Genomic DNA, 57,671 nt, shown 5'->3' on the forward strand with positions numbered 1-57,671 from the left:
ATAGGTGTTCACTTTGGGGCAGAATACGCACCCAGCGCTCAACAATCAGCACTGCGCCTTCCACCTTGCTTTTGTCCTTCGGTTTGTAGGGCCGTGCAGGCATCACGCTACAGCGGTAATGCCGCGCCAGTGCTTGGTAATCACTGTTGATGGTCGGCTCAAACTTGTCAGCTTTAACCACGGCAGCTTTGAGATTATCCGGCACCAATAAGGTCGGTACCCCGCCTAAAAAGCTCAGGCAACGACTGTTGGCCATCAGCCAGGACTGCTGATCCTGTCCGGCACAGGCTTCGATATAGGTGTAATTGGATGCGCCTAAAGTGGCGACGAAGATGGCGGCTTTGCGGATTTCGCCAGTGCGCGGGTCCACGATAGGCACCGTGGGGCCACAGAAGTCGATAAAGAGTTTCTCGCCTGCATAATGCTGTTGGCGCATCGAACGGCGCTGTGAGCCTTTCCAGCGGCGGTAATGTTCACAGAATTGGGTGTACCCCAGCGCTGCGTGGCCATGCTCGGCCTGATACTCCTGCCACAATAACTGCTTGGTCAGCTTCGGATCTTTTAACTCCAAATCGATACGTAACCAGTCGGGCAAGACCCGTTTGGTCTGGTAATCGCGACCTGGCAGCAGAGCCTGATCAAGGGTATTTAAGGACACCTCCGGGGCGAGAGGCCATGCAAGGTTGAGGTTATTAAAACGGGCAATTAAATCAGTCACCGTCGAGCGGCCAATGCCCAAAGCAAGGGCAATTTGGCGGTGGGACAGCTGATCGTCAAAACACAGCCGGAACACATCCAGATAAGTTCTCATATCGGTTCTCATCACTTTCTTTTTGCGTGTCATACAAACTCCGGCCAACAGGGAAACCCCAGTTATGCCGCAGCACCTGAAACGAAGAAAGAAAAAGATGGCCGGATGACACCGAAACAGGTGGCCGGACTATGCCGAAACGACTGACCGGCTCACACCGAAATAGGTGGCCGGACGATACCGAAATGACTGGCCGGTTCACACCGAAATGAGTGGCCGGACGACCCCGAAATTCGCATGACATCGTGGTCAGCGTTAATACCTAACAAAATTAGTTTAATTTCATTTACATTTAAGGTATCCAGACAGCAGCCATTTGTATTCGCTACCTGTTCAAGCTTTTCAGGTAACATTGCATGTCGGATTTCTTTTTCGTATGACCAACACGAATGTTTTGAATACAACATTTGGATATGAGAGGCAGTTTTCAGTTGAGTAAAATCAAGGCATTGGATGGCGTTCGAATATCTAACTGAATGTGAGCTTTTCACTCTGTCTGACTCACCATTTAAGACAATACAAATTCCTTTATGGCTATTTGCGTAATGCGCCCACATTAGTAGCGAAGTATTTTCAGTAGTTATGCGTAAAGGATTAACTTCACTAAAACATGTGAATCTCACCTTACTTAATATGTCATCAACATTAAGTGAAAATTTTTGCATATGATTCACATCAATCGCACATTTTTCAATTATGATTGGTAGCGTTGGGCCTAAATTCAAAGACATATTAAAGTTGATTTCAGGTTCGTCACCAGTAATGTGCGAAACAAACTCTAATGGGTCATTGAAGTTTTTAGCCGTATTGTAAGTTATTTTTAGATTTTTGAAGAAATTTCGTTCATCGCATTTCGTATCGATGGACATATATTTATACACATAAGTCAAAATTATATCCTCTAACAGGCGCCAACAAAGGTACGCTCACTATAGGGACGAATTGTTTGCACATTTTTAATTACTTTAGATATTTAAGAACTATGCTTAGCTTAAAAATTGCTGGAAACGTTAATAAATTCAAGAGAAGCGTCAATTAAATAATATGTTATACAACAGGGTATTTAGCATGTTTTCTACAGTTGAACTACGACCTTTGAGCCCGTGTCATTCATTACAAATGAGATAGAATTGGTAGATTGATCGTAAGAAAGCTTAGTTTCATCTTCATACCTCCAGCGTCCCCACTCTTGGGTATCACTCATCCACGCAGCCCAAGCAATAGAAGAATTAGACATATCGCAAACATAGCTCCATCTTGTATTATCGGCGTTTCGGGTATACCTAACATAGGTTAATCCATCTTGATTTTTGTAATTCTCGATAATACTTGTTGGTTTACCAAATATCTCTCCAATGTAAGCTTTACACACTTTTGCCATTTCATTTTGGGAAAGTGTTTTAGAATTATCTGATGAGTTATCTCCCCCAAACAAGATGGAAAAGATTGCTATCACACCAAAAACTGCACCAATTATGGTTAACCCTGATATCTTGTCTTTAACTTCAAAAGGGGCAGGAGTCAGCCGAGAGTGCTTTATATATTTCAGGAAGGCGTCGGTATCACATTTAAGAGTTAAGAAGTTTTGACTTGAGAATTTTATGTAAAATACCGTGTAGTATTTGTCGGTGTCTACCGAGGTAATACTTGAGGCAGAGTTCAAATTTATCGACTTTATTTTTAAGATAGAGTCACTGCAAAATAGAATTTCAGGCCCTTCCAAAGATACAAAATTTACTTCTTTTGGTATCTCAATAATATTCGTATCTATTACTTCAGCTTTTATAGCCATAGCGAAAAAGTCCTTCTGTTAACACAAATCCTAAATGTTTTATAGCATGGACCACTGGCAAACGTAAATAGGAGGCGCGGAGGGTCAAGTCTTGCCCTGTGCCCCGTCAAATCATAACCAAACAAAAATGTTCATAAAATCAAAAAACAATAGAAAAACATCACCAATTCATTCACAACTAATGATGTGCCCCCCCTAAAACATCGGGGCACTGGGCAAGACTTGACCCCAAGCTTTTCGTGCGCGAGGCCAGTTGCTCGATCAAAACCGGCTCTTCAGCAACGATCAGGCAAACTCACCGAGAGAACGCAAGCCATGCTTTTTGTGTACCTGCCATTATTTGATTGTTAGCTGTACAATTTTTATAATTCCGTTTTTTTTAGCTATTGGTAAGTAACTAATTTCGAGGCAGCTGCCATTTTTCATAACTTTACCAGAAAACTCTTTTTCATAGAAAAATGGTGTTCTTTCGTAATTGTTGTAGGAAAACTCAATCCCTTCTATTTCAAATGTTGCTGTGTTTCCCTTAATCTTGTCTAGCCTGTAGTTTTGAATGCAGCCTGATACAACTGAAAATTTACCCGTATCGATCAGTCCTTTAATATAGATGTGTTGTTGATATGTTGAGTACGTTCCAAACAGTGCAATAGAAATCAACAAACCAAAAATTATTAAAAGCCAATTACGAGAAATCTTAATAAAACTCGTTGCAATATCAGAAACGGCAGGAAACTTGGCCAAGATAGCAAACGAAAATAAAACGGGGAGCGCCCACAAAAAGTAGTCAGCGTCGGGTTCTATATTAATTTCAAAATAAGGACTCAAATTTTACCTCGTCCAGCTAACTACCAAATTTAGCGCGGAAAGCCGCACAGCGGATTGACGTCGCAGCAAGCATTTTTTTGCTGGCGATAAAATTTGTTTGTTAGCATTTAATTTATTCAGTATCCAACTTTGGAAGTAACATTGTTTGTTGTAGCTCCATAAACTTAGCTTTTGTATATGGCCCAAAAACAAATTCTGAGGCCTCAGCAAATTGATGATCCTTGGTCTTATCAATGTAATAAAAACCACAAGAGTCGTCAGGGCACGCATACATAGAGATGTACTTTTCGTTAGCCTCCATTTTCCTTGGGCTTTCTATCCGCCGGATATATGCCCCTTCACCCAAGCTATAACCCAAGCTCTTTTCCCCATCAATCCAGTAAACCTCGTATGGCCCATCACTCCATGATGGCCAAAGACTGAAAATAATTATGCAAGATACCAAAATGACGAAATACTTCACGAAGCACCTTATCCAGCTAACGCCCCGCGCATACGCGCGAACTTGTGAGCGTCGCTGGGGCCGCAGGCCACGAATGAAGAGGATTGTTAGCTGTGTCCAAGCATGAATGCACGAAGCTGTCGCTCCTCTCGCATGACAAAGAGGACCAAAACCCGCTGCTCATCCTCACGATAAAAAATTCGACAAGGTGGAACCACTAGCTCCCTGTATACCGAATCTGGGAGCTCAGGAGGAATCCGCCCGGATTTGGGGAAACTCTCCAAACGTTCTGTCTTATCGAAAACAGCCTTCACGAGATCGCTTGCAGCAGCAGGATTGTCCAAAGCAATATACTCCGCAATGGCATCCAGTTCTTGGAGGGCTGGCTCTGTCCAGATTACTTCAGCCATTTACTCATTTTCTCTTTGGCCTCACTTTGGCTATACGTTCTTCCCTCAAGTACAGCACGCTCTCCCCGAGAGAGCCCCTCAAGCAGCTCAAGCCGACGCTGCATGAATTCATAGTGCTGCACATCAACAAGGTATGCAGATGGCTGGCCATGCTCCGTAATCAATACGGGCTCTTTCGACAAGTGCAGATCTGCCAGAATCTTTGTAGCTTGGCGCTTTAGATTCGTAACTAGCTCAACTTTCATAATTTCACCCTTTCCTAAATCCAAAGTGACACTATAGTGTCACTTTGCAAGTAAGGCAATCCCTGCTAACGCCCGCCACACCGGATCAGGCGCAGAGTATGCGGAGGGTCAAGTCTTGCCCTGTGCCCCGTCAAATCATAACCTAACAAAAATGTTCATAAAATCAAAAAACAATGGAAAAACATCACCAACTCATTCACAACTAATGATATGCCCACCCCCTAAAACATCGGGGCACGGGGCAAGACTTGACCCCAAGCTTTGGAATACTTTTGCGAAGCAAAACCACAAAAGCGCAACTTACAAACTGTCCAGTGGAGGCGAAGCCGGAACGATGCTGCAACGCCTTGTTAGGCTTTTTTTTAATAGCCTTCTGCTACGATTTTAAGCTGATTTCCGCCAATTGTGGAGTCAAAACCAAGATCAATATAAATAAATGAGCCTCGCTCATCGTCCCCATAATCAAAAGAGACTGACATAGCTCCAATTTCCATATTCTTTGAAAATTTAGTGCCTGGAGATAGGCAAGCTAAAACTCTTTTGAGATTTAGATGTGGGAACTCAGTAGAAGATGAGCGCATAAGAATGTCACATACTTTCTCAGCAGGCTCGTACTCGTGGAAATTGCACCTTTTTTCATACAACACTATTTCCTCTTCCTTGCCTATTGACTCCTTCTCCTTCTTAAAGCCGCCACCCCAAGATGTTTGAAGTTCAAGGCTTTGTGAAGTATCAGCTGCTACCGATTGAACAAAGGCTTTAAGCGAGCCACAAAGTTTGTCATCTTCGGAGATGGCGTCCGATGACATTAATATGATTGCCAAAGATATAAGCGCTGATATTTTTTTCATATTAATTTTATCTTAGTCCATGCGTAGCCTAACGCTCGGCTCATCGGCGAGCGTAGCGAGTCCGGTGGAGGCCGCAGGCCGGAACGAAATGCAGCCGCTTGTTAGATGATTTAATGTTCAATAAGATCTTCCCAACATGCAATAGTGACTGTTTTGGGTAATATCACTTCTTCTAGGAAACGTTCGTAAAAGCGTTCTCCTTCTTGTTCTCTTGGAAGCACTATAATTGCGATGTCTTCAATGGCGAATGAATAATTTTTTGTGCTCCGCCATTCGCGCTCACAGTATATCGAATCGAATTCGGTTATATCGAATGTTTTTATGTACGCTAAAAAATTCTGAAAGCTTTCATCTATTTTTTCTTGAGCACTCTCAATCCAATCAAGCTCAGAAATGACGCTAGATGTATCTACGGAATCATCTAGGTCATTATCGTCGATAATCTTGTCAATCTCGTCTTGAACTGACTCAGTTTCGCTTATTGCACCGTAAGGATGGACGTCATCAACTGCTGAGTACCCCTGATAGATGCTATTGAGTAAAGCTGTATCTTCAAGGGTATACATAACGGGATTAAAGCCAGATTTGACAATTGAATCTCTGTGAAATCCAATCGCAATTTTTCCATATCTATTCGAATGGTAATCAATATGCTGAAGAGGAATGTCGGCCACACAACATACCGGCTTTGATTTAACAGTAACAGGATGATTTTTCAAAATATGGATTTCTTTTGTTTCAAAATCAAACTGCCTTTTTTCAGGCACGATTACCTTAACTATTTCACGGTACCGGCCTACTCTTAGCTCCTGAGACCCCAAAATAGCTTTAAGCGCTTCGTATCCGTTTATCGCGGGCTTAAGCTCTTTAAGCTGCTTGTTGGCAGCATCGTCCCATATAGGGCCGCCAGTAAAATGCCAAAGTATTTTCGATACTGTTCCTGGTCTAGATGCCATGCCTGTCTGTCCCTTATCATCTAACGTCGCAAACAGCGGTGAGGAGCACGCAGTGCGACGATCCGCTGCTTTGCCTTGTTAAGCATTTTTTAACTGCGCCTCTAACTGTTTAATAATTGAATTAGATTTAAATAATACAAATTCGGCTGCATCTTTATCGACTTCTGCGCCGTGAGCTGCAGCATTACCCAACTTGATAATTTCCAGAATGCCCTGCGCGACTTCACGACTTAGAACACCGTCGTTTGCTAACACCTGAACACGGATTGATAGAGAGCTGTTTTTGGTGCCTATATCAGTTTGGTATGAGCGTATTAGTTTTTCGATGTCTATTCGGAGCGCAACAAGTGCTAACTGAGGGTCTATATTTTGTGGATCTGAGTCTGCTTCTGGTGCGTCATTAGAAGCAACTTTATCAATAGCTTCTTGCACATCTTTAAGCTCAATTTTTATGCCGCCGGGAAGCTCTAGTGACTTGAGATATGGAAATAGCCAGGGAAGCACTGCAAGAATTAGCAGCACAATTGCTATTGCATCAACTGTGAAACCTTCCACAAAGAGGTGGCCAAATGCCAGCCCTAAAAATAGGAGAGTTACAAATCCTGCAATAATCTTCATGTATCTCCTAGATGCTTAACATTTGTATATTGTGCTGGCACGCTTTCTCTGGTTTTACCAGATGAGACACCAGCTTTAACATATTGATAAAAAGCGATTAATTACAATCAACCACTACTAGCTGCGACCAAAAGCGTGCTGGAACATTATTACTTTTATCTGGCCTGTTATTTTTAGTTTGGTCCGTGCTAAGTATCTAAATTAGAGTGTTTTTCCTTCTTCAGCAACAAATAAATGTGCCTGTTAGTTTGTGCAAAGCGTGCCTGTTTTCTGGTAAAAGCAAATAACACTGTGTATTCGTCCAGATCTGCAAGCAATGTCGGCTTCTGGCTCAAAGTGACGATAAAGGCATACAAAAGCAACGTCAGCAAAGCTGACGCCACTTCTTAGATGGCAACAGTCCCTTATTATCGCTCTAACAAAATTTTTGCTGCCCAATCGCGGCTGGCGATTTGTTCATTGTGCGGAAAGTTCGGCATGGATAAGGTGCCTTCACTATCCGCACTTATAGAAAGCGGTTTTTGCCACTGACCATTGATTGGATCAAACCAGTTCAGGGTATAGGTTTTACCTGGCACGAAGCCTTTTAACTTTGGCAGCACAGCTTTATTTTCAAAATAAAGCAGCGCGAAATCTTTTTCCGCTGTACGCATCATATAAGACCAACCATCGAGGCCATCCTCTGGGCTGCCCGGCGCTTTGCGCACAGACATCTGGTCAGACGCTAACAATAAATCCTGATAGCGGCGGCCTTCCGACAGCACAAAAGCCTGCAGATGCTGCATATAGGTGGCGGATTGGTAGTTCAATGCATCCCAGATATGTGGCCTGGCACCTGCGGGTTCACCGGTAGAGGTGAGATCATAAGCCGCAGTGCCATGCACATGGCCAGACAAGCCGCCTGAAAGCACAGAGCCATACATTTGTGCGCGGGAAAAATAATTATCCCGGGCAGAATTTGCTGGCGGTTCTTCGCCTGCGGGTTTGTTAATCTCGTGCAGCCAGCCGGTGTAATAGGGCTCGAAATTAATAGTTGGATAGGCTGGCGTCAGTTTGAATTGGGTTTCCAATGCGGAACTTACTCGATGATCGCGCGGTTTATTACCCACGCTGTGCATGTTAAGCCAGGGCACTTGCTCAGCATGACCAAAGGCTTCATAGGTAGAGCGATCAATCAGCACAGTCACAGGTTGGTTAAAGGGCGGTGGGCCATATTTTTTTAAGTGATAGGTCAGGGCTTCATTAAATTGCGCAGCACTCAGGCTGAAATCTTGTGGGATCCAATCTAAATGAATACCGCTAAATACGATATTGGTGGCACCATAACGCGCAATTAAATACTGAGTGTAACGGGCAAAGGTTTCATTGAAATCAAAATAGGCATGCCATGAGGGGCCCACGTCGCGCCGCACAGTTTCCAGCAGCGGCACAAAGCCCTGTTGCGACAAATAATCCATTTTGCGATCCAGGCTTTTGAAATAGGCCGGGTTAATGCGGGTAAAATCTGACACACCTTTATGCTCTGCTGACATTGCGAATGGCAAGTGACCGTATTCATCGCGCATACTTTTTGCGGTGAACGACCCCCAATAACTGACGCCGCCCGATGCATCTGTGCCTTGTCCGCCCGCTACGTCGTAACCAAATTTTTCCCAGGCATTTCGCAAGTAAATGCCATTTTCATCTGCATGGGTACTGGGGTTTAAATCGGCATCCCAATTGGGAAAAGCGGCGATCATACTGACGGAGTTAAAACCCTGCTTCTTGCGAAAAGCCACGGCATCTTCAAAACCAATACCTGGGCCTGGTTGGTAATCATCTGAGGTGGGCGCATTACGAAATGGCAAGCGCCAGGTTGTGCCAGCCAGCCAGGTGTCACCCAGCATAAAGAAGGGCGTGCCATCGGCATATTCAAGGGCGCGGCCGTTTTGCGAGACACGGACAAAACCTTGCCGGTTCGGGTTCTGCTTTTTTTCAGCAGCAGACCATTCAATGGCCGTGAAGGAACCAGTGTGGCCATTCAAACCCGCATCATCAGGATGGTTGGACGCACTTTGCCATGTCCATTGGCCCGGCTTGGTGGCCACCACGCGCACGACAAAACGCTTGTCGCCATCCCAGAACCCATAGACCCGTTTATCAAAGCCTGGTCCTTTAAGCTGCACCCACATATCTACATCGGTGTAATAATTTTGGTACGGCTTTTCTGCAAGCAGCACAATCTCTTGCATCTGCCAGGTATGGATTTGATGTTGTGCCGCTGTGTTAGCTGGTGGCGTTGTACAGCCTACAAGCGCTATTACAGCGCAGAGGGCCAGCAGTTTCAGTATGGATAGTAGTTTAAAAAATCTGTTCATGGGTGCCTCAGCTGTTTATTGCGCGCTGCTACTGAAATGCAATCTGGCGGCCTGGCTGCCATCGCCGTGCTCTGAGTCGTAGAACGACACTTCAAGCGCACCCAGAGGTTGCAGCAAGATTCCACGCGTGGTGCCATCGAGCAGGCGTTGCAAGACGGGGCGGGGAATAGTCACTTGCGTTTTACCTTGAGCTTGAGCAACCTCTGTATCAAAAATCATTTGGCCGTTGATGGTCGATTGCAGATCTTGTCCCTGGGTAAAGTTTGCGAAGGTGACAGTCTGTTGTTGCCAGTTTTCATCGCCGCCGAAAATTTCAAACAGCCGTACCTTATCGAACTCAATACCAAAATCTTCACCCAAAGCGCCTACGTAGTCGCCACCTTTCTGCACCGATTGAGTGGTCAGTTCCAATACGCCGGCGCCATTGGCTTTTTGCCCGCGAAAGCTTTGCAAGTCCCAGCGCAGCAGTGGGTATTGTCCTGCACTTACCGTTAAAACGCGTACATTGTCGGATGTCCAGTTATTGAAATTCACTAAAGGGAATGCTGAGTTAATAGTTGCATCGTGCTTTACCTTCAGATGCTGTGTGAAGCTTTCAAGTGCAGGGATAGGAGGATGATAAACAAGGGGTTCGCCTAGATCGGCTTTGGCATTCTTCACTGGAACCACTTCAGCGCGAAAATAATCCACGTCTAAATAGTATTGGCCCGGGCCCCAATCTGTCACTCCAAGTTGGATATTCACTTGATCACCAAGAGCAGCGTCTAAGTTGCGCGTCGTCATACTGATCACTTGCCACTCAGACGTCTGCCCCAGATCATATTCACGTAAGTGCTCGTGATAATCCGTGGTGCGCTGGGTGTTGATCATAAAGTTAACCCGGCGCGGCGAATGGCTGGCCCGCACCCGTGCTTCAACACGTAATTCGTAGTCCGGGCTTTTTAGCTTTTCCATATCCAAAGATGGAGCAACATCACGTTTTATAATGGTCCAATAGATATTATGTTGATCGGCTGTGGCATCGACCTGCATGCGGGCAAAGCCATCCATCGGGATAAACTTCAACTGCGCATTGCCATCTCCCGTCAGGCTTTGCCAACCCGCTACTGATTTAGTTGTAAAGTCGTCAATAAAATCGGCGTGAGAAAGAGGCGGGAAAATGAACATCCCGCCTAACAGTATGGTTTTTATAGTTTGCATTATGAATGTCTCTTGATTGGTTTACATCGGCCCTAAATGACGCGGATTATGCTCTGGAAGGCATGGATTTATTGAGGTGCCTGGCTCCTGTCTGAAAACGGGCGCCCGCAAGGGGCGCCCCTACAGATCATTCGACGAGGCCTTACTTTTTAGGCTGCATCATGCCGTGCATCTTTAGCCAGCTACTAAAAGCATTGAACCAGCCTGTGCTTGTAGTGTCTTTGGGGTACATGCCAAAGCCGTGACCGCCTTGCTCGTAAAAGTGAAACTCAACCGGTTTCTTGGCGAGATGCCAGCTTTTAATCAGGCCAAAGTCACCATTGGCGAAAAAAGGATCGTCTGCTGCTAGCGCAACGAAAAGCGGTGGTGCATCGGCTGGCACTGTGACTTCAGCCAAAGGGCCATAGATATTGGCAATAAAGGCGGGTTTGGTCTCTTTAGCGACAAGCGTTGTTGCCATAGTCAGCATGGCACCAGCTGAAAAACCTATCATGCCAATACGGTCCGGATCGATTTTCCATTCAGTGGCGCGTTTGCGAATAAGTGCAAAGGCTGCGCTTGAGTCTTCAAGCTGTGGTGCAAGGCGAGTCGCCATTTCGGCCGGATCAGGGCGGGGCGGGCGGCGGGCAGTACCGGAAAACATCTGTGCCATTTCTTGCTCAAAGGCCGCCATATCGGCTGGTGTTTGGTTTAAGCGATACTTCAGCACAAAAGCTGCAACACCTTGCTTCGCAAGAGCGCGTGCTACATCCCAGCCTTCGTTGTCCATCGACAAGGTACGAAAGCCGCCACCAGGCGCAACAATCACAGCAGCGCCACTGGCTATGTTTGCATCGGGCAGAAAAGGCGTTAGGGTAGCGACAGTGACATTACGCGCAAATCTGCTGCCATACTGCGAATGCCATGATTCTTGTGCTTTAGCGTCTGGCAGTGGGCCTGTACCAAGCTCTATTGCATTGCTCTGATCGGGCGATGGGATAGGTGTCATCACGTCATTTGCTTGCGCAACAGCCTGTGCTGTGAACAAAGAAGCGGCCAGCAGAAAGCTCAGCCGGAACTTACTAAAACCTGACGAGCTGAGCTGTATTATTGGATCTTTCATCTCATTCCTTTCCTTTTTTATCTTCTGACTAAACAGATTTTTTTGGCTACTTCTTAGACGTTCTCACTATTATTTTTTGGACGTTCGCACTATTTTTTGACGTTCTCACTATGGGTTTAATAGTGCCGTCTTTATTGAAATAGACTCTGTCCAGACTGACTGAACGGCGGTAATTACCTCCTCCCGGCAGGTCGGCGCTGTGATAGGCGAGATAGGTGTTGCCTTTAAAATCAAACATCGCTGGGTGGATAGTGGTGGTGTTAGGCAGAGGTTCCATAATGATGCCCTGGTATTTCCATGGGCCTGTGGCGGATGAGCTGGTGGCATAGGCCAAGCTCTCCGGAAAACCCGCCGCATAAACCAAATAATAGATGCCGTTGTGCTTGGATAGGTAAGGGCCTTCCTCGAAGTTAGGTAAGGTATCTACCGCATGAATTTTCACCTTGCTGGTGTCGCGGTTTTGCATCTTTCCTTCTGCATCCAGGCTGTAGCTTTCACCTTTCAGATGCACTAAATCTGCTTCAAGCTCAACCCACCATAACTGCTGGTTACCCCAATACAGGTAGGCTTTGCCATCGTCATCAATAAAAACGGCCGGGTCTATATTGCGCCAGGTGTGATCTTTATCCTTAGCCGTATCTTCCAGCAAAATCATTGGCATACCGCGTGCGTCTTTAAACGGGCCTTCAGGGCTATCCGATACAGCCACGCCAATTGAAAAGCCAAATTTCCCGTCTGTTTGGCCACCTTCTACAGCGGCATAAAAATAGTATTTAGACTTGCCTGACTGATCTTTACGGTGGATCACGTGGTGGGCGTAGGCGTTGCCGGTTTTTTGGTCTCCTCTGGCCCACGGAAAGTCAGAGTAGCGAAAGACTGCACCTTTGTTTTGCCAGGTCACTAAGTCTTTAGTGGTCCAAAGCCGGTAGTCGTACATCCGATAGTCTTTGCCATCTGGCAAGGCTTCATCGTGCGTGCTGTACAGATACAAAGTGTCATCAAGTACCAAAGCGGCCGGATCTGCAGTGTAGATCAAGTCGCCCACTTCATTGGTTGGGTCTTTGGTATCGTATTTAATAATAGGGTTGTCGAAGCTGGAGGGGGCTGTCTCTGCCTGTACCGTGCCGCAGGCCAAAGCCCCTGAAAAAGATAAAGCCAGACACAGATTTGCCAAGGGTTTTCTATTCATACTGAAGGTTTTAACGGTAAACATTGAAGCGTATCCTTAAGCCACAATAATGGGATAAGGCACAGTGTGTAGAAATTTTCGGCATAACGGAACGTCAAAGCTGTTACGAATCCGTTTAATAGCTTTACCTTATTTGATCAATAGCTGGGCTTGAAAAATAGTCGCGTTGGGCGTTTCTGGGGGGGCAGCAGTTGGCCTGCAGCACAAAAACGGGCGCCCACGAGGGGCGCCCCTACAGTATCAATAGGGTCAACACCAGTTAAGCTGCAGCTTTAGCCGCCTGAATATACTGATCCACTAACTGCTCCAACACGTCCAATGGTACTGCGCCGTTTTTCAGTACTACGTCATGGAATTGGCGGATGTCGAATTTCTCGCCCAGCGCTGTTTTGGCTTTTTCACGCAGTTCCAGCATTTTCAGCATGCCCACAGTGTAAGCCGTGGCCTGGCCAGGCATCACTATATAACGCTCTATGGCGTTTACGGCTTCACCTTTTGAGTTGGGCGTAGTTTCAACCAAATACTGAATGGCCTGTTCGCGGGTCCATTTTTTATTGTGTAAACCTGTGTCGACCACCAGACGGCAGGCGCGCCATAGTTCCATGGCTAAACGGCCGAAGTCGGAGTAGGGGTCCTGATACATGCCAATCTCTTTTGGCAGGAACTCAGTGTACAAACCCCAACCCTCGATATAGGCAGTGTAACCACCAAACTTGCGGAATTTAGGTACATTGTCCAACTCCTGGGCTATGGCAATTTGCATATGGTGGCCTGGAATACCTTCATGATAAGCCAAAGCTTCCATTTGATACTTTGGCATACCACTCATGCGGTACAGGTTGGCGTAATAAATACCAGGGCGGCTGCCATCCATAGATGGTTGCTCGTAAAAGGCTTTACCCGCAGATTGCTCACGGAAAGGCTCCACCGCTTTAACAACCATATCGGCTTTAGGTTTAACGATAAAAAGCTCATCCAAACGCGATTTCATGGTATCGATAAGACGGGTGGCTTCGGCTAAATACTCTGCTTTACCTTCGGCTGTGTCCGGGTAATAAAACTGTGGATCGTCGCGCATAAAGGCAAAAAACTGCTGTAAGTCGCCTTTAAAGCCGACTTTTTTCATAATACCTTGCATTTCTTCGTGAATACGGGCGACTTCAGACAAACCCAACTGGTGGATTTTTTCTGCGCTGTAATCTGTGGTCGTAATGCGGGCTAAGCGGTTGGCATAGAACTCATCGCCGTCTTTAAAGCGCCATACACCATCTTCAGTACCGGCTTTTTCCTCTAAGGTGGTCAGCAATTTAATCAGGTTTTCGTAGGCTGGTTTTACGCTGCCCACCAAAGCCAGTTCAGCTTCTTTGATCAGCAAGTCTTTTTCAGCCTGCTCCAGCTTCAGTTCTTGAACTTTACCGCGAAAATCTGCCAATAAGGTGCTGTCGTTGCCACCGTCAAAAGGTGCGCCGCTGATGATATTGCGGCTAGCTCCAATCACATGAGCAAACACGAACTTAGGTGGCAACACGCCAATATCTGCGCGGGCTTGCAGTTGTTGTTCCAATTGCTTGAAATAGCTGGTCACGCCTTTTAAGCGGCCAATGTAAGCTTTGGCATCGGCTTCATCGCTGATGCTGTGTTGGTTAATCAGTAAAGAAGGCACATTAGAGTGGGTACCAAACATTTGATTGACAGGGTAGTTGTACAACTCCCACTTGGCGTCATCTAAACGGGCCTGCAAGCGCGCTGTTAACAGCTTTACACTCAGTTGGCGGCCAGTGTCGAGGCTTTGCATATTTAAGGCTTGCACCTGCGCCAATTGCTCTTTGGCTTGTTCCAGCTCTTTTTGCGTTTGAGCTTCAGATAAATCATCCCATTGATCGTAATTGGTTTTTAAACCTAAAGCTGTTTGCGTTTCCGGACTGTTCGCTACTGACTGTTGGAAAATTTTCTCAAACAGGGCGTCGGCTTTTTGGTTTTCTGTCAGAACCACTGTCGCTTCAATAATTTTGCTTTGATCGATCGGAGTAGAGGCTGGTTTGCAGCCTGCAACTGTCGCCAGGCTTACTGCCAGCGCCAGTGCTGAATAACGTAGATACATATATGGACCTTTGTTTTATACCCTTCGTACTTGAAGCCGCTGCTTTGTTGACTTCGCGATCTCGCCCCAGTCACATAGGTAAACTATGCTCCTTGGGTCTCAATCACTTGTCGCCTCCCTGCAACTCCAATTACTTTGGGTCTATTAATTATTAATTGTTAGTCGATAAATAAAGCCAGCAAATCATTCAGGTAACGTGCGCCTTTTGGACTGATTTGCCAGTGTAATTCTGTGCTGTTAATTAACCCCAGTTGCTCTGCTTTGGCAAGTGCATCTTCCACAGATGTGACGGGCAAGCCGGTATAAGCGCTGAAATCCTGTTTAGGGCAGGCTTCGAGTAAACGAAAGCGGTTCATAAAAAACTCAAAAGCTCTGTCTTCAGGCGCTACTTCGCTGCTTTCATCCAGATAGCCTTTGCTGATATCCATATAACCTTTGGGGTGTTTAATTTTGACTGGCCGGATAATCTTGCCTGTACCAGGCACTGTGATTTTGCCATGAGCACCACAGCCAATACCCAAGTAGTCGCCATAACGCCAATAGTTCAGGTTATGTCTGCATTGCAGGCCTGGCTGACTATAAGCTGAAATTTCGTACTGAGTGTAGCCATGCTGTTGTAACAGCATATGGCCTTGCTCCTGAATATCCCACAAGGCTTCATCTTCCGGCAGCACAGGAGGGCGCGACGCAAAGGCGGTATTAGGCTCAATGGTCAGCTGATACCAGGATAAATGCGGTGGCTTTAAATCTATAGCTTGTTGTAAATCGGCCAAAGCTCCCGTGACATTCTGATTGGGCAGGCCGTGCATTAAATCCAGATTAAAACTTTGCAGTGGCAAGGTAGCGGCAAGTTGTGCTGCTTTAATAGCTTCATCGCAATCATGAATACGGCCTAAGGCTTTCAGTTGTTCTGTCTGAAAACTTTGCACACCGATAGAGAAACGGGTTACGCCAGCGGCCACATAAGCAGCAAAACGGGCAGCTTCCACTGTACCTGGGTTGGCTTCCATGGTGATTTCGCAGTCGCTTGTTAACTGCAGCTCTTTTCGTACGCCATCTAAAATCGCCTGAATACCTTCGCCACTAAAAGTACTGGGTGTACCGCCGCCAATAAAAATGGAGCTGATTTCGCGGCCTTGCACATAGCTTAAATCCTGGCGTAAATCGGCCAATAAATGACTGATATATTCCTGCTCAGGTATGCCTTGTTTCACCGCATGAGAGTTAAAGTCGCAATAAGGGCATTTTTGAATGCACCAGGGAATATGGATATAAAGCGCCAGCGGCGGCAGTTGCAGCGCTATGGTCGGTGCAAGGTTCATCAGCCTTGTTCGCCTTTTAACAACGACACCAGCAAGCGCAATGCTTTACCTCTGTGACTAAGCTGCTTTTTTTGCTCTGGGGTTAGTTCAGCGGACGTGCCCTCTGAATCATCAGGTAAAAATATAGGGTCGTAACCAAAACCCCCTGAACCTGCAGCCTCAAAGGCAATATGGCCATGCCAGATGCCATGGGCTATCACAGGCACAGGATCATCAGCATGACGAACAAAAGCCAAGACACAGTGAAACTGCGCAGCTCGCTCACCTTGAGGCACCTGTTGTAAATCGACCAGTAGCTGTTGCAGGTTTTTTAAATCGTTGCCATGCTCGCCAGCATAGCGGGCCGAATAAATACCAGGTGCGCCACCTAAAGCATCGACAGCCAAACCTGAATCATCGGCAACAGCAGGCAAACCTGTTAAACGGCTGGCATGACGGGCTTTAATTAAGGCGTTTTCAATAAAACTTAAACCATCTTCAATAGCGTCAGGCACCTGAAAATCTGACTGCGGCAATACCTGCCAGTCAAAAGGTGCAAGCAAGGCAGATAACTCGGCTAATTTGCCTTTATTGCCAGTAGCTAAAACAAGTTTATTCATTAGGAAACCTTTGAAACAGTGAGCCTGACAGGATCAGGCCAGCTAAGTGTCGCCAAAGTAATTGGAGTTGCAGCGCGGCGACAAGTGCGGAGTTCCCAGGAGCATAGTTCACTATGTGACTGGGACTACGACACGCGGTCAACAAAGCTGCGGCTCCAAGAACGAAGGAGACTATTATTCGGTGTAAAACATCTGTGAGAATTCAAGCTTCTGGTTTTCTGTGCCTTGCCAGATATCCAGGTTAAACTTCAGATGTTTTTGGTCGTGCACCGGCACCTGCGCCAGGTAATAAATCGCATCGCCTTCTTTTACTTCACGAAATGTCAGTTCAGTCTGCTTTTGCGTTAAATCTGTCGCTGTACCCGAGATGCGTACCTGTTGCGCCTTTTGATCGCTGCTATTCAGTACGGAGATATTCAGTACGGCCTGATATTTACTGCGCTGTAGCTGATAACTTTGCGCTATTTTGGCATCAATAATAGTGCTGTCAAAAGCGATGTAATGCACATCCCATGGACCTAGTACTTTCTTTTGTTCAGCCTGAAGTGGATTCATAAAAAAGGCCAGAACCAGGCTTGCTGCCAGCAAATAGTTTTTCATCAGGACTCCAGATAAGGTTGTAAGGCGTCGGGGACAGAGCAGGGCGCGACAATGCGCCATTTTTTCTGTCGGCTCAGTTCGCCTTTTTCCAGCAGCACCTGACGTTTAGCCACGTCAAAGCTTTGTGCCAGAAACTGTTGTAAATGAGCATTGGCTTTGCCATCGACAGGCGGCGCTTTAATCGCTACTTTGATGGCATCACCATGCAAACCTAAAAACTGATCACGGCTGGCACCGGGCTGCACATGCAATTGCAGTAGCACATCGCCATTGGCCAGCCGGGTTAACAATTAAAAACCACGTAACATATTGGTCAATAAAATCTGGATAAACTGAATGCCCAAAAGCACCACCAGTAAAGATAAATCCAGACCACCCATCACAGGTACTACTTTACGCACAGGCCTTAACAGAGGTTCAGTCAGTTGATGCATCACCAGTTCCATTGGGTTACGGCCCTGACTAAACCAGCTCAGCAATGCGCGTATTACGAGTATCCAAAATACCAGTTGTAACGCTTCTGTGATCAGCAACACCAATGCGCTTAAAGGTAAATAAACATAAATCACCTGACCTAATTGCAGCAGTTGCACTATAGCAACGTGCAGCACACATATTGCAAACGCAAAAATCCAGCTCGAGGTATCGACAGGACCTATACTTGGCAAAAACCGCCGTAACGGGATAATAGCCGGGTTGGTGGCTTTCACTACAAACTGGCTGAACGGATTATAGAAATCTGCTTTGGCACTTTGTAGCCAGATACGCAGCAGCACGACCATCAGATAAAGTTTGATTAGGCTGCTTAACAGAAAAAAGAATGCTTCGGTCATTATGAGTCCTTAAAGAGTATTTGCCATTTCTTCAGCACGGCGTATTGCTGCATACATGGCGTCTTTGACCATGCTTTCAAGATTATGCTGTCTAAAAGTTTCAATAGCCTGGTGTGTAGTGCCGCCTTTGGACGTCACTTGTGCGCGCAGCGCTTCGAAAGATAAGTCAGACTGACTGGCCATAGTGGCTGCACCTAAAGCCGTTTGGGCTACCATAGCTTTGGCTTGCGCTTCATCAAATCCAAGTTCCTGTGCCACTTGTTGTATAGCTTGCATAAAATAAAAAAAGTACGCTGGTGCACTGCCAGTGACTGCAATAATAGCGTTTATATCTTGCTCTTTTTCCAGCCAAAGGGTTTTGCCTGTGCCTGAAAAAAGTTTTTCGGTAAAGGACTGTTCATACACAGAGCAGCGGCTTGGAAATAAACCTGTGACGCCCAATCCAACCAGAGCCGGGGTATTTGGCATAGCGCGGATAATACGTACCTGACCCAATAACTGTTCAAAACGCTCGACAGAAATACCAGCCGCGACTGAGATGAACAGCTTTTCCTTCGATTCCGGGGCTTGTTCTATGATCTGTTGACAGACTTCTGCCATCATCTGAGGTTTCACCGCCAGTACTATTACATCAGCTTTGGTGACCGCTTCGATATTGTCTGTGGTAGTGGCTATGTTGTATTGGTTTTTTAAAGCTTGTAATTTCTCAGTATTACGATTAGCAGCAATAATATTTTCAGCTGGATAGCCCTGCTGAATCATGCCTCCGATAATGCACTGCGCCATATTGCCGGCACCGATAAATGCGACTGTATTATCAATCATGAGAAGGGATCCCTCTGGCTCCAAAAATAGCTGTGCCTAATCTTATCATAGTAGAACCAAAGCACAGAGCCTGTTGCCAGTCATCTGACATGCCCATTGATAATTCTGTGGCTTCTGGATGCTTTTGTATCAGTTGTAGTGAAAGTTTCTGCATCTGTTCGAATGCTTCAGCGCCTTTGCCAGGCTGCGGAATAGCCATTAAGCCTTTTAGTTTAAGCTGCGGCAATGCAGCGACTTGAGTTGCTAAACTCATTAAATCCGCAGGGTTTATGCCTGATTTAGATTCTTCGCCACTGATATTGACCTGCAGCAACACTTGAAGTGGTGCTTTATCCGAAGGGCGCTGTGCTGATAAACGTTCTGCAATTTTTAAACGCTCAATGCTGTGCACCCAGTCGGCATAAAACGCGATGTCTTTGGTTTTATTCGACTGGATAGGACCGATAAAATGCCACTCAATAGCTTCAAGCCCTTGTAATTCTGTGGCTTTACTGACTAATTCCTGAACATAGTTTTCGCCAAAAGCGCGTTGTCCCGCCTGATAAGCAGCTGCTACCGACTCTGCTGGTTTGGTTTTACTGACGGCAATCAGGCGACTTTGTTGTTTTAATTGCTGTTTTGTCTGAAATTCTTGGATAGCGTTGTAGGCTGATTTCAACGCTTCTGCTATGTTGTTTGTCATATCAATTCTGTTCTTCGCCTTTGCTTTGGAGTGCTTTTCATCATGGATATTACCGAATTACTCGCCTTCAGTGTGCAACATAAAGCCTCGGATTTGCATTTATCTGCTGGAGTACCGCCACTGATCCGGGTGGATGGCGATGTGCGACGTTTAAATATTCCGGCTTTAGAGCATAAGGCGGTGCACGCTTTGGTGTACGACATTATGAATGACCGTCAACGTAAAGAATACGAAGAAAAGCTCGAATGCGATTTTTCTTTTGAAGTGCCGGGTTTAGCTCGCTTTCGGGTCAATGCATTCGTGCAAAATCGGGGTGCTGCAGCTGTGTTTCGGGCTATCCCAAGTACTGTACTGAGTCTTGACGATTTAAATGCACCTGATGTGTTTCGTAGTATTGCTGATAATCCTCGCGGTCTGGTGCTGGTAACAGGGCCGACGGGGTCGGGCAAGTCGACCACACTGGCGGCTATGATTGACTATATCAATACCAGCAAAAATAACCATATTCTGACGATCGAAGACCCTATTGAGTTTGTGCACCAGAATAAACTGAGTTTAGTAAACCAACGCGAAGTGCATCGTGATACCCATAGTTTTAGCAATGCGTTGCGCTCGGCCTTGCGTGAAGACCCAGATGTGATTCTTGTGGGCGAGCTGCGCGATTTAGAAACTATTCGTCTGGCTATGACTGCAGCTGAGACGGGGCATTTAGTCTTCGGTACTCTGCACACCACCTCTGCGCCTAAGACCATAGACAGGATTATTGATGTCTTCCCTGGTGAAGAAAAAGCCATGGTACGCTCTATGTTATCTGAATCGCTACGCGCTGTGATCTCTCAAAGCTTACTGAAGAAAAACGGCGGCGGCAGGGTAGCTGCGCACGAAATTATGTTGGGCGTTCCTGCCATTCGGAACCTGATCCGTGAAGATAAAGTGGCACAAATGTACTCTGTGATCCAGACCGGCGCTGCGCATGGCATGCAAACCATGGATCAATGCCTGATTCAACTGGTGAATCGCGGTCTGGTTAGTCAAAAAGATGCCTTGGCCAAAGCTCAGGATAAAAATTCCTTTAATAATTTAGGAAGTATGGGCCGGATGGGTTAGCCGCTATGAACTTAATCGACTATTTACACAAAATGGTGGCTGCCGCTGCTTCGGATTTATTTATCACTGCTGGCCTTGCCGCATCCGCCAAAATTAACGGTGAAATGCTGCCGCTCGATCATCATGTCTTAGCCCCGGAGCAATCGCTGGCATTGGTGTTATCGGCCATGACAACCAAACAGCAAGTGCAGTTTCAGCAAGAGAAAGAATGTAACTTTGCTATTTCCAATGAGGCAGGGCGCTTTAGGGTATCGGCTTTTTGGCAGCGTGATCAAGCGGGTATGGTGGTACGGCGTATAGTTACCATTATTCCAAAGACGGAGGATTTAGGCCTACCGGAGGTGCTCAAAGATATCATTATGTCCAAGCGTGGGCTGGTGCTTTTTGTTGGCGGTACTGGTGCTGGTAAATCTACTTCGTTGGCCGCTTTGCTGGGCTATCGCAATCAAAATGCCCGTGGTCATATTCTAACCATCGAAGATCCGATTGAATTTGTGCACGATCATCAAAAAAGCCTGGTGACTCAACGTGAAGTTGGCATAGATACCGAGTCGTTTGAAGCTGCACTGAAAAGCTCATTGCGCCAGGCGCCGGACGTGATTTTAATTGGTGAAATCCGCAGTCAGGACACCATGGAATATGCCTTGTCTTTTGCTGAAACCGGCCATCTATGTATAGCCACGTTACACGCCAACAATGCCAACCAAGCCATAGACCGTATTATGCATCTGGTACCCAAGGAAAAACATAGCAAGCTGCTGTTTGATTTAGCACTGAATTTACGTGCCATAGTGGCCCAGCAACTGTTGCCAGCGCTGGATGGTAAAAAACGGGTGGCGGCTATTGAAGTGTTGTTAAATTCTCCTCTTGTTGCGGATTTAATAAAACGTGGTGAGATAGGTGAAATTAAAACTGTGATGAGCAAATCGCGCGAATTGGGCATGCAAACCTTTGATCAGGCCTTGTATGATTTATACAACGCAGGGCAGATCAGTGCTGCAGATGCGCTGCATCATGCGGATTCCCCTAATGATTTACGTTTGATGATGAAACTGCAGCAAGGTACAACAGGCTCAGGCTTATTGTCTGGTGTAACTGTGGCGGGTTTAACGGATAATGATTAATTTTTTATAGCGCTGGTTGTTATTCATCATAAAATTCAGAGGGTTATAGAGTCGCAATATGGATGTTGAGGAAGGTAGTACACAGCATCCTGTGGTTTGTTTATAGAAAACATTCGAGTTAAATCACCGCTATTGGTTTCGGCACAAGGAGCTCGGTGTAATTATTAGCCGCAGGGGAATGCAAGACCCTTGGCATTGTTACTAGGTGAAAAAAATATTCCGAGCTGGAAAGTTTTTCGGCGCCATACGCCACTAGAAGTCTATTCAGTGGCACTCATTATCCTGACATCAGGTTTGTTAGCAAAAGTTAGCTCAAATCAAATCCTGCAGACATTCAACAGCTCATTTGGCTTCAACTGCGATTAGCATAATGGCGCTACTCTATTTTCTGCTTTTAGCTGAACATTCAATTCAGCGGCCCTGGTCTGCCAAATAAATAGCCCTGAGCCTTGTCGCAGCCAATGGCTTTGAGCATTTGATAGTGAACTGAGGTTTCGACACCTTCAGCAATAATACTCAAGTGTAAGGCTTTGCCCAATGCACAAATGGCGCGAACTATTTCAGCACTGTTGTTGTCTTTTTCCAGGCTAACAATAAAGGCTCTGTCTATTTTTAAACAATCAATAGGCAGTTCCCGCAGCCTGCTAAGTGATGAGTAACCAGTGCCAAAATCGTCTACTGAAATACGTGCACCCAGACTACGTAATTGCTCCAGCGTGCTGAGTATGCTTTGATGCTGACTCAGAGCTGTTTCAGTGATTTCGAAATAGATCATTGCCATGGATAAGTTAAACTGTGCAGCCAGGCCTTTAATTTTATGCGCTAATTGCTGGTCTTCCAGTTGCCTCACCGACAGATTAATTGACACTGTCATTTCCTCGCCGTAGCGTCGGTTCAGTTCGGCCATGTCTTTAAATACTTGCTGTAGCACCCAATCACCCAGCTCGTTAATCAGACTGCTTTGTTCTGCTATTTTGATAAAGCGATCCGGCGGAACAAATCCCAAAGTGGGATGTATCCAGCGGATTAGCGCTTCAAACCCCTTGAGTTGCTGATCTTTGACCGCCACTATAGGTTGATAGTACATCAATAGTTCGTCGGAATTGGACAAGGCTGCCTTCAAATCTTTCTCAATCTGAACCCTTTGCTTGGTCTTTTCGGCCATCAGAGGATTAAAAAATGTGAATCTGTTTCTGCCGGCATCCTTAGCTGCGAACATTGCCAAATCTGCACATTTCAGCAGTTCTTCATAGCTGGTAGCGTCATCCGGATAACAGGCTATACCCAGGCTAGCGGACACATTGACTATATTGTCCTGCAATTTAATATCCCGACTGATGATGTGCAGAATTTTCTCCGCGATACGCAAGCAGTCTGATGGATGGCGAATATCAGGTACTACCAGGACGAACTCGTCGCCTCCTACCCGAGTGGCAACATCTCCTGCTCTGGTTAAGTGACAAATCCGTTGGGCGACTTCCTGTAGCAACAAGTCCCCTGTATGGTGGCCAAGCGTATCATTGACCAGCTTAAAACCATCTAAATCAAGATAAAGAATAGCCAGCATACTCTGGTTTCTGCTGGCTCTGACCAGTTCTGACTTCAGCATTTTCTCCAGCTTCATTCTATTGCCAAGACCGGTTAGATGATCACTGAAAGCCAGAGTCGCCAGATTTTCTTCTGCACGCCTTAGTGCGGATATATCGGAAAACATTAATACATAATGGCTAATAGCACCTTTGGTCATGGGCGAACGCACTTTGCACAAATGCTGCCAAGTGGGGAAGACCGAACCATCTTTGCGTTTGCACTCTAATTCGCCACTCCAATGGTTGGAGCTTAATTCTGCTAAACGCGCTGAGACTGGAGAGCTATGTTGGTTTGCAAATAAAAAATGATCGGGTTGCAAACCTTTGATTTCCTCTGCGCTATAACCTGTCACCAAGCTAAATGCTGGGTTTGCAGTTTGTATCCGGCCAACGTCATCCAACACCAGAATGGCCTCAGAGGTTGTTTTAAAGACAGTGTTGGCTTGACGCAGTTGCAGTTCTTCTTGTTGCTTGTGGGTAACATCACGCCACAAACCGTTGATGACTTGATTATGGCCGGAACGCTGGAAATGACCGAATAATTCGATATAACGCTGAGGTTTACTCTGAGCCGACATAAAAACTGCATTAAAATCCTTTTTGCGCGTAAAGATGCGCGCTAAGCGCAGATGTTCATCAGCGGCCAGTATGGATTTTAACTGAGCCAGGCCACTGACGTCCGGTGATGGCCAAGGTAGATAATCATCAATCTGGCCACCCATGTCCAATTGGTCTGTGATCAAATCCAGTTGCCAATGACTCATTTTTGCTGCGCTTAAGGCTTGTTGCAGTCGTTGCTCTGATTGGCGTATCCGTAGCTCAGCTTTATGGCGGCTCAATGCCATTCGAATACTGGCTTCAAGCTCACGCCTGTCAAAAGGTTTGATCAGATACCCATGAGGAAAAGACTTTTCGGCTTGCTCCAGCACATTTTCATCACAGAAGGCAGTAAGGAATATAACGGGGACATCCATTTGTTTTTTCAAATGTTCAGCCGCCTCAGTACCACGCATAGTGTCTGCCAGTTGAATATCCATCAGTACCAGGTCGGGTGGATATTCCATGGCTTTTGCCACCACATCCTCACCCCGCGCTACAGTAGCTGTTACTTTGTGACCCAGATCTTCCAACGTACTTTTTAAGTCCAGAGAGACAATGTATTCGTCCTCAACAATCAGAATATTACTCTGCATAGTCTTAATCCCTGCCTGATAAAAAGTGAATGGAGTACATGGTGCCGCTTTGTCTGTTCAGTTCTACCTCTGCGCCGAGTTGAGCGATAAAAGCCGGGATTAATTGCATACCCAAAGAATTACCCTGGCCTAACTCAATACTCTTGGGTAAGCCTATGCCATTGTCGCCAATTTGCAGTGTTATTCGTTGGTTGTTTTGAACTAAGCTTAAGTGAACCTGAGCTTTTTGTTGGCTAGGAAAGGCATGCTTTATGCTGTTTGTCAGAATTTCGGTCGCTAGCAGGCCGCAGGGAATAGCCTTTTCCAAGGCGAGCACTATCTTTTCGTCCATCAGGCTAAAGTCAAAACTGATAAAGCCTGCGTTTGTAAGCGTTTGTCTGACTAACTGACACAGTTGTCGTAAGTAGTTGGCCAGAGGCACAGAGGAGAAATCACGTTTTTCATACAGCAACTGGTGGGTGAGGGCCATGGTCCGAACCCGCAACTGGCTTTCCAGCAATACTTGTTTTAATTCTGGCGTTGCGTTTCTGGATCGCAAACTAAGCAAACTGGACACAATTTGTAGGTTGTTTTTGACTCTATGATGGACTTCGTTCAATAGCAAAGTGCGTTCAGACAGTAGTGTAGTTTTCTCATCAATGATGCGTTGCAGGTTTTGCCTCGCTTCTTTAGCAGCGGAGACATCTGTGATAGTCGCAAGTACCGCAGCTTTTTTATCGCCTTCGAGGTAAGTCAAGCCGATTTCAACCGGAAATTCTGTGCCATCCCGGCGTTTGGCACAGAGTTCCCTGTGTTGTCCCATAGGCCTGGTCGTGGGGTCGAGCATAAAGCTCTGACGCAGAGCTGGATGATGCTTTAGATAACGCTCAGGCAGCAGAATTTCTACAGCTTGTCCGGTCAACTCTCCTGCCTGATAACCGAACATCTGCAATGCTCTGGTATTGGCCAGCGTAATAAGTCCAAGAGAATCAATACAGATCAGGCCATCTGCCGTACTGTCGAATACACGACGAAAGCGTGTTTCGCTATCTTGCAGTTCTTGTTCACTGCGTTTTCTGTTGGTGATCTCTATACCTGAAGGCACCAAAAAACTAAGTTGCTGTTGCTCGTCGTATACCGGAGCCAGCATAAAGTCGATAATCACAATGCTGTCTTTCATTTGGACCGAAGTATCAAATCGACTGATCTGGCCGGCCTTGGCATTCTGCACCGCTATTTCTATTCGTTTGGCCACATCTGCATCATGTTGCCACCAAAAACACTGCCAAAACTTTTTGTTTCGGACTTGATCCAAAGTGAGCCCAGCCAACTCCAAAGGCGGTTTATTCGCATCCAGAACAGTACCATCTGGCGACAAAATCCCGACAAAACTAAACATATTGTCGAGAATTTTACGCAGGCGATCTAAATCGTTTTTACGCGTTTGTTGGACGAACCAATCCATAGTGCGATTCAGAGCAACTACAGCTATGCCACAGACTTGTTGTTGGGCATTGAAGAGCGGAATATAAGAGCCCGACCACTGCGACTGCTCGGTATTGTGGTTATTTCCTACTATGCTGAAGTTCAGTATAGCCTTTCCACTATCTCTCACTTGCTGCAATAAGGGCATAATACTGTCTGCCAGATCCGGCAGAACCTCTTCTACAGTGCGCCCTAAATGCTGCTGTATATCGACACCATTAAACTCTGCCAGAATGGAATTAATACAGACGTATCGGAAAGAGCTATCAAGTACGGCAATGCCAGTGGGCAAAGTATGGCTCAGTGCATCCAGCGCCAGAGCTTTAAGTTCGATGCTTGAGTCCATATTGCTTCGCTTTAAAAGTAGTGTTTTGACCTTAGACCCAGGTTCTTGTTTTAGCAAGGAAGTATACAAAAACAAAAAAGCCCCGTAGTCAGGGGCTTGAGTACAAGCAGCTATTTCGTCCGGGTCAGCAAAAGTGTGCTGCCTCGACTCAGGACAGTGGTAAAGGGGTTGGTAATGGAGATAATTCTGCCGGAGCTTGTTCCGACACAAAACTAAAACGTGGCACCAGTTCGCCAGCCACTTCGACATTGCTGATAAACATCTCCAGTGGCCTTACCCATAAGCCAAAGTCGCCGTATAAAGCCCGGTATAACACCAGTTCTTCATCAGTTTCACTGTGCCGCACCAGCGAGAGCACCTGATACAAAGGACCTTTATAGTGGCGATAGAAGCCGGTTTTAATCGCCATAAGCGCCACCGTTTTCAAACCAGCTTTCTAAAATCAGTTTGGCTGACAGACTATCAATTAACTCTTTACTGAGTTTTTTAAAACCACCTTTAGCAAACAGCTGCGAGCGGGCGTCAACTGTAGTTAAACGCTCATCCTGAGTTTTTACCTGCAGACCATAACGGCCATGCAGGCGATTAACAAACTTATGCACGCGGGCAGTGAAAGGTTGTTCTGTGCCATCCATGTTTAACGGCAAACCTACCACCAGCAGTTGAGGTTGCCATTCTTTAATTAAGGCTTCAATTAAGTCCCAGTTCGGAATACCGTCCTGAGCTTTTAGGGCTTTGAGCATAGTGGCTGTGCCTGTCATACTTTGGCCTACAGCCACGCCTATACTTTTTAAGCCATAGTCAAAGGCTAGTACGGTGACGCTACTACTCATCAGGCGTGACCTGCTTCTGGGCTTAATTGCCAGACTTCAATACCCATGGCATGAGCGGCGCCTTGCCACTTTTCAGCATGACTCAATTCAAAAATAATACTGTTGTCGGCCGGTATCATCAGCCAGCTGTTCTCTGCCATTTCTTTTTCTAATTGGCCTGCGCTCCAACCTGCATAGCCAAGCGCCAGAATAAATTTCTCCGGCGCTTCTTCGGTTGTTAGTTTTTCTAAAATATCGCGAGAGGTAGTCACCATCAGATCCTTATTCAGCCTCATACTGCTGGTATAACCTTCTTTTGGTGTGTGCAGCACAAAACCTCTGTCACTTTGCACCGGGCCACCTGCACAGACATGAGCTTTAGCCGCCTGGCTTTCTGCGTCGTGTTCAATCTGCAACTGACTTAATAACTCTGTCACTTTGACTGGCATAGGGTGATTGATGACTATGCCCATGGCACCTTCCGCATTGTGCTCACAAATATAAGTCACGCTGCGTTTGAACATAGGGTCATCAAGACCCGGCATTGCGATCAGCAAATGATTTTGAAAATTGTCCATATAACCGCCTCAGGACTTCAATTGATTCTGCTTTAACAGTAGTTCAATTTGGTCAAATAACATGCCGGTAATGCTCACAGGAAACGCAGCTTCAATTTCACGGATGCAGGTTGGGCTTGTGACGTTAATTTCAGTCAACCGGTCACCAATAATATCCAAGCCTACAAAAATTAAGCCTTTTGCTTTTAGTGTAGGACCAACAGCTCTGGCAATAGCCCAGTCGCTTTCAGTTAAAGGACGAGCTTCACCACGACCTCCGGCAGCTAAGTTACCACGGGTCTCACCACTGGCCGGAATACGGGCTAAGCAATAAGGCACTGGCTCGCCATTCACCACCAAAACACGTTTATCACCGTCTTTAATTTCTGGGATAAAGCGTTGGGCCATGGCATAACGACTACCATGTTCTGTCAGGGTTTCAATAATGACGCTGACGTTGGCATCGTCCGGTTTTAAACGGAAAATCGAAGCCCCTCCCATACCATCCAGAGGTTTTAAAATCACATCCTGCTCTTGTTGGTAAAAAGCCTTTAAACGGGCTGCATCGCGGGTTACCAAAGTTTTTGGTGTATGTTCAGCAAACCAGGCGGTATAGAGCTTTTCGTTGGCATCCCGCAGACTCTGTGGTTTGTTGACGATCAAAGTGCCTTGGTCTTCAGCTCTTTCTAAGATGTAGGTGGCGTAAATAAATTCAGTGTCAAAAGGTGGATCTTTACGCATCAAAATTACGTCTAAATCGGATAGAGCTATGTCCTGAACACCGCCAAAGTCATACCAATGTTCACCGTTTGGTTGCACCGATAACAAGCGGGTGCGGGCACGGGCCTGACCTTCAATTAAATACAGGTCATTCATTTCCATGTAATGCAGCTGATAACCACGGGACTGTGCCTGCAACAACATGGCAAAACTGGAGTCTTTTTTGATATTGATGTCCGCAATAGGGTCCATCACTATGCCTAATTTAATCATCTTCACTCCTGTTTGGATCTGCTTTAGGCCAGATCACCAAATTGTAACTGTAATGCGCTGATGGCGGTTAAAGCCGCTGTTTCGGTGCGTAATACGCGTGGGCCTAAACGAACGGCCATAAAACCAGCCTCTTTGGTCTGTGCCACTTCAGTGTCGGTAAAACCACCTTCAGGGCCTATGACTAAACGAATAGTCTGACTACCCTTGATGGTCTTAATGGAGTCGCTGGTCCATGGATCCAAGGTCAGCTTTAAATCTTTTGTCTCTTGTGCCAACCATTTATTCAGTTGCAGAGCGGTATGCACTACAGGCACTACACTGCGTCCTGATTGCTCACAAGCTGCTATTGCAATTTTTTGCCACTGCTCTGTGCGCTTGAGAAGGCGCTCTGCATCCAGCTTTACGCCGCAACGTTCTGTAAAAAGTGGGGTTATTTCAGTGACGCCCAGTTCAACCGCTTTTTGAATGACAAAATCCATGCGGTCTCCACGGGAAATACCCTGACCTAAATGCAGTTTGAGGGGGGACTCTACCGGGTTTTCGCTTGCACTAATGGCTTTAACCAGCAGTTGTTTTTTTTCAACAGCAGTAATGACAGTCTGATAATTCAAGCCGTCACCATTAAATAAACAGAGTTCGTCGCCAGCCTGCATCCGCAATACTCTGCCTATATGATTGGCGCCATCTTCAGCTAAGGCAAATTCTTGCTGCAGTGCAATAGCACCAGGCTGATAAATTCTGGGAATACGCATAAACATAGTTTCTTAAGCACTTGATAGAGCGCCTATGGTAGCAGGCAAAAGCGGTGCTGGGTATGGCTTGTGACGCAACTTCTGCGTCACAAGCCTGACTTCATCTGCAGAAAAACAATTAAGGGGCAGGGTAGACGTAACTCGCACCAATACCTAAAGGAATACCCAGCATCCAGAATAGAATTAAAAAGCTGGTCCAGCATACCAACAAGGTAATGGAATAAGGCAACATCAGAGCCACTAAAGTACCTATACCTGTCGATTTCACATATTTCTGGCAAAACACTACGATCAGTGGAAAGTAAGGCATTAAAGGGGTGATGATATTGGTGGAGGAGTCACCAACACGGTAAGCGGCTTGGGTGAGATCCGGAGATACACCCAACTGCATTAACATGGGAACCAAAATAGCTCCAATCAGTGCCCATTTTGCTGAAGCCGAACCTATTACCAGGTTTACTACTGCAGTCAGCAACACCAAGCCAACCAGATTAACAGCCATAGGAAAGGCCATCGCCTGTAGATAATTTGCTCCTTTTATCGCAAGCAAAGCACCTAAATTTGATTGACCGAAAGCAAAAATAAACTGAGCACAGAAAAATGCCATCACAATGTAATAGCCCATTCCGCTCATGGCTTTACTCATGCCTTGAACTACGTCTCTGTGGGTTTGGACTTTACCTGATACATAACCATAAACTATGCCTGGGATCAGGAAAAATACAAAAATAAGCCCAACAATAGATTGCATTAAAGGAGCCGAAGCTGCAGTCAATTCACCGGTGCCAGAGCGCCATGCTGAATTTTCCGGCCATACTGCGGCCACTAATACTGCGGCAGCGACCAGCATAGACAGCAGCGCAAAACGCAGACCTTTACGCTCGTTATCATCTAATGGCTCCATCGAGGGCAACTGTTCAGGGTCGCCATCGACTTTGGTTTGTTGCAAACGTGGTTCAACAAACTTATCTGTCAGTACCCAGCCGACAATGACAATGAGTAAAACCGACGCTGTAGTGAAGTAGTAGTTATTCAGTGGATTAATCACCAGACTGGCGGCTGCAGGGTCGGCAGACAAACGGGCTGAGGCCTGAGTTAAACCGGCCAGCAAAGGGTCTAGGCTGGAAGGCACAAATAAAGTGGCAGCAAAACCACCAGACACACCAGCAAAAGCTGCTGCTATACCAGCTAAAGGATGACGGCCAGCGGCATAAAAAATCACCGCGCCTAATGGAATAACCAACACATAACCGGCATCTACTGCAACATGACTTAATACACCCACCGCAATCAGTACCGGGGTCAGTAAATGCTTTGACGTCACAGCTAAGATGCTACGCAAACCAGCGTTAATAAAGCCGGTGTACTCAGCCACACCTAAACCTAACATGGCGACCAGTACTACACCCAAAGGCGGGAAGTTGACAAAGGTACTGACCATTTTTGACATGAAATCAGCAAAAGCTGCACCTTCCAGCAGGTTTTTTACCTGAAAAGGTTGGCCTGTGCGTGGGTCTATATCTGTGAACGTAACGCCTGATAAGGCCCAGGACAAGCCCCAGACAAAAAACATCAATAAAGCAAATAAGATGGCCGGGTCTGGCAGTTTGTTACCAATACGTTCTATGGCATTGAGGCTGCGATTCAGCCAAGAGGTTTTTACGGCACTGGACGTCATGGATACTCCGTGTTGTTGTTTTAGTCATCTGCTGTGACTGTTTTTTGTAGTTTTACCTTATCCTGCTTTGATAAAACCGTAAATTAAAAAAATCGTCAGGAACGATTTTTAACAGCTTTAGCTGGCCCTTGGGGTGAGCGCCAAGGATGGCGGCGCATAAAAAATCGTCAGGAACGATTTTTAACAGCTTTAGCTGGCCCCTGGGGTAAGCGCCAAGGATGGCGGCGCATAAAAAATCGTCAGGAACGATTTTTAACAGCTTCAGCTGGCCCTGGGGTAAGCGCCAAGGATGGCGGCGCATAAAAAATCGTCAGGAACGATTTTTAACAATGTGAAGCATTGGCCCAACGGGTAAGCGCCATGGACGGTGGCGCATAAAAAATCGTCAGGAACGATTTTTAACAGCTTTAGCTGGCCCTTGGGGTGAGCGCCAGGGAATGCAGACTGTAAAAAAGGAGAGCTTAGCTCTCCTTTTACATTTCTATTTTTTAAAACAAAAGCTTAGATTTTCGCTTCAGAGCGCAAAATTTCTGCTTTGTCGGTGTTTTCCCAAGGGAATTCGTTACGACCGAAGTGACCGTAAGCCGCAGTAGCGCGGTAAATTGGACGCTCTAACTGCAACATTTGGATTAAACCATAAGGACGTAAATCGAAGTGACGGCGGATCAGAGCTATCAGTTGATCTTCGCTCAACTTACTGGTGCCAAAAGTCTCAACGCTGATTGAAGTAGGTTCTGCCACGCCTATAGCGTAAGACACCTGAATTTCACAACGTTCAGCTAAACCAGCAGCCACAATATTTTTTGCCACATAACGAGCGGCATAAGCAGCAGAGCGGTCAACTTTTGAAGGGTCTTTACCAGAGAAAGCACCACCACCGTGACGCGCCATACCACCATAGCTGTCTACGATGATTTTACGGCCAGTTAAACCACAGTCACCCATAGGACCACCGATCACAAAACGGCCAGTTGGGTTAATGAAAAACTTGGTTTTATTACTCAGCCATTCTGCTGGTAATACAGGCTTGATGATGTGTTCCATAACAGCTTCACGCAGGTCAGCCGTAGAAACAGTGTCACAGTGTTGAGTGGACAACACCACAGCATCAATACCAACCGGCTTGCCGTTTTCGTAGACAAAGCTCAACTGAGATTTTGCATCAGGACGTAACCAGCCCAAGGTACCATCTTTACGCACTTTGGCTTGTTGTTGCACCAAGCGGTGAGAGTAAGTAATAGGAGCAGGCATTAATACATCAGTTTCATTGCTGGCATAACCAAACATTAATCCCTGATCGCCTGCACCTTGCTCACTCGGATCTTCATCTTTCTTATCTACACCCTGATTGATATCAGGAGATTGTTTACCAATGGCGCTTAACACAGCACAGGAATTGGCATCAAAACCCATATCTGAATGCACATAACCAATGTCACGGATGGTGCTGCGAGTGAGCTCTTCGATGTCGACCCAGGCAGAAGTAGTGATTTCACCACCTACTAACACCATGCCTGTTTTTACGAAGGTTTCGCACGCAACACGGGCTTTTGGATCTTGTTCTAAAATGGCATCCAATACCGCGTCAGAGATCTGGTCAGCGATTTTATCCGGATGTCCTTCAGAGACAGATTCAGAGGTAAAAATGTGTTGTGCCATTTACGTATTCCACATGTTGGTTGTTATCGCGCCTGGGCGCTGTAATTTGGGGCAGCTATTTTAGTGAAAGCCTTGTGGCAATGCCAGAACTTTCTGCCGCCCGGACGTCTTTAATGCTAAAGCTATAGAATGTATCGGCTACAGCTGGTAAAACTATGGTTTGCCGGAGATTAAAATTTGCGATTTAGCTGTTGCTCTGTGAAAATAAGCCCAGCTTTGTCGTATCCATGTAAAAACAGCGTTCACCCGCTCAGCCGCCAGTTTAAAAAAACACAAAAAAGAGCAGCGAATCAATACGGGTAAACCCACCCCTCGGATCAAAGTCATATAAAGTTAATCAAGCAGGAGAGAAGATGCCATCTCGTAAACAACTCGCTAACGCCATTCGTGCTTTGAGTATGGATGCAGTGCAAAAAGCGAAATCAGGTCACCCGGGCGCCCCTATGGGCATGGCAGATATTGCTGAAGTATTGTGGCGCGATTATTTAATCCACAATCCACAAGACCCAAGCTGGGCCAACCGTGACCGCTTTGTGTTGTCTAATGGCCACGGCTCCATGCTGTTATATTCTCTGTTACATCTCTCTGGCTATGATTTAGGCATTGAAGATTTAAAACAATTCCGTCAGTTGCATTCCAGAACTCCTGGTCACCCTGAATACGGCTATGCACCAGGTGTTGAAACCACCACAGGTCCTTTAGGTCAGGGCATTACCAATGCGGTAGGTATGGCCATTGCTGAAAAGGCGTTAGCTGCTCAATTTAATAAGCCCGACCATGACGTAGTTGATCATTACACCTACACCTTTTTAGGTGATGGTTGTCTAATGGAAGGTGTATCACATGAGGCCTGTTCGTTAGCCGGTACTTTGGGTTTAGGTAAGTTAATCGCGTTTTGGGATGACAACGGTATTTCTATCGATGGTCATGTTGAAGGCTGGTTCACCGACAATACGCCTGCACGTTTTGAAGCCTATGGCTGGCATGTGATTGCTGGTGTAGATGGTCACGACTCAGCAGCCATTGCAGCGGCTATTGAACAAGGCCGTGCTGTCACTGACAAACCTACTTTAATTTGCTGCAAAACTATTATTGGTTACGGCTCACCAAATAAATCTGGTTCACACGACTGTCACGGTGCACCTTTAGGTGATACAGAAATTGCCGCAGCTCGTGAGTACTTAGGTTGGGAGCATGCTCCTTTTGTTATTCCACAAGAGATCTATCAAGAGTGGGATGGCAAAGCCAAAGGCTCATCCGCTCAGCAAAGCTGGAATGATAAATTTGCCGCTTATGCCAAAGCTTACCCTGAACTTGCCGCTGAATTTACCCGTCGTATGGCGGGTGATTTACCAGCAGATTGGGCGGAAAAATCTGCTGCCTATATTCAGCATTTGCAAGACAACCCGCAGTCTATTGCTACCCGTAAAGCATCTCAGAACAGCTTAAATGCCTTCGGTCCTTTATTGCCTGAGTTGTTAGGTGGTTCAGCCGATTTAGCAGGTTCTAACCTGACCATTTGGTCTGGCTCTAAAGGGGTAACGGCAGAAGATGCCAGTGGTAACTACCTGTATTACGGCGTGCGTGAGTTTGGTATGTCCGCCATGATGAACGGTATAGCTCTGCATGGTGGTTTTATCCCTTACGGTGCTACTTTCCTGATGTTTATGGAATATGCCCGTAACGCCGTGCGTATGGCCGCTCTGATGAAGCAGCGTGTTATTTTTGTTTACACCCACGACTCCATTGGTTTAGGCGAAGATGGCCCAACGCACCAACCTGTTGAACAGTTAGCATCACTGCGCGTGACGCCAAACCTGATGAACTGGCGTCCTTGTGATGCAGTGGAATCTGCTGTGGCGTGGCAGGCTGCTATTGAGCGCACTGAAGGCCCAAGCACTTTAATATTCACCCGTCAGAATCTGGTGCAACAGCCTCGTACAGCGCAGCAACTGGCTGATGTGCGTAAAGGCGGTTATGTATTGTTAGATTCTGTTGGCACACCTGAATTGATTCTGATTGCCACAGGCTCTGAAGTAGAGCTGGCAGTACAGGCCTACCATCAGTTAACTGCTGCTGGTCGCAAAGTACGAGTGGTGTCTGTGCCTTCTACTGATGTATTTGAAGCCCAAAGTGCTGCATACCGTGAATTGGTATTGCCTTCAGCTGTCACTAAGCGAGTGGCTGTTGAAGCCGGTATTAAAGATAGCTGGTACAAATATGTTGGCTTGACAGGTAAAATCATTGGTATGGACAGCTTTGGTGAATCGGCTCCGGCTGAACAGCTGTTTGAACATTTTGGCATTACCACGGCCGCTGTGGTTGCAGCTGCCAACGAGTTGTTCGCGTAATAATGAAAAGGGGCCTGGTGGCCCCTCTTTTTGATCCGTAAATGTGTGAAGATTGGGTAGCAATGACCATTAAAGTGGCAATTAACGGCTTTGGCCGCATAGGTCGAAATATTCTGCGAGCCGTCTATGAGTGCGGTTTGACAGAGCAAGTGCAAGTGGTCGCTATTAATGAGTTGGCTGATGCCAAAGGTATAGCCCACTTATTAAAATACGATACCTCACATGGTCGCTTTGGTTTTCCTGTTGAGTTAACTGAACGGGGCTTGTTGGTCAATGGCGATGCTATCGCATTATTTGGTCAGGCTGACCCCGCTCAGTTACCCTGGAACGAATTAGAGGTTGATGTAGTACTTGAATGCACAGGCGTGTTTCATAGCCGCGCTGATGCGCAACTGCATTTAGATGCCGGGGCAAAAAAAGTATTATTTTCCCATCCGGCCGACGCTGATATTGACGCCACAGTGATTTATGGCATTAATCAGCATTTACTGACCGATGACATGAATGTTGTGTCGGCAGGTTCCTGCACCACCAACTGCATAGTGCCGGTGATCCAGGTGCTGGATCAGCATTTTGGCGTTGAGAGTGGCACTATTACTACTATTCACGCTTCGATGAATGATCAGCAAGTGATAGATGCTTATCACACAGATTTACGTCGTACCCGAGCGGCCAGTCAATCTATTATTCCGGTAGATACCAAGTTAGCCCGTGGTATAGAACGAATCCTACCGCATTTAGCCGGACGTTTTGAAGCCATTGCAGTGCGCGTGCCTACAGTAAACGTCACGGCTATGGATTTAAGCGTGACTTTGCATCAGGACGTGGATTTAAAGCAGATCAATCAGGTCTTGCAGGGTGCAAAGGTAGGGGAGTTGGCAGGTATTCTGGATTACACCGAAGAGCCACTGGTTTCGGTAGATTTTAATCATGATGCGCATTCATGCATTGTTGACGGTTCACAAACCCGTGTCAGCCATAAACGTTTGGTCAAATGTTTAGTCTGGTGTGACAACGAATGGGGCTTTGCGAACAGAATGCTCGACACAACCCGCGCTATGATGCGTTTTGTCTGAACTTTAATTAAATAAACACTTACAAAATCACAGGAGTCTGGTATGTCAGTTATTAAGATGGCGGATGTAGATTTAACAGGGAAGCGGGTCCTGATCCGTGAGGATTTAAACGTACCGGTGAAAAATGGCAAAGTGACCTCCGATGCACGTTTAAAAGCAGCTATTCCTACCATTGAGCTGGCGCTGAAAAAAGGCGGCAAAGTGATGGTGTGTTCGCACTTAGGTCGTCCTGAAGAAGGTGTGTATGCTGACGAATTTTCTATGGCTCCGGTGGTCGACTACTTAAACACGGCTTTATCTGTGCCGGTGCGTTTAGTCAAAGACTATCTGGACGGCGTTGAAGTGAATACTGGCGAAGTGGTTGTGTTTGAGAACGTACGCTTCAACAAAGGCGAAGGTAAAAACGATGAAACCTTGTCGAAAAAGCTGGCTGCTTTATGTGATGTGTTTGTGATGGATGCCTTCGGTACAGCCCATCGTGCTCAAGCTACCACTCATGGTGTGGCAAAGTTTGCGCCTGTAGCCTGTGCTGGTCCTTTACTGGCTGCTGAGTTAGATGCCTTAGCTGCTGCGCTGAAAAATCCGAAGCGCCCCTTAGTTGCTATTGTGGGTGGTTCAAAAGTGTCCACTAAACTGACTGTACTGGAATCATTATCCGGTATTGTCGACCAGTTGATTGTCGGCGGCGGCATTGCGAATACCTTTATTGCAGCTCAGGGCTATCAGGTTGGGAAGTCTTTGGTTGAAACCGACCTTATTCCTGAAGCCAAGCGTTTAATGGCGCAGGCAAAAGCCAATGGTGGCTCTATCCCTGTGCCTACAGACGTAGTGACTGGCAAAGCTTTTGCCGAAGATACACCTGCTACCACTAAATCTGTTGCCGATATCAGCAGCGACGATATGGTATTTGATATAGGTCCTGACAGCAGCGCTGCTCTAGTAGATATTCTAAAGAATGCCGGCACTATTGTCTGGAATGGTCCTGTAGGTGTATTCGAGTTTGCGTCTTTTGAACAAGGCACTAAAGCTCTAGCTTTAGCCATTGCAGAAAGCAAGGCATTTTCAATAGCAGGTGGCGGCGATACCTTAGCTGCTATTGATAAGTATGAGTTGGCTGACAAGATTTCCTATATTTCAACTGGTGGTGGTGCTTTCCTTGAGTTCCTGGAGGGGAAAACCTTACCAGCAGTGGAAATACTTGAACAACGCGCTAAAACCACAGCGTAAAGCTGTTAGATTACCAATAATTAAGAAGAATAGACGAACACAACCGCAGCTTCTGTCCAACTAAAGATCACCTCAGGTGACAGCAGAGGCTGCAGTTTTACAACTTAACCCTTACCCTACAAAAAAAGAGAGGATCTCATGGCTTTGATTTCAATGCGTCAAATGCTGGACCACGCTGCTGAGTTTGGATACGCAGTGCCGGCTTTTAACGTTAACAACCTAGAACAAATGCGTGCCATCATGTTAGCTGCAGACGCCACGGATAGTCCTGTGATAGTTCAGGCTTCTGCTGGTGCCCGTAAATATGCCGGTGCTCCTTTTTTACGCCACCTGATCCTGGCTGCAGTCGAAGAGTTTCCGCATATACCTGTGGTGATGCACCAAGACCATGGCACTTCAGCTGCTGTTTGCCAACAGGCTATTCAATTAGGATTTTCTTCAGTAATGATGGATGGATCCTTAGGGACAGATGGCAAAACGCCAATGGATTATGATTACAATGCCGATATAACGCGCCGAGTTGTAGAAATGGCGCATGCCTGTGGTGTTTCGGTGGAGGGCGAATTAGGTTGTTTAGGCTCACTTGAGACTGGCGCAGCTGGTGAGGAAGACGGTATAGGTGCCGATTGCATCTTAACTCATGATCAAATGTTGACAGATCCTGAAGAAGCGGCGCAGTTTGTCAAAGCGACTGGTGTGGACGCTTTAGCCATAGCTTGTGGTACGTCACATGGCGCTTATAAATTTAGTCGTCCACCGACAGGAGATATTCTGGCGATTGACCGTATTAAAGAGATCCATGCTCGTATCCCTGATACCCATCTGGTGATGCATGGTTCGTCTTCAGTACCTCAGGAATGGCTTGCTATCATCAACGAATATGGCGGTGCTATTCCTGAAACTTATGGTGTACCGGTTGAACAAATTCAGGAAGGGATCAAATTTGGCGTACGTAAGATCAATATAGATACTGACTTACGGTTAGCTTCCACAGGAGCTATTCGCCGTTACATGGCGAAAAACCCCGCTGAATTTGATCCGCGTAAATATTTGCAGGAATCAGTCAAAGCTATGACTGAAATTTGTAAAGACCGTTATCAGGCTTTTGGTACTGCGGGTAACGCGTCGAAAATAAAAGCCATTTCTCTTGAGAAAATGGTGAAGTTGTATGAGTCGGGAAAACTAACTCCGAACATTAAATAAGCAAATAGATTAATGAATCATTAATCAAGGAAAGCACCTGATTTTGCTTAAGTTTAAAAGGGTATGAATCGTCTTTAAATTGCAACAAAACTGTCACCGTTGACTGTCGTTGTTATATTGACAATCCGCGAGTTTGCTGCAATGATGCGGGCGGTTTACCCCTTAACCGGGTTATTTTTTGTTACAAAAAATAACCTTTCAAAAACAGGTTACGTTAATCAGCAATTATTGGTTGGGAACTATGTCTAACAATAACATTCGTAAGAGTCTGGTTGCTTCTGCTCTGTTTGGAGCATTCGCATTGGCCAGCACTTCAGTAGCAGCAAATCAACTGTCTGAAATTCATAAAGTGGGTCAGCAAAACATCCGCGCTTCAGTTCAGTCACAAGAAAAAATCAACAATATTTTTGACCAAAGCCAGGAATTGTTGGCCGAATACCGTCAATTAGTTGAACAAACTGAAAACTTGAAAGTTTACAACGATCACGTTGCTAAGTTGGTTGCCGATCAGAACGAGCAATTAGCTTCTTTTGATAAGCAAATTGGTACTATCGAAGGTACTAAGCAAGGTATCGTACCTCTGATGTATCGTATGGTTGATACTTTAGAAGCTTTCATTAAAGCCGATATGCCAATCGATTTGACGAACCGTTTAGCTCGTATTGACCGTTTACGCTCTGTATTAGGTAACTCAGCGGTAAACACTTCTGAAATGTACCGTTTAGTACTTGAAGCTTACCAAATCGAAAAAGATTTAGGCACAGCTTTAGTGACTTACACTGACAAACTGGCCGTAGATGGCAGTGAAATTACTGTGAACTACGTATACGTAGGTCGCGTTGCTTTACTGGCTCAATCTCTGGATGAAAAGCAAGCTTGGATGTTCAACAGAACTACAGGTCAATGGGAAGCTTTGGGTCAGGAATACCTGGAATCTACTAAGTTCGCGATTCGTGTTGCGGGTAAACAAGCTGCCCCAGAATTGTTAAAACTTCCAGTGTTAGCAGCGGAGTAAGCATAAATGAAGAAAGTTTTTAAAGGTTTAGTAATTGCAGCTACTGTTACTTTGTCTGCAGGCGTGTGTTTAAACGCAGCAGCAGATACTGCCAAGCTGGATCAATTATTAGAGCAGGTGAAACAAGCTCGTACTGCTGAAGGTCGTGTTAATCAGCAACGTGAGAAAGAGTTTTTATCTGACCGTGCAGACAAACAAGCCCTGTTAAACAGAGCTAAAGCTGAGTTTTCTGCGGAAGAATCACGTGGTCGTTCTTTAACTCAACAATTTGCTGACAACGAAGGCAAATTAGGTGCGAAAGAAGCCGAATTAATCGCAGCTCAAGGTACCTTGGGTGAGATGTTTGGTACTGTACGTGGCGCTGCAACTGAAACTATCGGTAGCATTGCTATGTCGAACATCAGTGCTCAGTACAAAGGCCGTGAACAACTGCTGCAAAAGCTGGCTGAAGCCAAAGAAATTCCAGAGATTAAAGAACTGGAAGAGCTGTGGATTGCTTTGCAAACTGAAATGACTGAGTCTGCTAAAGTTTCTAAGTTTGAAGGTAACGTTGTAGGCTTAGACGGTAACGCTTCTCAGGCATCTGTGACTCGTGTTGGTGCTTTTAACCTGATCTCTGACGGTGGTTACTTAGTATTCAACGCTGACACTCAGGAAATGCAACCTTTGGTGAAACAGCCTGAGTCTTATGTTGTTTCAGCTGCAGAAGCATTTAAAAATGCAGCTGCCGGTGAAGTGAAGCCAGTGTATATCGATCCTACTGGTGGTAACTTATTGCGTCTGAAAACTCAGGAAGCAACTCTTGAAGAGCAATATCACCAAGGTGGTACACCAGGTTATGTGATTACGGCTTTATTACTGATCGGCTTATTGATCGGTGCTATCCGTTTCGTATCTCTGACTGCAGCAGCTGCTGGCGTGAAAGCTCAGCTGAAAAACCTGAATAACCCTTCAGAGAAAAACGCTTTAGGCCGTATCCTGAAAGTGTACCACGACAACAAATCTGTTGACGTTGAAACTCTGGAACTGAAACTGGACGAAGCCATTATGCGTGAAACGCCGGATATCGAAAAAGGTATCGGTATTATCAAGCTGATCGCTGCTGTTGGTCCTTTATTAGGTCTGTTAGGTACAGTTATCGGTATGATCGGTGCGTTCCAGGTTATTACCTTACACGGTACTGGCGACCCGAAAATCATGGCTGGTCAGATTTCAATGGCGTTAGTAACAACTGTTCAAGGTCTGTTATGTGCTCTGCCATTATTGTTTATCCACTCTATGTTACAAAGTAAGTCAAACTCAGTCCTGCATGTTCTGGATGAGCAAAGCGCTGGTATCATCGCTGCTCATGCGGAGAAGGAGAAAGCGTAATGCATAGCCTGATAGAGCTTTGGGAATCTGTCAGGGATTTTATCGCGACCGGCGGTGATGTGTTGTATATCGTCGCCCTAGTGCTCTTCATCATGTGGGTATTGATCATAGAGCGCTTCTGGTTTATTAACCGAGAGTATCCAGTACTGCGTGATAAAATCATTGCAGACTGGAATGCCCGGGCTGATACAACCTCATGGTATGCGCATAAAATTCGTGATGCGTGGGTGTCTGAGGCATCTACCAAACTGCGTGAGCGGATCGGAGTAATCAAAACATTGGTTGCGATCTGCCCTATGGTGGGTTTGTTAGGTACTGTGACCGGTATGATCGCCGTATTCGAAATTATGGCGGTGCAAGGTACCGGTAACCCAAGACTGATGGCAGCTGGTATATCTATGGCAACAATCCCAACTATGGCTGGTATGGTTGCTTGTTTATCAGGTGTATTTGTAACGTCTAAACTGGAAGGTAAGGTGAAATCAGCAGTTCATGAATTAGCTGATAGCATGCCTCATCATTGATAGAGAGTAATTTATGGCACGTAAAATTAGACGTGAAGCCGAAGAGGCAGCAGTAGATTTAACGCCAATGTTGGACGTTGTATTCATCATGCTGATCTTCTTTATCGTAACGACTTCATTCGTTAAAGAAGCTGGTATAGATGTACTTCGCCCTAAAGCGACAAAAGCGATACAGAAGCCGTCAGCTACTATCTTTATCGCTATCCGTGCAAACGGTGAGATCTGGATGGATAAACGTGCTGTAGACGTTGAGCGTGTTGGTGCGACAGTTGAAAAACTGCTGGCCGAATCGCCAACAGATACAGTCATTATTCAAGCAGACAAAGAAGCTAAGCATGGTGTCGTGGTTTCAGTAATGGACCAGATCAAGCTGGCTGGTATCGATAAGATTTCGATCGCTGCGGAGAACAAGTAATATGGTAAGGTTATTACTATCACTGGTTTTTGGTGCGGTAATAACGTTTTTCCTGTATGTGTTGATGGCATTCCTTATAGGTGGGGATGATACGTTCACCAATGCTAAAAAGGAACAAATCGTTATTGAAATTAACTCGACACCGCCTGAGTCTAAAGCTCAGACACGTGTTCGGGTACCGCCACCACCACCACCACCGCCACCAGAGCCACCAAAGGCTCCGGTTGCTGAGCCCGCTTCAACAGACACAGGTGGAGCCATTGGCTTTAACATGCCGTCTGTTGACGTAGGTGGTGCAAATTCAGGATTAGGCGATCCTTCTTCAGCAATGATGCGTGATGGCGATGCTACTCCAATAGTTCGTATTGAACCTAAATATCCTGTGCAAGCTGCTCGTGATGGCCTGCAGGGATGGGTAAAAATGCGTTTTACTATTCTGGAAGATGGCAGCGTTGGCGAAGTTACTGTTGTAGAAGCTGAACCTAAACGTGTATTCGACCGTGAAGCAATTCGAGCTCTGAAACGTTGGAAATATTCACCAAAAGTGGTCGACGGTAAAGCAGTGCAGCAACCAGGTATTATGGTTCAGCTGGACTTCTCCTTAGATCAGGCTGGAGGTTAACAAAATGAAGAAATTAAGTTCACTTACTTCTGCGTTGATCGTATTGGCTAGTTTTGGTGCTACTACTCTGAGTTCTTATGCTGTTGCAGCGCCGGACCCAGCAAAAATCGAAGCAAGAAAAAACCGTAAGACAACTGTTGTTGGCGAGCGGGTAGGCAAAGCCATTGGTAAGGCCTATGAATTGTATAGTGCTGAGCAGCTAAACGAAGCTATTGCTGTGTTGTCAGATATTGAAGCCAGTAACGAGTTTGATAAGGCTTTTGTAAATCGTTTCTTAGGCAACATGTGGGCTGCAAAAGACGAGAAGAAGTCTATCAACTACTTACGTCAGGCGATAAAGCCCGATTTACTGAGCTTCACCGATCAGGCGGCTTCTTTACGTTTGTTAGCTGACCTGTTGTTAAGCGATAAGCAATACAATGAAGCCATCAAAACCTATTATCAGTGGATCGATTTCACTGGTGAGCAGGACGCGAACCTTTATTTGCGTATTGCTAGCGCTTACATGGAAACCAAGCAGTATCAGAAGGTGATTGAGCCTGCCGATAAAGCTATAGCTCTGCAAGACAAGGCGAAGCCAAACGCCGGTCCTTATACCTTGAAGTTTTCAGCTTATTACGAGATGAAAAACAACAAGAAAGCGATCGAAGTTCTTGAGACTACTGTGCAAATTTTCCCTTCGGAAAAACGCTGGTGGACTTATCTGGCTCAGTTTTACAGTATTGAAGAGCAATACGAGAAAGCTTTGGTTACCTTAGAGGTTGCTGCAAGACAGGGTATGCTGGATACAGCAAACGAGTTTAAGTTATTATCTCAGCTGTATTCAAATGCGAACATCCCTTACAAAGCGGGCGTAACGCTGGAACAACATATAAAGTCTGGTTTGATCCCTAAAGATAAAACAATGCTTAATAGTATGGCCAGTTCGTTTCAGGCAGCGCGTGAAATGGATAAAGCAGCTCAGTATTATGGCGAGTCAGCTCAGTTAGATAATGATGCAGACGCTTATCGTCGTCAGGGTTCTTCCTTGATCCTTGCTGAGAAATACCCCGCAGCTATAGTTGCTTTGAATAAATCATTGGATGCTGGCGTAAAAGTCAAAGGCCCTGTGTATTTAGCTTTGGTTGAAGCTTACTTCTACCAGAACAAATTCAGAGACGCTTATCAAGCGGTGCAAAAAGCGAAAGCTGATCCTAAGTATGCCCGTCAAGCGGCAAGTTGGGAAACCTACATTAAAGAACGCGCTAGTAAAAAGAACGTGACGCTTTAATGCTTTAAAAAAACCCTGCCTCGGCAGGGTTTTTTCTTTCTGCGCCTAGCGAGTTGCGCAATAGGGCAACCAGATTGAGCCTGGTGGAGCTGGTAACCTGAAGGTTAGATTCCCTTTCTTGGTTGTAGCTGCTGTATAGCTTTTGCTTGTGCAGAATATTTCCAAACTCAGTCTATCTTAGGTTGTAAGTGGTTGCAGCATTGTGGATAGGCAGAGCATGGCTTGGATTTTATTACTCGTTTCTAGTGCTATCTCTTTATCTATTGTTATCTTTCTCCTGAACTCTATGTCTAACTCGTGTTGCAGAAAATCCTTCGATTGAACTAAAGTACAGACAGGGCAGTGTGTCGCTATGTCACTTAATTTGCTGCTATTTGCTGATTCTATCGACAGTTAGTTTAAAAAATACGCGAACAGTTAAGGCTTTCTAAAAAACTGTTGACACCTTTGGCCTCGGCCCCTAGAATTCGCCTCGTCTTGTAGGGGATTGCTTAGCAAACTCTACAATTGGTGTGGGGCTATAGCTCAGCTGGGAGAGCGCTTGCATGGCATGCAAGAGGTCAGCGGTTCGATCCCGCTTAGCTCCACCAAAAATTTTGTTCCAGTGTCCCTTTCGTCTAGAGGCCTAGGACACCGCCCTTTCACGGCGGTAACAGGGGTTCGAATCCCCTAAGGGACGCCAACAAAATTTGACAAACTGACTGATAGTGTCCCTTTCGTCTAGAGGCCTAGGACACCGCCCTTTCACGGCGGTAACAGGGGTTCGAATCCCCTAAGGGACGCCACTTAGTCAAAAAAATATATGATGTTTATGCGCCTGTCCCTTTCGTCTAGAGGCCTAGGACACCGCCCTTTCACGGCGGTAACAGGGGTTCGAATCCCCTAAGGGACGCCAGCATCATGAGAAGACCTATCCAGTGTCCCTTTCGTCTAGAGGCCTAGGACACCGCCCTTTCACGGCGGTAACAGGGGTTCGAATCCCCTAAGGGACGCCACTTAGTCAAAAAAATATATGATGTTTATGCGCCTGTCCCTTTCGTCTAGAGGCCTAGGACACCGCCCTTTCACGGCGGTAACAGGGGTTCGAATCCCCTAAGGGACGCCACTTAGTCAAAAAAATATATGATGTTTATGCGCCTGTCCCTTTCGTCTAGAGGCCTAGGACACCGCCCTTTCACGGCGGTAACAGGGGTTCGAATCCCCTAAGGGACGCCACTTAGTCAAAAAAATATATGATGTTTATGCGCCTGTCCCTTTCGTCTAGAGGCCTAGGACACCGCCCTTTCACGGCGGTAACAGGGGTTCGAATCCCCTAAGGGACGCCACTTCAGCGTTACATCTGCAAGTGGGGCTATAGCTCAGCTGGGAGAGCGCTTGCATGGCATGCAAGAGGTCAGCGGTTCGATCCCGCTTAGCTCCACCAAATAGTCCTGCTACGCAACCCCTTTATATTTTCAATTATCTTCACTTATTCCAATTACAAATACATNTAGTCCTGCTACGCAACCCCTTTATATTTTCAATTATCTTCACTTATTCCAATTACAAATACATCAACTAGTGTAGTTGCGTTTTATATGTCCTGTTCTTCGCAATAGCTCAGCACTATTCAATGTTTACCCTTAAAAAAAGCGGCTAGATAGCCGCTTGCTGTAAATAACCTGATTTATTTCTTCATTTCAGCTGCAAGACCAGAGGCTGCATTAAATCTGCGATAACAGGCTGGGCTTCCAAGTTCGGATGCAGTCCATCGGCTTGCATCCACTGCTGTTTTAACGCTATGGTCTCCATAAAGAAAGGCCAGAGCACTATTTGCTGTGCTTCCGCTACTTTTGCATATAAATTAGTAAATTGTGTGGTGTAACGTGGGCCATAGTTTGGTGGTATACGTATTTGCATCAATACGGCCTGGCTGTTCTGTTGTTTGATTTGTTCTACCATAGCGTTCAGGTTGCTTTCGAGTTGCGGTATGGGAAAACCGCGTAGGCCGTCATTAGCGCCCAGTTCAATCAGTACATAATCGGGTTGGTGCTGTTTAAGCAGTGCTGGTAGACGAGCTAAGCCACCGCCTGAGGTTTCGCCACTGATACTGGCATTGACTAAAGTCCAGCCACTGTCTTGGTGGTCTAACTTTTGTTGCAGCAGATAGACCCAACTTTGTTGTTGGCTTAAACCATAACCAGCACTGAGACTATCGCCAAGAATTAACAGCGTTTTGGCCTGCACCGCAGCTGTGGTGAGAGACAGGACCAAAAGCATAACGTAGATTAATCGAATCATGAAAACACCTATACCTCATATTGTTGCTAAAGATGTTGTGAAAAGAGTTCAGCTTACCGAGTCTGAACTTACCATACTGCAAGATATCCATCTGACTATCAATCAGGGAGCGACAGTTGCCATAGTGGGCGCTTCAGGCTCAGGCAAGTCTACTTTATTAGGTATATTGGCTGGTTTGGATCAGGCCTCTTCCGGCGAAGTCTATTTAGCGGGTCAGCCACTGCATAAATTGTCAGAAGATGAGCGGGCCGAGTTAAGAGCCCGCTCAGTAGGTTTTGTGTTCCAGTCTTTTTTACTTTTACCTAGCCTGACTGCTCTTGAGAACGTGACCTTACCTGCAGAACTTGCAGGAATGCCAGACGCAAAGGCTCGTGGTCTTGAGTTGCTGGCACAAGTGGGACTGAGTCACAGAGCAGACTTTTTTCCTAACCAGATGAGTGGTGGTGAGCAGCAGCGTGTCGCGATAGCCAGAGCTTTTATTACCAAACCTGCAGTACTTTTTGCAGATGAGCCTTCAGCGAATCTGGACAGCGCGACAGGTGAAAAAATCGAAGATTTATTATTTGAACTGAATGAGCAGCAAGGTACAACCTTAGTGCTGGTGACTCATAACCATGAGCTGGCACAACGTTGCCAATACAGATTCCATATGCACGCGGGTCATTTAGCTGCCGATTTAACTCAGACGACAGAGGACAAACGCCATGTGGGGTAAAATCGCTTGGCGGCTATTCTGGCGCGAGTTAAGCAGGGGCGAGTTATGGGTGATTGCCTTTTCACTCTTCCTTGCTGTGCTAACTGTTGTCAGTTTGTCTGGTATTACGGAATCCGTGCGTTCTGCTTTATATCAGCGTAGCGCTAACTTTGTAGCCGCGGATAAGATTTTGCGTTCGAGCATAGGCTTTAACGAACAGATCCAGCAAAGCGCAGATAAGCTGCAGTTGCAGTCATCCCGTCAGGTGCAATTTAACTCAATGTTGTTTGCTAAAGATTTGATGCAGCTGGTGTCAGTGAAAGCTGTTTCCGCAGGTTATCCACTTCGTGGCGAGCTGAAACTAAGCTCTTCCGTCACAGATCCAAGTCTTGTTACTTCACTGCAGCCCAACCAGCTTTATCTGGAAAGTCGTCTTTTTAGTTTACTTAATATTAAGGTGGGCGATAGTCTTGAACTGGGTGAAAAGGAATTTATCGCAGCTGGTGTTATAGTGGCTGAGCCAGATGCACCATTGTCTGTATTTGGCAGCTCTCCTCGTATTTTGATGCATCTGGATGATGTCGCAGCTACTGGTATTATTCAGCCTGGCAGCCGAATTACCTACCGGTTAATGTTTGCAGGTAGCCAGAAAGATCTGGAGTTATTAGAGACGCAAAATAAAGCATACTTAGGTCCTCAGGACAGATGGCAGAAAATGGACAGAGAATCCGCTATAGGTGGCGCTCTGGACAGATCGGAGCGGTTTTTATTGTTATCTGGTCTTTTGGGTATAGTGCTGGCCGCCTGTGCCGCTGCTGTAGCCGCTAACAGATATAGCCAACGTCATGCCCGCTCTGTCGCTGTGATGAAAGCTCTGGGCGCGACTACGACCTTGAGTCGGAAAATTTATGGCAGTCATCTGCTCTTTGTGGTGATTTTCAGCGTAGGTTTCGGTTTGCTGGCCGGCCAGCTGTTAGTGCAGTTAAGCCAGTGGGGCGTCGCATTCTGGATGCCAGACTATGTGGCGGAATTCAGTTTCCGGCCTTTAGGTCTTGGCGTATTGACTGCAGCAATTTGTGCCGTACTGTTTTCAGCCCGGCCTTTATGGCGTCTGGCCGCAGTACCGGCACTGAATGTGTTGCGTGAAAAACCGGATCAAATGAAATTTGACCCGGTGCATTTAATCAGTGGCGCTGCGGCTATTTGGTTATTGATGTGGCTATTTAGTGGCGATTTATGGATCAGCAGCTGGTTATTTGTATTGTGTTTGGTATTCGCCATCTTATTAATGGGCTTTGCTGCAGTGCTTGTCCGGGTCGCAAAGCCTATGGCTGCTGGTCAAAGTAGTGCGCTGCGTCTTGCTTTGGCAAATTTACGACGCAGGTTATGGCCAAATGCATTTCAGCTAATTACTTTCAGTTTGGCGTTGTTTTTAACCTTGCTCTTGTATTTTCTGCGCTCGGAGTTACTTGAACAGTGGCAGCAGCAAGTGCCTGCAGGTGCGCCGAATCAGTTTCTGGTCAATTTAACCGAGCAGGACAAAACATCGTTACAGCAGCTGGCGATTCAACATAACTTAGAGCTGACCGAATTTTATCCTATGGTGAATGGCCGGGTATTGGCGGTGAATGGTGAAAACTTTGCAGATGAAGCCACCAAGGAAAAACCTGAACAACGTCAGGGTGTTGGACGTGAGCTGAATCTTACTTGGTTAAGCCGTATTCCGGATAACAACGAAGTGGAAAGCGGACAATGGTTTAGTACTGACTCTAAAGCCGAAGTGTCGGTCGAGTCACAAATGGCAGAACGTTTAGCGCTAAAGTTAGGTGACAAGCTGCAGTTTTCTGTTGGAGGCCAGGTATTTGAAGCCACCATCAGCAGTATTCGTAAAGTGGATTGGAATAGTTTGCAGCCGAACTTCTACATGGTGCTGTCACCTGATTTGATGCAGGGCTTTCCTGCTACCTATATCACTGCTTTTTACCTGAACATGTCAGAACAAGACTTACTGAATCAAATAGTGCGGCAATTCCCGACTGTCAGTTTGATTTCTGTCGATACTATCCTGGAGCAGGTAAACGATATTATTAGTCAGGTCTCAGTCGCTTTAACTTTCATTCTGATGCTGGTTTTCGCTTCAGCTGTGTTAGTGCTTGTTGCGCAAGTACAGGCCACATTGGAGCAGAGGGAGCAGGAGCTGGCTATTTTGCGGACTTTAGGTGCTAAATCGGCCTTCTTAAAAGCCGCTCTTTTATATGAGTTTGCCGCTTTAGGCGCTTTAGCCGGACTTTTTGCAACTCTGTTAGCTGAAGCCCTGCTGGCTGTCGTACAGCAACAATTTTTTGATTTACCCTATAAACCACACTGGAATTTATGGTGGTTAGGGCCTGTATTAGGCATCACTTTAGTTACTGTGCTGGGTGCATGGCAAGTCAGGCAATTGCTGAAGATGTCTGGCAGCAGTTTGTTGAGGCGCGCCCTTCAAAATTGAAGGGCGTTTAAAGCTTCTTTTAAATGGGCGTAGTTAAACTTAAAACCATTTTCCAATAAGCGTTTGGGTTGTACGTTTTGGCCGAATAACAATAAGTCAGCCATCTCACCAAAAGCTAAACGCAGCATAAATGCTGGTACTCTGAAGGGGGCTTTTTTACCAAAACGCTCTGCAAGTAGCTGGCTAAATTGTTTATTATCCACAGCTCGGGGGGCTGTGGCATTAAAGGGGCCGCTTAAATCATCCCGCTGTACTAAAAAATCAATCAGACGCACCATATCGTCCAGATGGATCCAGGACATAAACTGCTTGCCGTCGCCTATCGGACCTCCCAGACCTAGTTTAAACAAAGGCAACATTTTTGCTAAAGCACCGCCTGAAGGACTGAGAACTATGCCTGTGCGTAGCAAACAGACGCGGGTTTGTGGGCTGGCTGCCCTTTGTGCCAAATTTTCCCAGCGGGCACAAATATCGTGGCTAAATTCAGGGTAAAAAGAATGATGATCTTCAGTGACCGGCTCATGACCCTGACGACCGTAAAAACCTATAGCGGAGCCACTGATCAATACTTTCGGTGGGGTAGTGCTGCGTTGAATTTTTTCCGCCAGAGCTTCTGTTAATTGCCAACGGCTTTGACAAATTTTTTGTTTTTGGGATTCGCTCCAGCGTTTGTCTGCGATAGGTTCCCCTGCCAGATTAACCACTGCATCTAACTGGTTGAAGTCTAAGTCATCCAGTGATTGCTGGTAATCAGCATCAATACCCAGACTTTCTCTTGCTTTCTCAGCAGAACGACTCAGGATAAAAAGTTGATGTTGGCCTTGCCACAGCTCGATGAGCGCTCGGCCTATCAAGCCAGTCGCTCCGGTGATCAGGATGTTCATAATTACAAGCCTCTACAACTAAAGTATCGAATATCGTCAAGTATAAGCGTATTGATACGGTTGCAGGACTTATTCTGGTTTAGTAGCAATATGTTTTAGTAAGTCGATACGTTGCTTTAGGTGGTACAGCTGGCATTCTTTGTATGCGGTGCTTGCTTTTTTGTTGTCTGGTAATTGAACAATAAACTGCCAGCGACAATCTTGCTCTGTATACAGAGCAAAGGTTTCACGAGATTTGTTAAACATTTTTAAGCCATCCTGACGGCCTGTGGTACTGACTTGTGTTTCAAGGATGAATAAGTGGTTATTTTCCCAAGTAGTTAAGTCTCGTTTGTTCTGTTCAAGCTGTTGATCCAGGCAACGCATATAGTTGACTTGTGACAGTGTTTTTTTTTCGCACTCTGTGTCTGCATAAAGCACAGGTACATTTGCGGCTATGAGGATAAACAAGAATTTGATCATTTTAGTCCTGATTCTGGAAAACGAATAACAAAACGGGCGCCGCCCAAAGGGCTCTGAGAAACCTGAAGTTCGCCTGAATACGATTTCACTAATTCGGATACTATAGAAAGACCTACACCATGCCCTTCTTTATAGGTATCCAGCCGGGTTCCGCGTTGAAACAATTCTTCCCTTTTATCCTGAGGAATACCTGGACCATCGTCCTCTATATCCAATTGCAGCGGTTTGCCAAAAGCACTGATTTTCACCCGTTCATGACAAGCCTTACAGGCATTATCGAGTAGATTCCCTAATATTTCCATCAAGTCAGTCTCATCGCCGCGAAACACAACCTGATCGGTGCACTGGATCTCGATGATGCAGTTTTTATCCCGATAGATTTTGCTTAAGGCCTGCTCTAATTTAACAATCAGCGGTTTCACTTTAATTTGTTTGTGCCACAGATCTTGCCCTGAACTGGCGGCGCGCTTGAGCTGATGTTCTATCATGCCGGTGATACGGTCAAGTTGCTCACGAAGTTCAGGCTGCTCAGACAGCTTAGAGGTACGCAAAACTGCAATAGGAGTTTTGAGTGCATGGGCTAAATCACTTAAGTGATGACGGTAACGTTGCTTTTGCCTGTTTTGATTGGCCAAAAGTAAGTTTAAGTCTTCTTTAATTTTGTTAAGCTCAGAGGGATACTGGTGCAACAATTGCTCTTGCTGCCCGCTTTCAAGCTTATGAATTTCTTTATCCAAAGAGGTTAGAGGTTTAGTGATCCAATAATAAGCCAATAAAGTCAAACCTATCAGGACCAGGGCTATGCCAATAAACCATTGCCTCAGCGTTTTCCTGAATATGTCTAACGGCTCTTGCAGCAGATGATCATTTTGCACCACATGAATGGTTAGGGGCAGTGTATTGTCCCCTAAGTCAAACAGCACAGAAAAAGACAATACCCAATAGGTCTGTTGGTATTGCTCCATCATTACAAATTCGTGAGAGGCTGGCAAAATCTGGTGAGTCGGTGGGTCAAACTGCTGATTAATCGAAGAGTCGGACTGCCATAACAATTCGTTTTCACTGGTAATAAAAGCGGCCAGACCTGAATCGGGTCGATAAAAATCCGGAGGCAACAAGTTGTTACTCAGCTCCACTTTACCTTCGTTAGGATGCACTTCTGCCAAAATGGAGTACATATGTACTTCAAGTTTCTGCTCTGTACTGGTGAGTAGTTGAGTATAAAAAGCCTGTTCTATAGCAAAAAATGAACTGGGTAGTAAAAAAAACAGTAAAAACAGGCTGATAATACCCTGACGAACCTTAAGGGAAAGCTGCATTTAGCTAACAACCATAGTAAAACGGTAACCGCGTCCACGCAGAGTTTCAATAGGTTTTAACTCGCCGTCGGGATCCAGTTTTTTGCGAAGGCGCAAAACAAACACCTCAATCACATTACTGTCCAGATCAAAATCCTGATCATAAATGTGTTCGGTCAGTTCAGTTTTTGAAATGACTTTATTCGGATTGTGCATGAAATATTCCAGCACTTTGTACTCATAAGCGGTAAGGCTGACTTCTTCCTCGCCAAGCCAGACCTGCTGAGTTCTGCTGTTGAGCTTGACGGGGCCCGAGTGCAGCATAGGATCGGGTTGGCCAGCCGCACGGCGTATCAACGCATTGATACGGGCCAGCAGTTCTTCAGTGTGAAACGGCTTTGTCAGGTAGTCATCAGCTCCTGCGTCTAGTCCCTCTACTTTCTCCTGCCAGCTACCTCGGGCTGTCAGTACAATAACGGGCGTTTTAATTTCGTTCTTGCGAGCTTTACGAATAAGACTAAGGCCATCTATTTTGGGTAACCCAATATCGATAATCGCCAAATCATAAGGATATTCGCTTAATTTGAACCAGCCGTCTGCGCCATCATGAGCTACGTCTACACTAAATTGCTGCTGTACTAAATGTTCGCGGATCTGTTCCGCCAATAAAGTTTCATCTTCAACAACTAATAAACGCATGGTTCTTCCTTATTAAACTGGCACACACAAAGTGCGGTTATGCTAGAACACTCTGTCTGCGGCGGCAATCCTTAACATCAGACAAATCTATGAAAGTATCAGGGCAATAGCCTGAATTGTTGCTGAATACCTTTGCCTGCTGTCTCTGTGGCTCTCTTGGTAAAGTCTTGCCTGTTGTTTTACCAGACTCGTCAGGAATGCAAGCTGGTTGCTGTCAGCGCTAAGAGGAACCTCACTCTAGTTACTAATTCTGATTGTTTTTGGTTTAAAAGGTGTGAAATTATGTGTATTAAATGTGAATTAAATGATGCATGAAGGTGTTTTGTTGCTATCTTTATTAATGAGGTTGCAACTCAAAGTGGCTCTTCTGCTTCTTTATACCGGATTGTAGTGGCTGGCAACAACCTTCAGCGACGCAGTGATGAGGCAAGGAGCTGTTACAGGAGATAACGTGATGAAAATCGCACTCGTTGCAGCAGTCATGGCCAGTCTGGCCTGTGCAGTGAACCTAACCGTAGCGCAAGAACTGGCGAAAGCCCCTCTGTCTGTGCCGGCCACGGCAAAAATAGCAGAGAAAACAAAGCTGAATATCAATAGTGCTTCTGTTGAGCAGTTGATTGCAGTACCGGGCATTGGTGAAAAAAAAGCACAAGCGATTAAAGACTATATCAGTGCAAATGGTCCGATCAAAGATCAGAAACAGTTAACTGAAGTCAAAGGCATAGGCGATAAACTTGCGGCTAAGGTGGCTGAATACGTCAGTTTTTAGCTTGATTAAGCGCTCGTCATTGAACATCGAGCGCTTTCATCTGCTCATTTGCCCAGTGCACTGCAGTATGATAAGCATCAGGCACAGCCCTGCTGTCCAGGCCCATTAATTGGATCCGCATGTTGGCATAGTCCCAGGCGGCTTGTTCATAGAATTTAATCAGCTGGATATACTGCGCCAGAGGGCCAACATCGTCAATCAATGCATCTTTGATGTCTTTCGACAGAGGTAACTTATTCATCACTGAACTCATGGGTTCATCCAGAATAGCATCGATTAGCGACATCATGCCGGTTAAAAAGGCTTTGGATACATCAGAAAAATCAGCCAGTTTGGCAATACCCTCGGCAAAGCGTGCTCTGGTCATAGCCAGACGCATTAGTTCTGGTGGTTTGGTGCTTGCGGAGTGGGCGGCAAAAAGAACTGATAAAAAGCGTTTCAGCTCTGCCTGCCCCAAGACTATTACAGCCTGCTTTATGGTAGCAATTTCTGAACGGCCTCTGAAAACTGCTGAATTGGTATAGCGGAGCAGCTTATAAGACAGATTTACATCCCGCTCAAATACTGCCGTGATCGAAGCCAGATCTATCTCTGTTTTTGCTGTTTCATACAATAATTCAGCTAATGTCATTTGGGTAGGTGACAAAGCTCTGCTTTGCATCATTTCTGGGTGCGAAAAAAAGTAACCCTGAAAATAGTCAAAACCCAGCTCACAAGCTTGCTGAAATTCTTCATTGGTTTCAACTTTCTCTGCCAGTAGCTTGATATGAGGAAATGCTTCAATTGCCTCTTTGATTTGCAGTATGGTGTAGATACTGGTGGTTCGAAAGTCAATTTTGAGAATATCAATAAGGGGATAAAAATGTCTCCAGACTGGTTGGTGAATGTAATCATCTAACGCCAGAATGTAACCTTGAGCTTTGAGTAATTCACACTCCGCCAATAAACGTTTGCCGGGTTGAACCGTCTCCACTATTTCGATCACCACTTGCTCACAGGGCAACATAGAGGGATATTTTTTTAACAATAAGTCGAGCGTAAAGTTTATAAAACCAGGTTTATCTCCCAAAAGCTCACTCAAACCTAAATTCAGCTGACTTCCTGCAATTATGCATGAGGTTGCTTCGTTACTGTCGACCTCTGGAAAGGCGTTGACGACCCCATCTCTGAATAACAACTCGTAGGCAAACAGGTTTTTATCTTTATCCAGTATGGGTTGACGTGCGGTATAAAAGTACATGGGTACCTAAACAGCTAAACAGAAGTTATGTTTCAATGTAGCAAAGATTTACCAGAAATGACGATGAGCGAAAAGTTATTTTCAGAGGGTGCCGGTGCAGATAGCAGACAGGCTTTACTACAAGCCTGTCTGCTGAGCTTTAGCTAGACTTCTTTTGATTTATCCGATACTTGCTGAAATAGTTGACTTACTTCTTCACCTGGCTCAGTTGTTGCCAAGCTCGTTAGCCATGTCAACAGGGTCGACACAGCAACACCAGGTATCATCGCATAGAGATAATCATTTAATTGTTTTCCGTCCAACTGATATGGACTATAGGCCCAGACCAGTACAGTAAGAGCCCCTGATACAATACCCGCTAATGCTCCCCAATGATTCATCCGTTTCCAATACAAGCTCATCAGAATCACAGGACCAAAAGCTGCACCAAAGCCCGCCCATGCATTTGCAACTAAGCCCAAAATCGAGCTGTTGCTGTCCAATGCCAGCCATATCGCCACTAGTGCTACTGCAAAAACAGCAGCGCGACCAACGAGCACCTGCAGACTGTCGCTGGCGGTCTTATGCAGAAAGGTTTTAAAGAAATCCTGAGTTAATGCGCTGGATGTCACCAACAACTGCGAGGAGATTGTACTCATGATGGCTGCAAGTATAGCGGCTAGTAACAAACCTCCAACAAAAGGATGAAACAGCACTTGAGATAACAGGATAAAAATAGTTTCAGGGTCGTCCATCTGAGTTTGAGTTTGATGGGTATAGGCAATACCAACAAAACCTATGGCCATAGCCCCAAGTAAAGAGACTATCATCCACGACATACCGATACGGCGGGCGACATTAAAATCAGATACAGAACGTATTGCCATAAAACGCACTATGATATGCGGCTGACCAAAATAGCCTAGTCCCCATGCTAAAAGGGAAACAATACCCAAGGCACTGGTGCCCGTAAATAAGTCCAGATGACTTGGATTCAATTGTGCTACCGTGCTCAACAACTCTGAGGGCTGATTCAGTGCACTAAAAGCGACTATAGGCACCATCACCAGAGCAACAAAGATGATGATACCTTGCGCAAAGTCAGTCATGCTCACGGCTAAAAAACCACCGAGTAAGGTGTAGGCGATCACTACACCAGCGGTCAGGAACAAACCAAGTTGATAATTCAGTCCAAAAACAGATTCAAATAATTTACCACCAGCGACCATGCCTGAAGAGGTGTAAAGGGTAAAGAATACAACGATCACCACAGCAGAAACTAAGCGTAATAAACGAGTGGGGTCGGCGAAGCGATTCTCCAGATAGTCGGGCAGGGTGATGGAATCTTTAGCGAGTTCAGTATAAATCCGAAAACGTGGTGCCAATAAAATATAGTTAAGGTAGGCACCTACCACTAAACCCACTGCTATCCAGATCTGCGAGATACCTGCAGCGTAAATTGCGCCCGGAACCCCCATTAATAGCCAGCCGCTCATATCCGAGGCTCCGGCCGACAAAGCTGTGACACCAGGGCCTAGCTTGCGGCCACCTAACATATAGTCTGATAAGTTGCTGCTGGATTGGCGATAAGCATACAAACCTATGACCAGCATAGAAATAAAATAAAGAGTTAAGGCTAAAATGGTTCCCGTTGACACAGTATCTCCTCTGAATAATTGTTTTTATAATGGTTATTCCAAGCAGACATGCTAACAATAGCCTCACACAACAACCAGTTTTTTAAGGCAGATCACCAGTCTGAAGCTGCCAACCACGCTGAATACCTACTCTGGATAGAGCTCAGGTAAAACAGTTTTTCGCTCAGTTCTTTCAAGTTCCAACTTTGACCAGCAAATCCATAAAGCTCTACCTTGCCAGCCTTGCTGATTTTTTTGATACAGCTGCTGATTCAATAACTGCAGCTGCTGGGCAAAGTTATCGTCTTTGCACCAGTTCGACAGTTCGGTTAACGAGGACGGAGCGTAACCGAATTGCTGTTCTGCCCAGAGCATTAACCACTGCCGAGCAGTGGCAGCGTCGTTGTTGTGACAAGCATTTTGCAGCTTTTTCGGGTTAGCTTTGGCTGTGCTTGTATTTTGTACGTGTCCTTTGCTTACCACTGCTTTTTTTGTTCGGATCCCCAGTAAAAGCACCACAGAGCTGAACCAGAGCAGGCTCAGTAATGAGCTGAGATGGTTCCATTGCCACAAGTCCTGTTCTTGCTGCTGTGTATTCTGCTCGGGTATTTTGGCAACAACAGCTGTATGGTTTTGTTCAGGTAGCTCCGGATTGGATTGCACTGTTAAGCGTTTTTCCGGCAGTGTGGCATAGTGCACTGTGTTCGTTTTTTTGTTCCACCAGGGTAGTTTGACTTCAGGCAACACCAGTTCGCCTGTTTTATTTGCAACCACAGCCATGCTGAATACCTTTTGTGACACCAGAGTGCCATTGCGTTCGGCCTGCTTGGCTTGAGGCTGCTCTTTGTATAGCTTTATGCCTTCAGGAGTCGCCAGCAACACGTCAGGCAACTGATGCTCAGCAACATCTAAAGCAGTTAAAGTAATAGTGCGGGTGACAGGTTCGCCTTGAATCAATTGCTCTGTTGCTGGACTCCATTCTTCACTTAAGCTGACCAAATCTGCAATCAACCAATCGCCCGGAAATTGCTCTGGTTTGGCTGCCACTTCAATAGTTATATCGTTGGCACTGGCACTGACAGCCTTAGTTTGAGCAAAATAATCGTAGCGACCTGAATTTCTGTCCAGCA

At 45.9% G+C, this 57,671-nt stretch carries 54 protein-coding genes and 9 tRNA genes (1 of these 63 running past the window's edge); 24 read left to right on the forward strand and 39 right to left on the reverse strand.

The genetic code is table 11. The features are described from left to right. The 22 genes from istA to EMM73_RS13805 form a co-directional block, all read right to left on the reverse strand. The coding region (istA, locus tag EMM73_RS13700; RefSeq protein ID WP_222422668.1) for an IS21 family transposase at positions 1-844 on the reverse strand (844 nt) is incomplete at its 3' end. A gap of 119 nt (positions 845-963) precedes the next feature. Then, on the reverse strand, positions 964-1,692 hold the full coding sequence (locus tag EMM73_RS13705; protein ID WP_261373444.1) for a DUF2971 domain-containing protein: 729 nt from the start codon (positions 1,690-1,692) through the stop codon (positions 964-966). Positions 1,693-1,886: 194 nt separating this feature from the next. Then, positions 1,887-2,603: a hypothetical protein gene (locus tag EMM73_RS13710; protein ID WP_127687207.1), complete on the reverse strand. Its 717-nt coding sequence runs from the start codon at positions 2,601-2,603 to the stop codon at positions 1,887-1,889. A gap of 336 nt (positions 2,604-2,939) precedes the next feature. Further along, a complete protein-coding gene (locus EMM73_RS13715) occupies positions 2,940-3,428 on the reverse strand; it encodes a hypothetical protein (RefSeq protein WP_127687209.1) in 489 nt (162 codons plus the stop codon). Between the two features lie 112 nt (positions 3,429-3,540). Continuing rightward, positions 3,541-3,891: a hypothetical protein gene (locus EMM73_RS13720; RefSeq protein ID WP_127687211.1), complete on the reverse strand. Its 351-nt coding sequence runs from the start codon at positions 3,889-3,891 to the stop codon at positions 3,541-3,543. A gap of 86 nt (positions 3,892-3,977) precedes the next feature. Further along, a complete protein-coding gene (locus tag EMM73_RS13725; RefSeq protein ID WP_127687213.1) occupies positions 3,978-4,280 on the reverse strand; it encodes a type II toxin-antitoxin system RelE/ParE family toxin in 303 nt (100 codons plus the stop codon). Beyond that, complete coding sequence (locus tag EMM73_RS13730) at positions 4,268-4,525, reverse strand: type II toxin-antitoxin system Phd/YefM family antitoxin (RefSeq protein WP_127687215.1); 258 nt, start codon at positions 4,523-4,525, stop codon at positions 4,268-4,270. The genes EMM73_RS13725 and EMM73_RS13730 overlap by 13 nt, the downstream gene beginning before the upstream one ends. 362 nt (positions 4,526-4,887) lie before the next feature. Next, entirely contained in the window at positions 4,888-5,376 is a 489-nt protein-coding gene (locus tag EMM73_RS13735) for a hypothetical protein (protein WP_127687217.1), read from the reverse strand. Between the two features lie 110 nt (positions 5,377-5,486). Beyond that, complete coding sequence (locus EMM73_RS13740) at positions 5,487-6,332, reverse strand: abortive infection system antitoxin AbiGi family protein (protein WP_127687219.1); 846 nt, start codon at positions 6,330-6,332, stop codon at positions 5,487-5,489. 78 nt (positions 6,333-6,410) lie between these two features. Continuing rightward, the gene (locus EMM73_RS13745) at positions 6,411-6,950 is read right to left on the reverse strand and encodes a DUF4145 domain-containing protein (protein WP_127687221.1); all 540 of its coding nucleotides are present in this window, start codon (positions 6,948-6,950) and stop codon (positions 6,411-6,413) included. Between the two features lie 407 nt (positions 6,951-7,357). Then, positions 7,358-9,307, reverse strand: a complete 1,950-nt coding sequence (locus EMM73_RS13750; RefSeq protein WP_127687223.1) for a DUF5060 domain-containing protein — start codon at positions 9,305-9,307, stop codon at positions 7,358-7,360. Positions 9,308-9,322: 15 nt separating this feature from the next. Further along, positions 9,323-10,507: a hypothetical protein gene (locus tag EMM73_RS13755; RefSeq protein WP_127687225.1), complete on the reverse strand. Its 1,185-nt coding sequence runs from the start codon at positions 10,505-10,507 to the stop codon at positions 9,323-9,325. A 142-nt stretch (positions 10,508-10,649) separates the two neighbouring features. Beyond that, complete coding sequence (locus EMM73_RS13760) at positions 10,650-11,609, reverse strand: alpha/beta hydrolase (RefSeq protein ID WP_127687227.1); 960 nt, start codon at positions 11,607-11,609, stop codon at positions 10,650-10,652. A gap of 46 nt (positions 11,610-11,655) precedes the next feature. Next, positions 11,656-12,822 carry a glycoside hydrolase family 43 protein gene (locus EMM73_RS13765; protein ID WP_127687229.1) on the reverse strand — a complete coding sequence of 389 codons (1,167 nt, stop codon included), beginning with the start codon at positions 12,820-12,822 and terminating at the stop codon, positions 11,656-11,658. Positions 12,823-13,057: 235 nt separating this feature from the next. Continuing rightward, complete coding sequence (locus EMM73_RS13770) at positions 13,058-14,899, reverse strand: DUF885 domain-containing protein (protein WP_127687231.1); 1,842 nt, start codon at positions 14,897-14,899, stop codon at positions 13,058-13,060. A gap of 158 nt (positions 14,900-15,057) precedes the next feature. Next, positions 15,058-16,221, reverse strand: a complete 1,164-nt coding sequence (hemW, locus tag EMM73_RS13775) for a radical SAM family heme chaperone HemW (RefSeq protein WP_186435230.1) — start codon at positions 16,219-16,221, stop codon at positions 15,058-15,060. Next, positions 16,221-16,820, reverse strand: coding sequence for an RdgB/HAM1 family non-canonical purine NTP pyrophosphatase (gene rdgB, locus EMM73_RS13780; RefSeq protein WP_127687233.1), 600 nt, complete (start codon positions 16,818-16,820; stop codon positions 16,221-16,223). The genes hemW and rdgB overlap by 1 nt, the downstream gene beginning before the upstream one ends. A 174-nt stretch (positions 16,821-16,994) precedes the next feature. Beyond that, positions 16,995-17,420, reverse strand: a complete 426-nt coding sequence (locus tag EMM73_RS13785) for a DUF4426 domain-containing protein (protein WP_127687235.1) — start codon at positions 17,418-17,420, stop codon at positions 16,995-16,997. Then, a complete protein-coding gene (locus EMM73_RS13790; protein ID WP_127687237.1) occupies positions 17,420-17,710 on the reverse strand; it encodes a DUF167 family protein in 291 nt (96 codons plus the stop codon). Before EMM73_RS13790 ends, EMM73_RS13785 begins: the two co-directional genes overlap by 1 nt. Further along, the gene (locus EMM73_RS13795; protein ID WP_127687239.1) at positions 17,711-18,253 is read right to left on the reverse strand and encodes a YggT family protein; all 543 of its coding nucleotides are present in this window, start codon (positions 18,251-18,253) and stop codon (positions 17,711-17,713) included. A gap of 9 nt (positions 18,254-18,262) precedes the next feature. After that, positions 18,263-19,078 (reverse strand): pyrroline-5-carboxylate reductase, encoded by an 816-nt coding sequence (gene proC, locus EMM73_RS13800; protein WP_127687241.1) that lies wholly within the window; start codon positions 19,076-19,078, stop codon positions 18,263-18,265. After that, the gene (locus EMM73_RS13805) at positions 19,071-19,760 is read right to left on the reverse strand and encodes a YggS family pyridoxal phosphate-dependent enzyme (protein WP_127687243.1); all 690 of its coding nucleotides are present in this window, start codon (positions 19,758-19,760) and stop codon (positions 19,071-19,073) included. Before EMM73_RS13805 ends, proC begins: the two co-directional genes overlap by 8 nt. A 42-nt stretch (positions 19,761-19,802) precedes the next feature. On the opposite strand from EMM73_RS13805, the gene EMM73_RS13810 reads away from it, so the two are divergent. Both EMM73_RS13810 and EMM73_RS13815 read left to right on the forward strand, forming a co-directional pair. Continuing rightward, positions 19,803-20,867, forward strand: coding sequence for a type IV pilus twitching motility protein PilT (locus EMM73_RS13810; RefSeq protein ID WP_127687245.1), 1,065 nt, complete (start codon positions 19,803-19,805; stop codon positions 20,865-20,867). Positions 20,868-20,872: 5 nt separating this feature from the next. After that, positions 20,873-21,991, forward strand: a complete 1,119-nt coding sequence (locus EMM73_RS13815) for a PilT/PilU family type 4a pilus ATPase (protein ID WP_127687247.1) — start codon at positions 20,873-20,875, stop codon at positions 21,989-21,991. Between the two features lie 406 nt (positions 21,992-22,397). Here EMM73_RS13815 and EMM73_RS13820 read toward each other — a convergent pair whose 3' ends face one another. From EMM73_RS13820 to metK, 9 genes are all read right to left on the reverse strand, one after another. Beyond that, positions 22,398-24,773, reverse strand: a complete 2,376-nt coding sequence (locus EMM73_RS13820; RefSeq protein WP_127687249.1) for a two-component system response regulator — start codon at positions 24,771-24,773, stop codon at positions 22,398-22,400. A gap of 4 nt (positions 24,774-24,777) precedes the next feature. Further along, entirely contained in the window at positions 24,778-26,583 is a 1,806-nt protein-coding gene (locus EMM73_RS13825; RefSeq protein ID WP_186435231.1) for a PAS domain S-box protein, read from the reverse strand. A 148-nt stretch (positions 26,584-26,731) separates the two neighbouring features. Continuing rightward, positions 26,732-26,992, reverse strand: coding sequence for a DUF1653 domain-containing protein (locus EMM73_RS13830; RefSeq protein ID WP_127687253.1), 261 nt, complete (start codon positions 26,990-26,992; stop codon positions 26,732-26,734). After that, a complete protein-coding gene (gene ruvX, locus EMM73_RS13835; protein ID WP_127687255.1) occupies positions 26,982-27,416 on the reverse strand; it encodes a Holliday junction resolvase RuvX in 435 nt (144 codons plus the stop codon). Before ruvX ends, EMM73_RS13830 begins: the two co-directional genes overlap by 11 nt. After that, positions 27,416-27,973 (reverse strand): YqgE/AlgH family protein, encoded by a 558-nt coding sequence (locus EMM73_RS13840; RefSeq protein ID WP_127687257.1) that lies wholly within the window; start codon positions 27,971-27,973, stop codon positions 27,416-27,418. The genes ruvX and EMM73_RS13840 overlap by 1 nt, the downstream gene beginning before the upstream one ends. Positions 27,974-27,982: 9 nt before the next feature. Further along, complete coding sequence (gshB, locus tag EMM73_RS13845; protein ID WP_186435232.1) at positions 27,983-28,945, reverse strand: glutathione synthase; 963 nt, start codon at positions 28,943-28,945, stop codon at positions 27,983-27,985. A gap of 23 nt (positions 28,946-28,968) precedes the next feature. Beyond that, positions 28,969-29,697 carry a 16S rRNA (uracil(1498)-N(3))-methyltransferase gene (gene rsmE, locus EMM73_RS13850; RefSeq protein WP_127687261.1) on the reverse strand — a complete coding sequence of 243 codons (729 nt, stop codon included), beginning with the start codon at positions 29,695-29,697 and terminating at the stop codon, positions 28,969-28,971. Between the two features lie 118 nt (positions 29,698-29,815). Continuing rightward, positions 29,816-31,375 carry an AbgT family transporter gene (locus EMM73_RS13855; protein WP_127687262.1) on the reverse strand — a complete coding sequence of 520 codons (1,560 nt, stop codon included), beginning with the start codon at positions 31,373-31,375 and terminating at the stop codon, positions 29,816-29,818. Positions 31,376-31,876: 501 nt separating this feature from the next. Further along, positions 31,877-33,034, reverse strand: a complete 1,158-nt coding sequence (gene metK, locus EMM73_RS13860; RefSeq protein WP_127687264.1) for a methionine adenosyltransferase — start codon at positions 33,032-33,034, stop codon at positions 31,877-31,879. A gap of 353 nt (positions 33,035-33,387) precedes the next feature. On the opposite strand from metK, the gene tkt reads away from it, so the two are divergent. From tkt to EMM73_RS13955, 19 genes are all read left to right on the forward strand, one after another. Next, positions 33,388-35,385 carry a transketolase gene (gene tkt / locus EMM73_RS13865; protein ID WP_127687266.1) on the forward strand — a complete coding sequence of 666 codons (1,998 nt, stop codon included), beginning with the start codon at positions 33,388-33,390 and terminating at the stop codon, positions 35,383-35,385. Positions 35,386-35,447: 62 nt separating this feature from the next. Further along, the gene (gene epd, locus EMM73_RS13870) at positions 35,448-36,461 is read left to right on the forward strand and encodes an erythrose-4-phosphate dehydrogenase (protein WP_127687268.1); all 1,014 of its coding nucleotides are present in this window, start codon (positions 35,448-35,450) and stop codon (positions 36,459-36,461) included. Between the two features lie 42 nt (positions 36,462-36,503). Further along, entirely contained in the window at positions 36,504-37,688 is a 1,185-nt protein-coding gene (locus EMM73_RS13875; protein ID WP_127687270.1) for a phosphoglycerate kinase, read from the forward strand. Positions 37,689-37,826: 138 nt separating this feature from the next. Further along, positions 37,827-38,891 (forward strand): class II fructose-bisphosphate aldolase, encoded by a 1,065-nt coding sequence (fba, locus tag EMM73_RS13880; RefSeq protein WP_127687272.1) that lies wholly within the window; start codon positions 37,827-37,829, stop codon positions 38,889-38,891. A gap of 241 nt (positions 38,892-39,132) precedes the next feature. After that, positions 39,133-39,906, forward strand: coding sequence for a DUF3450 domain-containing protein (locus tag EMM73_RS13885; protein ID WP_127687274.1), 774 nt, complete (start codon positions 39,133-39,135; stop codon positions 39,904-39,906). A gap of 6 nt (positions 39,907-39,912) precedes the next feature. Beyond that, entirely contained in the window at positions 39,913-41,277 is a 1,365-nt protein-coding gene (locus tag EMM73_RS13890; RefSeq protein ID WP_127687276.1) for a MotA/TolQ/ExbB proton channel family protein, read from the forward strand. Next, a complete protein-coding gene (locus tag EMM73_RS13895; protein WP_127687278.1) occupies positions 41,277-41,801 on the forward strand; it encodes a MotA/TolQ/ExbB proton channel family protein in 525 nt (174 codons plus the stop codon). Before EMM73_RS13890 ends, EMM73_RS13895 begins: the two co-directional genes overlap by 1 nt. Before the next feature lie 13 nt (positions 41,802-41,814). Further along, a complete protein-coding gene (locus EMM73_RS13900) occupies positions 41,815-42,216 on the forward strand; it encodes an ExbD/TolR family protein (RefSeq protein WP_127687280.1) in 402 nt (133 codons plus the stop codon). A 1-nt stretch (position 42,217) separates the two neighbouring features. Then, positions 42,218-42,838: an energy transducer TonB gene (locus EMM73_RS13905; RefSeq protein WP_127687282.1), complete on the forward strand. Its 621-nt coding sequence runs from the start codon at positions 42,218-42,220 to the stop codon at positions 42,836-42,838. Between the two features lie 4 nt (positions 42,839-42,842). Beyond that, on the forward strand, positions 42,843-44,108 hold the full coding sequence (locus EMM73_RS13910) for a tetratricopeptide repeat protein (protein ID WP_127687284.1): 1,266 nt from the start codon (positions 42,843-42,845) through the stop codon (positions 44,106-44,108). Positions 44,109-44,622: 514 nt separating this feature from the next. Further along, positions 44,623-44,698 (forward strand) — tRNA-Ala (locus EMM73_RS13915). A 16-nt stretch (positions 44,699-44,714) separates the two neighbouring features. After that, positions 44,715-44,790: transfer RNA gene (locus tag EMM73_RS13920), tRNA-Glu, on the forward strand. Positions 44,791-44,817: 27 nt separating this feature from the next. Continuing rightward, positions 44,818-44,893, forward strand: a tRNA-Glu gene (locus tag EMM73_RS13925). Positions 44,894-44,927: 34 nt separating this feature from the next. Beyond that, positions 44,928-45,003 (forward strand) — tRNA-Glu (locus EMM73_RS13930). Positions 45,004-45,027: 24 nt separating this feature from the next. Next, positions 45,028-45,103 (forward strand) — tRNA-Glu (locus EMM73_RS13935). A gap of 34 nt (positions 45,104-45,137) precedes the next feature. Then, positions 45,138-45,213 (forward strand) — tRNA-Glu (locus tag EMM73_RS13940). Between the two features lie 34 nt (positions 45,214-45,247). Further along, positions 45,248-45,323 (forward strand) — tRNA-Glu (locus tag EMM73_RS13945). Between the two features lie 34 nt (positions 45,324-45,357). Then, positions 45,358-45,433 (forward strand) — tRNA-Glu (locus EMM73_RS13950). Between the two features lie 22 nt (positions 45,434-45,455). Then, positions 45,456-45,531 (forward strand) — tRNA-Ala (locus EMM73_RS13955). Positions 45,532-45,782: 251 nt separating this feature from the next. Here EMM73_RS13955 and EMM73_RS13960 read toward each other — a convergent pair. Beyond that, positions 45,783-46,388, reverse strand: coding sequence for an arylesterase (locus tag EMM73_RS13960; protein ID WP_145987567.1), 606 nt, complete (start codon positions 46,386-46,388; stop codon positions 45,783-45,785). Between EMM73_RS13960 and EMM73_RS13965 the strand changes: the two genes are divergently transcribed. Continuing rightward, entirely contained in the window at positions 46,387-47,103 is a 717-nt protein-coding gene (locus tag EMM73_RS13965) for an ABC transporter ATP-binding protein (RefSeq protein ID WP_127687286.1), read from the forward strand. The genes EMM73_RS13960 and EMM73_RS13965 overlap by 2 nt on opposite strands. Beyond that, complete coding sequence (locus EMM73_RS13970; RefSeq protein ID WP_127687288.1) at positions 47,093-49,573, forward strand: ABC transporter permease; 2,481 nt, start codon at positions 47,093-47,095, stop codon at positions 49,571-49,573. The genes EMM73_RS13965 and EMM73_RS13970 overlap by 11 nt, the downstream gene beginning before the upstream one ends. Here the strand turns inward: EMM73_RS13970 and EMM73_RS13975 are convergent. From EMM73_RS13975 to EMM73_RS13990, 4 genes are all read right to left on the reverse strand, one after another. Then, positions 49,564-50,457, reverse strand: a complete 894-nt coding sequence (locus EMM73_RS13975; protein WP_127687290.1) for a TIGR01777 family oxidoreductase — start codon at positions 50,455-50,457, stop codon at positions 49,564-49,566. The genes EMM73_RS13970 and EMM73_RS13975 overlap by 10 nt on opposite strands. 69 nt (positions 50,458-50,526) lie before the next feature. Next, positions 50,527-50,919, reverse strand: a complete 393-nt coding sequence (locus tag EMM73_RS13980) for a DUF1311 domain-containing protein (RefSeq protein WP_127687292.1) — start codon at positions 50,917-50,919, stop codon at positions 50,527-50,529. Further along, complete coding sequence (locus tag EMM73_RS13985; protein WP_127687294.1) at positions 50,916-52,238, reverse strand: ATP-binding protein; 1,323 nt, start codon at positions 52,236-52,238, stop codon at positions 50,916-50,918. The genes EMM73_RS13980 and EMM73_RS13985 overlap by 4 nt, the downstream gene beginning before the upstream one ends. Beyond that, positions 52,239-52,916, reverse strand: coding sequence for a response regulator transcription factor (locus EMM73_RS13990; RefSeq protein WP_127687296.1), 678 nt, complete (start codon positions 52,914-52,916; stop codon positions 52,239-52,241). Between the two features lie 454 nt (positions 52,917-53,370). Here EMM73_RS13990 and EMM73_RS13995 point away from each other — a divergent pair, with 454 nt between their 5' ends. Then, positions 53,371-53,685 carry a ComEA family DNA-binding protein gene (locus EMM73_RS13995; RefSeq protein WP_127687298.1) on the forward strand — a complete coding sequence of 105 codons (315 nt, stop codon included), beginning with the start codon at positions 53,371-53,373 and terminating at the stop codon, positions 53,683-53,685. Positions 53,686-53,701: 16 nt separating this feature from the next. Here the strand turns inward: EMM73_RS13995 and EMM73_RS14000 are convergent, their stop codons facing one another. The 3 genes from EMM73_RS14000 to EMM73_RS14010 all read right to left on the reverse strand — a co-directional run. Continuing rightward, positions 53,702-54,925 (reverse strand): EAL and HDOD domain-containing protein, encoded by a 1,224-nt coding sequence (locus EMM73_RS14000; RefSeq protein ID WP_127687300.1) that lies wholly within the window; start codon positions 54,923-54,925, stop codon positions 53,702-53,704. A 143-nt stretch (positions 54,926-55,068) separates the two neighbouring features. Then, positions 55,069-56,562, reverse strand: a complete 1,494-nt coding sequence (gene putP / locus EMM73_RS14005) for a sodium/proline symporter PutP (protein ID WP_127687302.1) — start codon at positions 56,560-56,562, stop codon at positions 55,069-55,071. Positions 56,563-56,688: 126 nt separating this feature from the next. Further along, positions 56,689-57,671, reverse strand: partial view of a BatD family protein gene (locus EMM73_RS14010; protein WP_127687304.1) — the 3' portion only. 658 nt of this gene lie beyond the right edge of the window; 983 of the gene's 1,641 nt are visible here — the last part of the coding sequence; the start codon falls outside the window, past its right edge; the stop codon is at positions 56,689-56,691.

The sequence above is a fragment of the Rheinheimera sediminis genome (genome assembly GCF_004005375.1).
Lineage (GTDB): Bacteria > Pseudomonadota > Gammaproteobacteria > Enterobacterales > Alteromonadaceae > Pararheinheimera.

Coding starts and splice junctions, on each gene's coding strand:
- EMM73_RS13745 (WP_127687221.1), bottom strand. CDS start 6,950: ATGAAGATTATTGCAGGATTTGTAACTCTCCTATTTTTAGGGCTGGCA.
- EMM73_RS13765 (WP_127687229.1), bottom strand. CDS start 12,822: ATGTTTACCGTTAAAACCTTCAGTATGAATAGAAAACCCTTGGCAAAT.
- EMM73_RS13985 (WP_127687294.1), bottom strand. CDS start 52,238: ATGCAGCTTTCCCTTAAGGTTCGTCAGGGTATTATCAGCCTGTTTTTA.
- EMM73_RS13830 (WP_127687253.1), bottom strand. CDS start 26,992: ATGGCGATTAAAACCGGCTTCTATCGCCACTATAAAGGTCCTTTGTAT.
- EMM73_RS13890 (WP_127687276.1), top strand. CDS start 39,913: ATGAAGAAAGTTTTTAAAGGTTTAGTAATTGCAGCTACTGTTACTTTG.
- EMM73_RS13900 (WP_127687280.1), top strand. CDS start 41,815: ATGGCACGTAAAATTAGACGTGAAGCCGAAGAGGCAGCAGTAGATTTA.
- ruvX (WP_127687255.1), bottom strand. CDS start 27,416: ATGAGTAGTAGCGTCACCGTACTAGCCTTTGACTATGGCTTAAAAAGT.
- EMM73_RS13730 (WP_127687215.1), bottom strand. CDS start 4,525: ATGAAAGTTGAGCTAGTTACGAATCTAAAGCGCCAAGCTACAAAGATT.
- EMM73_RS14000 (WP_127687300.1), bottom strand. CDS start 54,925: ATGTACTTTTATACCGCACGTCAACCCATACTGGATAAAGATAAAAAC.
- EMM73_RS13710 (WP_127687207.1), bottom strand. CDS start 2,603: ATGGCTATAAAAGCTGAAGTAATAGATACGAATATTATTGAGATACCA.
- EMM73_RS13785 (WP_127687235.1), bottom strand. CDS start 17,420: ATGAAAAACTATTTGCTGGCAGCAAGCCTGGTTCTGGCCTTTTTTATG.
- EMM73_RS13815 (WP_127687247.1), top strand. CDS start 20,873: ATGAACTTAATCGACTATTTACACAAAATGGTGGCTGCCGCTGCTTCG.
- EMM73_RS13980 (WP_127687292.1), bottom strand. CDS start 50,919: ATGATCAAATTCTTGTTTATCCTCATAGCCGCAAATGTACCTGTGCTT.
- EMM73_RS13725 (WP_127687213.1), bottom strand. CDS start 4,280: ATGGCTGAAGTAATCTGGACAGAGCCAGCCCTCCAAGAACTGGATGCC.
- EMM73_RS13975 (WP_127687290.1), bottom strand. CDS start 50,457: ATGAACATCCTGATCACCGGAGCGACTGGCTTGATAGGCCGAGCGCTC.
- EMM73_RS13795 (WP_127687239.1), bottom strand. CDS start 18,253: ATGACCGAAGCATTCTTTTTTCTGTTAAGCAGCCTAATCAAACTTTAT.
- EMM73_RS13820 (WP_127687249.1), bottom strand. CDS start 24,773: ATGCAGAGTAATATTCTGATTGTTGAGGACGAATACATTGTCTCTCTG.
- EMM73_RS13750 (WP_127687223.1), bottom strand. CDS start 9,307: ATGAACAGATTTTTTAAACTACTATCCATACTGAAACTGCTGGCCCTC.
- fba (WP_127687272.1), top strand. CDS start 37,827: ATGGCTTTGATTTCAATGCGTCAAATGCTGGACCACGCTGCTGAGTTT.
- rdgB (WP_127687233.1), bottom strand. CDS start 16,820: ATGAATAAACTTGTTTTAGCTACTGGCAATAAAGGCAAATTAGCCGAG.
- EMM73_RS13875 (WP_127687270.1), top strand. CDS start 36,504: ATGTCAGTTATTAAGATGGCGGATGTAGATTTAACAGGGAAGCGGGTC.
- EMM73_RS13825 (WP_186435231.1), bottom strand. CDS start 26,583: ATGGACTCAAGCATCGAACTTAAAGCTCTGGCGCTGGATGCACTGAGC.
- EMM73_RS13760 (WP_127687227.1), bottom strand. CDS start 11,609: ATGAAAGATCCAATAATACAGCTCAGCTCGTCAGGTTTTAGTAAGTTC.
- EMM73_RS13810 (WP_127687245.1), top strand. CDS start 19,803: ATGGATATTACCGAATTACTCGCCTTCAGTGTGCAACATAAAGCCTCG.
- EMM73_RS13895 (WP_127687278.1), top strand. CDS start 41,277: ATGCATAGCCTGATAGAGCTTTGGGAATCTGTCAGGGATTTTATCGCG.
- metK (WP_127687264.1), bottom strand. CDS start 33,034: ATGGCACAACACATTTTTACCTCTGAATCTGTCTCTGAAGGACATCCG.
- EMM73_RS13840 (WP_127687257.1), bottom strand. CDS start 27,973: ATGGACAATTTTCAAAATCATTTGCTGATCGCAATGCCGGGTCTTGAT.
- EMM73_RS13755 (WP_127687225.1), bottom strand. CDS start 10,507: ATGCAAACTATAAAAACCATACTGTTAGGCGGGATGTTCATTTTCCCG.
- EMM73_RS13970 (WP_127687288.1), top strand. CDS start 47,093: ATGTGGGGTAAAATCGCTTGGCGGCTATTCTGGCGCGAGTTAAGCAGG.
- EMM73_RS13910 (WP_127687284.1), top strand. CDS start 42,843: ATGAAGAAATTAAGTTCACTTACTTCTGCGTTGATCGTATTGGCTAGT.
- epd (WP_127687268.1), top strand. CDS start 35,448: ATGACCATTAAAGTGGCAATTAACGGCTTTGGCCGCATAGGTCGAAAT.
- EMM73_RS13960 (WP_145987567.1), bottom strand. CDS start 46,388: ATGATTCGATTAATCTACGTTATGCTTTTGGTCCTGTCTCTCACCACA.
- EMM73_RS13855 (WP_127687262.1), bottom strand. CDS start 31,375: ATGACGTCCAGTGCCGTAAAAACCTCTTGGCTGAATCGCAGCCTCAAT.
- proC (WP_127687241.1), bottom strand. CDS start 19,078: ATGATTGATAATACAGTCGCATTTATCGGTGCCGGCAATATGGCGCAG.
- EMM73_RS13740 (WP_127687219.1), bottom strand. CDS start 6,332: ATGGCATCTAGACCAGGAACAGTATCGAAAATACTTTGGCATTTTACT.
- EMM73_RS13885 (WP_127687274.1), top strand. CDS start 39,133: ATGTCTAACAATAACATTCGTAAGAGTCTGGTTGCTTCTGCTCTGTTT.
- rsmE (WP_127687261.1), bottom strand. CDS start 29,697: ATGCGTATTCCCAGAATTTATCAGCCTGGTGCTATTGCACTGCAGCAA.
- EMM73_RS13905 (WP_127687282.1), top strand. CDS start 42,218: ATGGTAAGGTTATTACTATCACTGGTTTTTGGTGCGGTAATAACGTTT.
- EMM73_RS13995 (WP_127687298.1), top strand. CDS start 53,371: ATGAAAATCGCACTCGTTGCAGCAGTCATGGCCAGTCTGGCCTGTGCA.
- EMM73_RS13770 (WP_127687231.1), bottom strand. CDS start 14,899: ATGTATCTACGTTATTCAGCACTGGCGCTGGCAGTAAGCCTGGCGACA.
- EMM73_RS13805 (WP_127687243.1), bottom strand. CDS start 19,760: ATGACAAACAACATAGCAGAAGCGTTGAAATCAGCCTACAACGCTATC.
- EMM73_RS13735 (WP_127687217.1), bottom strand. CDS start 5,376: ATGAAAAAAATATCAGCGCTTATATCTTTGGCAATCATATTAATGTCA.
- EMM73_RS13965 (WP_127687286.1), top strand. CDS start 46,387: ATGAAAACACCTATACCTCATATTGTTGCTAAAGATGTTGTGAAAAGA.
- tkt (WP_127687266.1), top strand. CDS start 33,388: ATGCCATCTCGTAAACAACTCGCTAACGCCATTCGTGCTTTGAGTATG.
- EMM73_RS13990 (WP_127687296.1), bottom strand. CDS start 52,916: ATGCGTTTATTAGTTGTTGAAGATGAAACTTTATTGGCGGAACAGATC.
- hemW (WP_186435230.1), bottom strand. CDS start 16,221: ATGAACCTTGCACCGACCATAGCGCTGCAACTGCCGCCGCTGGCGCTT.
- gshB (WP_186435232.1), bottom strand. CDS start 28,945: ATGATTAAATTAGGCATAGTGATGGACCCTATTGCGGACATCAATATC.